Source organism: Granulicatella sp. WM01 (assembly GCF_004570605.1).
GTDB lineage: Bacteria > Bacillota > Bacilli > Lactobacillales > Aerococcaceae > WM01.
Genome location: NZ_SPPB01000009.1, coordinates 1 through 44,258, shown reverse-complemented (window position 1 = coordinate 44,258; position 44,258 = coordinate 1). Strand labels below are relative to the sequence as shown.

43 protein-coding genes and 1 other annotated feature are annotated in these 44,258 nt (G+C 33.6%); of the genes, 34 read left to right on the top strand and 9 right to left on the bottom strand.

Annotated features, from left to right (window positions below; genetic code table 11):
- From E4T68_RS02610 to E4T68_RS02600, 3 genes are all read left to right on the top strand, one after another.
- A partial coding sequence (locus E4T68_RS02610; protein WP_167753782.1) for a transposase occupies window positions 1-661 on the top strand: 661 nt, incomplete at its 5' end.
- Between the two features lie 124 nt (window positions 662-785).
- Window positions 786-3,188: a heavy metal translocating P-type ATPase gene (locus E4T68_RS02605; RefSeq protein ID WP_135123836.1), complete on the top strand. Its 2,403-nt coding sequence runs from the start codon at window positions 786-788 to the stop codon at window positions 3,186-3,188.
- Window position 3,189: 1 nt separating this feature from the next.
- Complete coding sequence (locus E4T68_RS02600) at window positions 3,190-3,618, top strand: CopY/TcrY family copper transport repressor (protein WP_135123834.1); 429 nt, start codon at window positions 3,190-3,192, stop codon at window positions 3,616-3,618.
- Between the two features lie 162 nt (window positions 3,619-3,780).
- On the opposite strand, the gene E4T68_RS02595 is transcribed toward E4T68_RS02600, so the two are convergent.
- Together E4T68_RS02595 and E4T68_RS02590 are read right to left on the bottom strand one after the other, a co-directional pair.
- Window positions 3,781-4,752, bottom strand: a complete 972-nt coding sequence (locus E4T68_RS02595) for an aromatic acid exporter family protein (protein ID WP_135123832.1) — start codon at window positions 4,750-4,752, stop codon at window positions 3,781-3,783.
- 505 nt (window positions 4,753-5,257) lie between these two features.
- Window positions 5,258-6,325 (bottom strand): Mbeg1-like protein, encoded by a 1,068-nt coding sequence (locus E4T68_RS02590; RefSeq protein WP_167753781.1) that lies wholly within the window; start codon window positions 6,323-6,325, stop codon window positions 5,258-5,260.
- A gap of 175 nt (window positions 6,326-6,500) precedes the next feature.
- On the opposite strand from E4T68_RS02590, the gene tmk reads away from it, so the two are divergent.
- From tmk to E4T68_RS02555, 7 genes are all read left to right on the top strand, one after another.
- Window positions 6,501-7,145: a dTMP kinase gene (gene tmk, locus E4T68_RS02585; protein ID WP_135123828.1), complete on the top strand. Its 645-nt coding sequence runs from the start codon at window positions 6,501-6,503 to the stop codon at window positions 7,143-7,145.
- A 12-nt stretch (window positions 7,146-7,157) separates the two neighbouring features.
- Window positions 7,158-7,487, top strand: coding sequence for a cyclic-di-AMP receptor (locus E4T68_RS02580; protein ID WP_135123826.1), 330 nt, complete (start codon window positions 7,158-7,160; stop codon window positions 7,485-7,487).
- Window positions 7,488-7,497: 10 nt separating this feature from the next.
- Window positions 7,498-8,478: a DNA polymerase III subunit delta' gene (gene holB, locus E4T68_RS02575; RefSeq protein ID WP_135123824.1), complete on the top strand. Its 981-nt coding sequence runs from the start codon at window positions 7,498-7,500 to the stop codon at window positions 8,476-8,478.
- A 3-nt stretch (window positions 8,479-8,481) separates the two neighbouring features.
- The gene (locus E4T68_RS02570) at window positions 8,482-8,814 is read left to right on the top strand and encodes an initiation control protein YabA (RefSeq protein WP_135123822.1); all 333 of its coding nucleotides are present in this window, start codon (window positions 8,482-8,484) and stop codon (window positions 8,812-8,814) included.
- Between the two features lie 174 nt (window positions 8,815-8,988).
- Complete coding sequence (locus E4T68_RS02565; RefSeq protein ID WP_135123821.1) at window positions 8,989-10,086, top strand: iron-containing alcohol dehydrogenase family protein; 1,098 nt, start codon at window positions 8,989-8,991, stop codon at window positions 10,084-10,086.
- Between the two features lie 67 nt (window positions 10,087-10,153).
- Window positions 10,154-11,308, top strand: coding sequence for a serine hydrolase (locus tag E4T68_RS02560; RefSeq protein WP_167753780.1), 1,155 nt, complete (start codon window positions 10,154-10,156; stop codon window positions 11,306-11,308).
- A gap of 691 nt (window positions 11,309-11,999) precedes the next feature.
- Complete coding sequence (locus tag E4T68_RS02555; protein WP_135123817.1) at window positions 12,000-12,194, top strand: hypothetical protein; 195 nt, start codon at window positions 12,000-12,002, stop codon at window positions 12,192-12,194.
- Window positions 12,195-12,316: 122 nt separating this feature from the next.
- Here E4T68_RS02555 and E4T68_RS02550 read toward each other — a convergent pair whose 3' ends face one another.
- Both E4T68_RS02550 and E4T68_RS02545 read right to left on the bottom strand, forming a co-directional pair.
- A complete protein-coding gene (locus E4T68_RS02550) occupies window positions 12,317-12,712 on the bottom strand; it encodes an ABC transporter transmembrane domain-containing protein (protein ID WP_135123815.1) in 396 nt (131 codons plus the stop codon).
- A 142-nt stretch (window positions 12,713-12,854) separates the two neighbouring features.
- Complete coding sequence (locus E4T68_RS02545) at window positions 12,855-13,049, bottom strand: hypothetical protein (protein ID WP_135123813.1); 195 nt, start codon at window positions 13,047-13,049, stop codon at window positions 12,855-12,857.
- A 128-nt stretch (window positions 13,050-13,177) separates the two neighbouring features.
- Between E4T68_RS02545 and E4T68_RS02540 the strand changes: the two genes are divergently transcribed.
- The gene (locus E4T68_RS02540) at window positions 13,178-13,867 is read left to right on the top strand and encodes a M15 family metallopeptidase (RefSeq protein WP_135123811.1); all 690 of its coding nucleotides are present in this window, start codon (window positions 13,178-13,180) and stop codon (window positions 13,865-13,867) included.
- Between the two features lie 605 nt (window positions 13,868-14,472).
- Window positions 14,473-15,285, top strand: a complete 813-nt coding sequence (locus tag E4T68_RS02535) for an undecaprenyl-diphosphate phosphatase (protein WP_135123809.1) — start codon at window positions 14,473-14,475, stop codon at window positions 15,283-15,285.
- Between the two features lie 345 nt (window positions 15,286-15,630).
- Here E4T68_RS02535 and E4T68_RS02530 read toward each other — a convergent pair whose 3' ends face one another.
- The 3 genes from E4T68_RS02530 to E4T68_RS02520 all read right to left on the bottom strand — a co-directional run bounded on the left by E4T68_RS02530 (window position 15,631) and on the right by E4T68_RS02520 (window position 18,902).
- Window positions 15,631-16,782 (bottom strand): AI-2E family transporter, encoded by a 1,152-nt coding sequence (locus tag E4T68_RS02530; protein ID WP_135123807.1) that lies wholly within the window; start codon window positions 16,780-16,782, stop codon window positions 15,631-15,633.
- A 30-nt stretch (window positions 16,783-16,812) separates the two neighbouring features.
- Entirely contained in the window at window positions 16,813-17,433 is a 621-nt protein-coding gene (locus tag E4T68_RS02525; protein ID WP_135123805.1) for a DedA family protein, read from the bottom strand.
- A gap of 251 nt (window positions 17,434-17,684) precedes the next feature.
- Entirely contained in the window at window positions 17,685-18,902 is a 1,218-nt protein-coding gene (locus tag E4T68_RS02520) for an amidohydrolase (protein WP_135123803.1), read from the bottom strand.
- Between the two features lie 719 nt (window positions 18,903-19,621).
- Between E4T68_RS02520 and E4T68_RS02515 the strand changes: the two genes are divergently transcribed.
- The 3 genes from E4T68_RS02515 to lacD all read left to right on the top strand — a co-directional run bounded on the left by E4T68_RS02515 (window position 19,622) and on the right by lacD (window position 22,680).
- On the top strand, window positions 19,622-20,338 hold the full coding sequence (locus tag E4T68_RS02515; RefSeq protein ID WP_135123801.1) for a GntR family transcriptional regulator: 717 nt from the start codon (window positions 19,622-19,624) through the stop codon (window positions 20,336-20,338).
- Between the two features lie 11 nt (window positions 20,339-20,349).
- Window positions 20,350-21,519 (top strand): SIS domain-containing protein, encoded by a 1,170-nt coding sequence (locus E4T68_RS02510; protein WP_135123799.1) that lies wholly within the window; start codon window positions 20,350-20,352, stop codon window positions 21,517-21,519.
- 171 nt (window positions 21,520-21,690) lie between these two features.
- Entirely contained in the window at window positions 21,691-22,680 is a 990-nt protein-coding gene (lacD, locus tag E4T68_RS02505) for a tagatose-bisphosphate aldolase (RefSeq protein ID WP_135123797.1), read from the top strand.
- A gap of 84 nt (window positions 22,681-22,764) precedes the next feature.
- Here lacD and E4T68_RS02500 read toward each other — a convergent pair whose 3' ends face one another.
- Entirely contained in the window at window positions 22,765-23,478 is a 714-nt protein-coding gene (locus tag E4T68_RS02500; RefSeq protein ID WP_135123795.1) for a GntR family transcriptional regulator, read from the bottom strand.
- Window positions 23,479-23,613: 135 nt separating this feature from the next.
- Here E4T68_RS02500 and E4T68_RS02495 point away from each other — a divergent pair, with 135 nt between their 5' ends.
- The 19 genes from E4T68_RS02495 to E4T68_RS02405 all read left to right on the top strand — a co-directional run bounded on the left by E4T68_RS02495 (window position 23,614) and on the right by E4T68_RS02405 (window position 43,445).
- Window positions 23,614-25,407 carry a beta-galactosidase gene (locus E4T68_RS02495; protein ID WP_135123793.1) on the top strand — a complete coding sequence of 598 codons (1,794 nt, stop codon included), beginning with the start codon at window positions 23,614-23,616 and terminating at the stop codon, window positions 25,405-25,407.
- Between the two features lie 2 nt (window positions 25,408-25,409).
- Window positions 25,410-25,889, top strand: coding sequence for a PTS sugar transporter subunit IIB (locus E4T68_RS02490; RefSeq protein ID WP_135123791.1), 480 nt, complete (start codon window positions 25,410-25,412; stop codon window positions 25,887-25,889).
- Window positions 25,890-25,929: 40 nt separating this feature from the next.
- Window positions 25,930-26,841: a PTS sugar transporter subunit IIC gene (locus tag E4T68_RS02485; RefSeq protein ID WP_135123789.1), complete on the top strand. Its 912-nt coding sequence runs from the start codon at window positions 25,930-25,932 to the stop codon at window positions 26,839-26,841.
- The gene (locus E4T68_RS02480) at window positions 26,828-27,661 is read left to right on the top strand and encodes a PTS system mannose/fructose/sorbose family transporter subunit IID (protein WP_135123787.1); all 834 of its coding nucleotides are present in this window, start codon (window positions 26,828-26,830) and stop codon (window positions 27,659-27,661) included. Before E4T68_RS02485 ends, E4T68_RS02480 begins: the two co-directional genes overlap by 14 nt.
- 20 nt (window positions 27,662-27,681) lie before the next feature.
- A complete protein-coding gene (locus E4T68_RS02475) occupies window positions 27,682-28,086 on the top strand; it encodes a PTS sugar transporter subunit IIA (protein ID WP_135123785.1) in 405 nt (134 codons plus the stop codon).
- Window positions 28,087-28,896: 810 nt separating this feature from the next.
- Window positions 28,897-29,025: a sequence feature (ribosomal protein L10 leader region), on the top strand.
- A 30-nt stretch (window positions 29,026-29,055) separates the two neighbouring features.
- On the top strand, window positions 29,056-29,556 hold the full coding sequence (gene rplJ, locus E4T68_RS02470) for a 50S ribosomal protein L10 (RefSeq protein ID WP_135123783.1): 501 nt from the start codon (window positions 29,056-29,058) through the stop codon (window positions 29,554-29,556).
- Between the two features lie 69 nt (window positions 29,557-29,625).
- Window positions 29,626-29,991, top strand: a complete 366-nt coding sequence (gene rplL / locus E4T68_RS02465) for a 50S ribosomal protein L7/L12 (protein WP_135123781.1) — start codon at window positions 29,626-29,628, stop codon at window positions 29,989-29,991.
- A 632-nt stretch (window positions 29,992-30,623) separates the two neighbouring features.
- On the top strand, window positions 30,624-33,137 hold the full coding sequence (locus tag E4T68_RS02460) for a GAG-binding domain-containing protein (protein WP_135123779.1): 2,514 nt from the start codon (window positions 30,624-30,626) through the stop codon (window positions 33,135-33,137).
- Window positions 33,138-33,828: 691 nt separating this feature from the next.
- Window positions 33,829-35,931 carry a DNA mismatch repair endonuclease MutL gene (gene mutL / locus E4T68_RS02455; RefSeq protein WP_135123777.1) on the top strand — a complete coding sequence of 701 codons (2,103 nt, stop codon included), beginning with the start codon at window positions 33,829-33,831 and terminating at the stop codon, window positions 35,929-35,931.
- Window positions 35,932-35,941: 10 nt separating this feature from the next.
- The gene (locus E4T68_RS02450; RefSeq protein ID WP_135123775.1) at window positions 35,942-36,292 is read left to right on the top strand and encodes a Spx/MgsR family RNA polymerase-binding regulatory protein; all 351 of its coding nucleotides are present in this window, start codon (window positions 35,942-35,944) and stop codon (window positions 36,290-36,292) included.
- Window positions 36,289-36,654, top strand: a complete 366-nt coding sequence (locus E4T68_RS02445; protein WP_135123773.1) for a glycine cleavage system protein H — start codon at window positions 36,289-36,291, stop codon at window positions 36,652-36,654. The genes E4T68_RS02450 and E4T68_RS02445 overlap by 4 nt, the downstream gene beginning before the upstream one ends.
- 23 nt (window positions 36,655-36,677) lie before the next feature.
- Complete coding sequence (purB, locus tag E4T68_RS02440) at window positions 36,678-37,973, top strand: adenylosuccinate lyase (RefSeq protein WP_135123771.1); 1,296 nt, start codon at window positions 36,678-36,680, stop codon at window positions 37,971-37,973.
- Window positions 37,974-38,095: 122 nt separating this feature from the next.
- Window positions 38,096-38,356 carry a DUF2829 domain-containing protein gene (locus E4T68_RS02435; protein WP_371682784.1) on the top strand — a complete coding sequence of 87 codons (261 nt, stop codon included), beginning with the start codon at window positions 38,096-38,098 and terminating at the stop codon, window positions 38,354-38,356.
- Window positions 38,346-39,053, top strand: a complete 708-nt coding sequence (locus E4T68_RS02430; protein ID WP_135123769.1) for a 3-oxoacyl-ACP reductase — start codon at window positions 38,346-38,348, stop codon at window positions 39,051-39,053. Before E4T68_RS02435 ends, E4T68_RS02430 begins: the two co-directional genes overlap by 11 nt.
- A 23-nt stretch (window positions 39,054-39,076) precedes the next feature.
- Window positions 39,077-39,595: a GNAT family N-acetyltransferase gene (locus E4T68_RS02425; RefSeq protein WP_135123767.1), complete on the top strand. Its 519-nt coding sequence runs from the start codon at window positions 39,077-39,079 to the stop codon at window positions 39,593-39,595.
- 607 nt (window positions 39,596-40,202) lie between these two features.
- Window positions 40,203-41,153 (top strand): metal ABC transporter solute-binding protein, Zn/Mn family, encoded by a 951-nt coding sequence (locus tag E4T68_RS02420; RefSeq protein WP_135123766.1) that lies wholly within the window; start codon window positions 40,203-40,205, stop codon window positions 41,151-41,153.
- A gap of 276 nt (window positions 41,154-41,429) precedes the next feature.
- A complete protein-coding gene (locus tag E4T68_RS02415; protein ID WP_135123764.1) occupies window positions 41,430-42,125 on the top strand; it encodes a metal ABC transporter ATP-binding protein in 696 nt (231 codons plus the stop codon).
- Entirely contained in the window at window positions 42,083-42,931 is an 849-nt protein-coding gene (locus E4T68_RS02410; RefSeq protein WP_135123762.1) for a metal ABC transporter permease, read from the top strand. Before E4T68_RS02415 ends, E4T68_RS02410 begins: the two co-directional genes overlap by 43 nt.
- A 4-nt stretch (window positions 42,932-42,935) precedes the next feature.
- Entirely contained in the window at window positions 42,936-43,445 is a 510-nt protein-coding gene (locus E4T68_RS02405; RefSeq protein WP_135123760.1) for a YqeG family HAD IIIA-type phosphatase, read from the top strand.
- Between the two features lie 152 nt (window positions 43,446-43,597).
- Here the strand turns inward: E4T68_RS02405 and E4T68_RS02400 are convergent.
- Window positions 43,598-44,258, bottom strand: a 661-nt coding sequence (locus tag E4T68_RS02400; RefSeq protein WP_167753779.1) for a transposase, incomplete at its 5' end; no start/stop codon positions are given.

Below are 44,258 nucleotides of genomic sequence, written 5' to 3'. Positions count from 1 at the left end.
GGTTAAAACGATTACCATTGACATGTCTTTCCCATATATAGCTTTTATAAAGACATATTTCCCAAATGCGGCTATACATATAGATAAATTTCATTTGGTTCAAGCTTTAACTCGTGAATTAAACCGGTATCGTGTTAGTGTTATGAATCGGTATAAAGTTCATAATCGCCCATTATATAATCAATTCAAAAGATATTGGAAGTTATTTTTACTATCACCAGATAAGTTAAATGCACAAATATATACTAAAATGCCCCTATTTAAAACACTAACAAACACACAAAATGTTGTGACTTATTTATTGTCGCATGATGAGGTGTTGAAAAATAGTTACGAGTTGATGCATGATTTACTTGAAGCGATTAGACAAGGGGATAAATTGCAGTTTGATGAGCTATTATTGTCAGCAAGAAATCAGTCTATTGCGCTTGGATTACGCCGTCAGATAGGCACATTTAAACGATTATTGCCTTATATTCACAATACATTCAATGCCCCACAATTATCAAATGGATCTATTGAGGGATTAAATAATAAGATTAAAGTATTAAAACGGAATGCTTTTGGCTATCGGTCATTTACTTATTTTAGAGCACGTATTTTGTTAATGCTAAAATTGTTTTCTAGTTATGAAAAGACTGTTATACACTTAAGTGCATAACAGCCTCATCAACTCTATTTGACATAGAACCATTCTTTGAAGAGCATATAGGTTAGACAAAAAGGTTGACAATTAACATCTACAATTGTAGACTATAGGCAAATAGTGATTATAGAGGTGACTTATGAGGAAAATAATAAGCATTCATGGCATGAGTTGTGCCAGTTGTGCAAATCGTATTGAAAAAGCAATTCAGCAACTATCAGGAGTACAATTTGCTAGTGTGAATTTTGCACAGGAAACATTAGATGTTACGTATGAAAAAGATCAGGTTTTATCAAATGTTTATCAAGAAATTGAAGCATTAGGGTATCAAATTCATGAACCATTATCTCAAGATGTGTTAAGCATTGAGGGCATGAGTTGTGCCAATTGTGCGAGTCGTATTGAACGCAGTATACGTGAGATAGACGGTGTTGATGATGTTCAAGTTAATTTTGCTATAGGAAAAGCATATATTAAACATGATGAGAAAGTAAGTAAGCAGCAACTGGTTACATATATTGAGGAATTAGGCTATACAGTAAAGACAATAGGAAGCACACGAAATCATGTAGATGATGAGATGAAAAAACGTGTAATATTTTCGATAGCTTGTGTTATTCCTTTATTGTACTTATCCATGGGACACATGTTGAGTTTACCATTTCGGTCTTTTTTGCATCATGCTTTAACTATGGCTGGAGCACAACTTATCTTATCTATTCCGATAGTTTGGGTTAATCGCTCTTATTATACAAGAGGGTTTAAGTATTTATGGCAAAGGCAACCAAACATGGATTCATTAGTTGCTCTAGGAACTTTGGCAGCCTTTATTCAAGGGATAATTGCGATAATATATATAGCATTTGGGCAAACTATGGATATTTATTTTGAATCGGGAGCAGTCATTTTAACATTAATTACGGTAGGGAAATATTTTGAATATAAGGCGAAAAAACAAACAACACGCTCAATTCAATCATTGATTAATTTAGCTCCTAATTATGCAACAATAGTAGAGCAATCTGGTGAAAGACAAGTGCCAATAGAATTTGTTCGTGTTGGAGATTTATTAGTATCTAAGGCGGGGGAACAAATTGCTATTGATGGTGTTGTTGAAAAAGGGAATGCTCAAGTTGATGAATCCATGATTACTGGGGAAAGCATGCCTGTATCGAAAACAGTCGGTGATTATGTTATTGGAGCAAGTTTAAATAGTAATGGTGTTTTGTACTATCGTGTCAATCGAATAGGAGAAGATACGACATTATCGCAAATTAGACGTTTTGTTGAGGAGGCACAGGGGAGTAAAGCACCGATTGCAAAATTAGCAGATACACTATCTCGTTATTTTGTGCCTATTGTTCTCATATTAGCGTGTTTAACATTGATAGGCTGGGTAATTATGGGGAGTATATATATGGCATGGAACACGTTTATTGCTGTTCTTGTTATTGCTTGTCCATGTGCTTTAGGTCTGGCTACACCAACTGCAATTATGGTGTCTACAGGAAAAGGCGCAGAGCATGGTATCCTGATAAAAAATGGCGAAGCATTAGAACTGGCAAGTCATATTCAAACAGTTATTTTAGATAAAACAGGAACGATTACGCAAGGCAGACCAGTTGTGAGTGATATTATTACCTCTTTATCCCAAGAAGACTTATTACAATTAGCAGGTAGCGTTGAAAACTTATCCACTCATCCATTAGCCAAAGCTGTTGTGCATAAAGCACGTCAAGAAAATATAGAATTGCTAAATGTTGAACAGTATACCTTTCTAGAGGGATTAGGGGTATATGGAGAAGTAAGGGGTAAAAAAGTATATATTGGAAATGCTAAGTTGTTAGCAAACTATGGCGTTGATGTAGCGTATACTCAAGAGAGCCAGCGATTTGCAGAAGAACAAAAAACGGCGTTATTTGTTGTTGTGGACAATGTTGTACAAGGTGTACTTGCAATATCTGATGCTATTAAGCAGACGAGTTATCAAGCTATCCAACGTTTGCAAGAAAAAGGTATTGAAGTGATTATGGTTAGTGGAGATAATCATATAAATGCTCAAGCGATTGCTAATAAAGTGGGAATTGAAAAGGTATATGCTCAAGTTTTACCTCAAGAAAAAGCTGAAATTATTCAAAATATTCAAGCACAAGGTAGGCAAGTGGCTATGGTAGGAGATGGGATAAATGATGCACCTGCTTTAGTTCAAGCACAAGTTGGCATTGCAATTGGTCAAGGGACAGATGTAGCGATTGAATCGGCTGATATTGTTTTAATGCATAGTGATTTAAATGACGTTGTAAAAGCTATTGAATTAAGTCAACGTACATTAAAAACGATAAAAGAAAATCTATTTTTTGCGTTTATTTATAATGTTTTGGGCATTCCTATTGCTATGGGACTGTTCTATCCAATATTGTTAAATCCAATGTTGGCAGGTTTAGCAATGAGTTTCAGTTCAATTTCAGTAGTATTGAATGCGCTACGCTTGAGATATGTGGCATTAAAATTAGATAAAGGGAATAATAAAGGAGAGCAATGAAATGATTACATCAGCAGAATGGCGTATTATGGCGATCGTGTGGGCGAACAGAAGCATAGAAGCTATAAATATTTATCGTACTTTGGAAGAAGAATTACAATGGAGTTTGTCAACTGTTAAAACGCTATTAGCACGTCTTGTAAAGAAAGGCTATTTAACGACTGAAAAACAAGGAAAAACATATCTATATTTTGCAACGGTGAATAAAGAAAACATGGTATATCAAAAAGTACAACACGATATTCAATTGCTATGCCATAAAAAAAAGGCTCAATTGATTTATCGTTTACTTGATGATATACCGATGAGTAAAAAAGATATATATTGCTTAATGGATAAACTGCATGGGCATATAGAGCATGCTCCAGAACAAATAGTGTGTTGTTGTCCAAAAGGGCAATGTACATGTTGCCCGATAGAAAAAGAATAAGAATTTGTTAGTCAATAATAGGTAATCTATTGGAAGATTGTTGTATGAATGTTACAGGGATTAGGAAAAGGCTAAGTATTGTCTGAAGTATGTGTCTAAAATTGAGAATTTTTCCCAGTCCCTTTCATTCAGCTTAAATGGTATATAAAAAAGTTTATGCTATTAGTGATTAAGTTCAATCTGTTCTTGGTATTCTGTATAAAAATCAACTTTTAGTTGAATAAAATGTGTGAAATCGTTGAGTAATTGAAAAAGTATCGCTCGTCCTTCAAATTCCTCTCGTGTTTGTGGTAGAGGGCGTTGTCTAAAATAAGACAGTAATTCTGTAATGTTTTGGAGTAAAGGTATGGCTGAATTTGTTTGACTTAATTGATTGGCACTTAAATAAAAAATACCTGCCAAGATTTTGTTTTCTGTTAACTCAAGTTGGCAAAGGTGCAGATGACGAACCATTTGTTCTAATAATTTAACTTGATTTTCACGCATGTCAAAATAGTGAACAAAATAATTCGTACGGCTGAATAACTGGTTATCTCGCTCTTGATAAACAATCTGCTTAGCTTCCTTAAGTGTTTGTCGTAATGTCTGTAAAGATTGTCCAATCTGAATTGCTGTATTGTGTTGTAGGGCATCATTCACTTGCAATAAGGTATGTTGCAATAGGTGTTCAACACGTTGCTGGTAAGCAGTTATTTTATGGTTATTTGAACGCATATAACTGTTGAATAGTAATGCAAGACTTGTTCCGATGACTAAAAGAAGAATTTCTTGTGATAGAATAAGCCAATTTATGCTCTGTTGAATGAATAAATGGGCAACTAATACAGAACTTGGTGCAATGCTATGGTGTAAATTGAAAAAATAGGCAATAGGAACATAGCATACTAAATAAATACCAAAACTCCATACAGAAAAATGGAATAGGGAGAAACATAGACTACCAATCAATAAAGCTAGCAAAGCTGAACTAATCCGCTGCATTGCCATAATAAAAGAAGATCGTCTTGTATCTAAAATGCTCAAAATAGCAATAATGCCGGCAGACGTTGCAAAGGGTAGTTGAATGAGTGTTGCAAGATAAATAGACAAGCAAGTAGCCAATACGATTTTTATTGTTCTCTCTAAAATTGACATAATATTCTCCTTGTTGATATTGTGTGCCTATGCACTAACAAGTGCAAGCAATAGTGTCTATACGCATTCTATATGCCTAATATATACAAGCCCTATAAGGTAAGCTCACGTATAAAAGTAAGTCACATTCATTTTATGCCGATACTTTATAAATATCAAGTCATTTATAAGAATTGTCATCTTTTAGTGTAAAACTATTTTTTGATAGGAGAGCTTTATATAAGCGACAAACATATTTTTTTGATATGTTGAAGGTGTGTTATGTGATAGAAAGTAGGACTTTTTTGGGGGTGAAGCAAACGGGGGTGGAGCAAATTAAACATTGTTTGAAGTGATATGTTTAAAACTACAAGGGAGTAACGTTCATAAACGTTGTTTCCTTGTAGTTTTTGTTATTTGTAGCTTAATGTTGTGTTCTAATTTTTTATATTACGTAACATTTTGATGATACTTTTTCTTAAATAAAGAAATGATACAATTTTCTTTTACTTGTAGAGTTAGAGAATTACTGATTTTTTCTATGGTAGTTAATAGCTTTAACAAACTCAATGATGCATTTATGTATGAGAGCAGTATCTTCCTTAGTTAGTTGATTGTAAGATTTAATCAATGCACTTATCCGTTTGAAGTCTAGCTTTTGGAGTTCTGTAATGGTAGAAATATGTGAAGATAGCGCCATTTGATAGACAGAATCAATAAGATGTTGAATTTGTTGTGTACTCAATCGAGAAAACAGATAGTCTAATACGTGGGTCAGGGCAATTGCTGATTTAGGGATATGAGCAGAGCGCGTAATGACATGATGTGTAACATTCCATGTGTATGTATCATGCTTTGAAAAATCTTTTGCAGAGCTATCAATTGTGATGAATGTATGATTATGTTTAAAAATATAGCCAACAATCGCTGCATAAGTGCGCATGATAGGTTTTAATGTTTGATATTGTGGTAATTGTAAAATGTCATCTGGGAATCCAGGACCGTCAAAGTTATGAATTGCAATGAGTTTTGAACGGATAGCCATTTGTGTAAATAATCCGGCATATAAGGCTAAGTGACCACCTTTTGAATGTCCTCCTAAAATAACATGATGGTGTAAAACATCCTCTAATGCATTTAGATAAGCTACTGCCGAATGGTAAGAGGGAATGCTTGATTTAAAAGCCAAGTTTAAGTCTTCTTTCCAACCGACAAGTGTCAGGTCTGTTCCACGAAAAGCAACGTAAGACGTTGTTTTATTTAACTGGATAAGTAAAGCAGAAAATTGTTCTTCATGGTCATAGTCAATCGTATTAATATAGTGCTGTAGCAAGAGAGATTTGAAACGTCTTGTTTGCATCATTAGACGTAAAAGTGTAATATCTTCTGGCATGACGACATCAGGATGATTTTGTCGATTGAGATTGAAAAAGTGTTTTCCGATACAGTGTAAAGTTTGTGGAGTATTTGTGACAATGTTGTCTAGTGGTAAATAACAAAATCGTGTTAAGATTAAACTGTCAATTTCATTAAAGGGAGCTTGTTTAAAAGTTAAATCTCCACGCCAATTTAAGTAATCAAAAATAGTTGTCATTATATTCTCCTCATTACATAGGGGATTATTCATTCCTATGTGTCTATTATACCATAATTGAGCAGGTATCAAAGAAAAACAAAAAAGGATATTTAAGAATATGTATCAAATATAGAGCAAGTTTTCGTGTTTTATGATAAAATAGGATGAAGAGTTTGAATGAAGGAGTAGATACATGGCAGGAGTGTTTATAACAATCGAGGGACCAGATGGAGCAGGGAAAACGACTTTGATTAATCAACTTATTCCAGTCTTGTCAGAAGTGTTAAAAGTAGAGCTTTTATCTACTCGTGAGCCTGGTGGAAATGCTATTGCTGAAAAAATTCGTGCATTAATTTTAGATCCTAATCATATACAAATGGATGCTAGGACAGAGGCGTTGTTGTATGCAGCTTCAAGACGACAACATTTGGTAGATAAAATTATTCCGGCTTTAAATCAAGGGAAAATGGTGTTGTGTGATCGTTTTGTAGATAGTTCGATCGCGTATCAAGGTTATGCACGAGGGATTGGTGCAAAACAGATACAAGACATTAATGAGTTTGCAATAGATCATTATTATCCAGATTTAACGATTTATTTGGATATTGAACCTGAAATTGGCTTAGAGCGAATTTATGCACAACGTGGGAATGAGATTAATCGTTTAGATATGGAAAATGTGGAGTTTCATAAAGCGGTTCGGCAAGGCTATTTACACCTAGTTGAACACAATAGGCAACGTATTGTATTATTAGACGGTAGAGAATCTGTAGAGGACTTAGTTGAGCAATGCGTGCGTATTTTAAAAGAAAAATATTCACAATTATTTAGATATTAGGAGGTTACACAAATGAAAATTGTTATGGCAATTGTACAAGATAAAGATAGTTCAGAGTTAAGCCGTGCATTAGTTGAAGCGAATTTACGTTCAACAAAGTTGGCATCAACAGGAGGTTTATTACGTTCAGGAAGTACGACTTTTCTAATTGGCGTAGAAGATGAACGTGTTCAAGATGTATTAGATGTGATTCGTGAAAATTGTTCTCAACGTGAAGAAACAATGATGCAACAATCTATGTTAGGTGTAGGTTTAGATGGATTGATGTCATATCCGTTACAAGTTACTGTAGGGGGAGCAACTGTATTTGTCTTACCAGTAGAGCAGTTTGCTCAATTTTAAGGTTAGTATCATGAAAGATGATAAAGCAGCGTTGGTGTTCAAAAAACAGCCGAGTATTCAAGAGTATTTATTACGTGCTTGGCAACGTAATGCTTTAGTGCATGCTTATTTGTTTTCAGGTTTAGAAGGTATGGGTGCAGATGAATTAGCAGATTGGTTAGCGCAAACGTTGTTTTGTCAAACACCAACAGAGCACGGAGCATGCTATACATGCCAAAACTGTCAACGTATTTTAGCAAGAGAGTTTATAGATGTTGAATGGATTGAACCAGATGGGGCAACTTTGAAAGTAGAGCAAATTAGAGAGTTAAAAGATAGCACACATTACAGCAGTTTAGAACATCAAAAAAAAGTGTATATTTTAAAACATGTTGACAAAATGAGTGTTAGTGCAGCTAATAGTTTGTTAAAAAGTTTAGAAGAACCACAGTCAAATGTGTATTTTCTTTTATTGACTGATAACAAGGATAATGTATTGCCGACGATCTTATCGCGAACGCAACTCCTTAGTCTAACTCCTTTATCTAAGGAGATGTTAAATGAAATGGTTAAAGACAAGGTCACTTTAGATACTTTACGTGCCATTTTAGTGGAATTAAGTCAAGATGTTCATAAGATTATTGAATTGGGAACTTCAGAAACGTTTCAACACTATCATCAAGCGTTATGGCAATGGTGCGAATTATTGTTTGCAAAAGATATATATGCATTTATTTTTGTACAAACAAAACTAATGGAGTGGTTATCTCAAAAAGAATATGCTTTGTATGGTTTAGATATACTAAGTATTTATTTCAGAGATGCTCTTATGCTTAAAGAGCATCAAGAGGAGCATGTGCATTTGAAAAAACTAATGCCTAATTATAAAAAAATAATATTTGATCCAGAAAAAGGACTAGAATATTTATTACAAGCAAAAGAAAATGTAAATAATTTTGTTTCCGCACAGGTGTGTTTTGAACGTTTGTGCTTGGAGATTGTGCGAGGGTAGAGAATGGATAGTCAAGAATTATACGAGCAACTGGAAGTCGTTGAAAAGAGTAGTGCTCTTATTGGAGTGACTATTCAAAATATGAAAGATACAATTCATAAATTGATCGATGAAAATAGTAGTTTAAAAATTGAAAATGCGCATTTAAGAGAAAAATTAGATGCCTTGGAATTGGTAGATAAAGAATTAGATACTAAACATGCTCAAAAGTATGGATTGTCAAATTTGGAGCATCTTTATGATTCAGGTGTGCATATTTGTCACAATTTTTATGGGATACAACGTGATGAAGTATGTTTATTATGTGAGTCTTTGCTAAGTCAAGGTGAGGATTAGGGATTGGGAAAAGTCTGGTAACACAATCATGTGAAGTACAAAAAGAACGGGCTTTTTCTTGTCCTTTTTGTTTAATGATAGGTTTTAAAAATATATACATACGTGATATAATAAAGCGTAAATATATTTAAGATGTGTTAAATGTTTTTAAAATAAATGGACGAGGAAAATGAGATGAAATTTGAACAAGTAACCCGTAGTACCCCGGGGCAGTATATTAGTCAAGTAGGAGCATTACGCTATTTGAAAGACAAACTTTTGGGATTTCAAAAACCTTATATGATTACAGGAGAAAAATCCTACCATGCATTTTTAGAGTATTGTCCAGACGATTTTAGCCATATTCCAGTATTACGTTATGATCATACGTCAAGCCATGAAGATGCAGATAGGCTGTCTAATTTGAGTAAAGATGCGGATGTGATTATTGCTATTGGTGGCGGAAAAGTGTGTGATACTGCTAAATTGGTTGCTGAAAGATTGGATTGCGAACTTATTATGGTGCCTACAGTATTAGGGACATGTGCACCTACTTCTGCAGTTGTTGCGGTTTATTATCCTAATAAGGTGTTTAAGCAGATAGATTATATTAAACGCATGCCATTTTGTTGTCTAGTTGATTTAGAGTTGTTGGTACATTCTCCAAAAGAGTACTTTATAGGTGGGATTTGTGACACCTTAGTGAAATGGTATGAAGCAGAAAGTATTACAAGACACGTACAAGGATACCTAGAGGCAAATGTTGAATTAGGTCTAGCAGCTGCTAAGGTGACACAACGCATTTTATTACGTGATACGCCTAAAGCGTTAAAAGATTTTGATGATTTTAATGCAAGTGAAGATTTTAAACGCATTGTTGATACTATATTTAATATTTCTGGTGCTGTCGGTGGATTTGCTTGTGAATATGGGCGAATATCTGGAGCACATGCTGTACATAATGCACTATCTTTATTTGAAGAAACACACCGTATTCAACATGGAGTTAAAGTGTCTTATGGATTACTTATTCAATTATGTGCTATGAAAGAGTGGCATGAAGTTAAACGTTTGATTCCTTTTTTTGCACAAAATAAATTCATTTATGCGTGGAAACAGTTGAATATTGAAGAACCTATGGAAAGTGCTGTGAAAAAAATGGCACAATTTGCTGCAAGTCATAAAGAAACATTCCGTTTGGCTGTACCAAATATTAAAGATGAAGATATTATTGAAGCAACTTATGCATTAGAAAAATTAGTTAATGAATTGGAGAAATGTAGTGAGATCTAAAAAAAGAGCGCAGCAAATAGTATTTTTGCTACTAATAAGTGGAGGATTTCTACTTATATTTAGTTTGATGAAGCGTCCGTTTGCAAAGGCAGAAAAGATTGATTATGTTATTGGGGATACTGTTCCATTGCAAGCTAAAGTGTATTTGGGTAATGTTTCAGATGATAGTACAGTGTCTATGGACATGACACAATTCCAAGTGTCAGAGGCAATGGAAAAAAAGATTAATTTGACGTATCAAGGAACGTCTTACAAAGTCAATATTAATTTTATTGCACCAGATATTAATCAGCTTATTAAAGTGAGTGATCGTGTGCAAGACTTTGTGATTTCAGGAAATTATCAATCGGTTTTTGGAGTAGATGAACGCTATGCTAAAGATGTGACATATTCTATCCCATCAGATCAACTGAAACTTGGCGAGCAAACAGTTAGTGCAACTCTTTATGGACAAACAGTTTCCCAAAAGTTATATGTTTATGATGATTCTAATGATATGGGGCGATTATCTATCAGATATGATTACGCCAATCAAGATTTAACAACGATTGTCAAACAGTATTTAACTGATGAGAAATTAACAACCAATCAGGTTGCCTTCTCTTATGTTAATACGGCTACGAAAAAAGTGGTCCAAATGAATGAAAACCAAAGTATGATAGCTGGGAGTACATATAAATTACCGTTAAGTATGTTTGTTGAAGATGAAATGAAAACACGAGGATATACTTTAAATACGATTGTACTAGGTACCCCTCTAAAAGAGCTATTAGAGCAAACCATAGTTGAATCAAGCAATCATACTGCAGAGATGCTAGTTGAATACTTTGGTGGATTTTATAATTTGTATCAACAAAAATTTGGTGTTTATGGAAAAAATGAGCATGCTTCAATTAAGACAATTGATGTTGATACCAATCGGACAACAGCTTATTATTTCAAACAAGTTTTAGAGTATGTGTGGGCTAATCAAGACAAATATCCATATCTGATTGGCTATTTAAAAGAGGCAACACCTAACCGGTATTACGAAATGTATTTGCAAAGAGTTGATATATGGCATAAATATGGATTATATGATGATGCAATAAATGATGTAGCAATTGTTCACGAAAGAAATCCATACTTAATTGCTTTGTATACGCAAGGGTTAACAGAATATCAATTCGGAAAATTAGCTTACGTGATTAACGAATGGCATAGAATAAACCAAGATAAGTAGGGGCACAATTCTAGGAAAACTGTGTCAGAAAAACGTCTTTATATCAAGGATAATGTTTGTTAACACCTTTAAAAAAGTGTTACAAGAAAAGAGTAATTAGTATATACTAGTTACTCTTTTTTTGGTTAGAGTATGTCTAAAACGTAAAAAAGGCATGTTTAAGAGGTTTTAAAGTAGTTCGCTTTACATTAGATGATATAAAAAATGATTACAGGCGATTTATTTTGCGTTTTATATATTATAAAAGATAACACATTATTATTTGCGAGTTTTATTTTTTTAGTTATAGATTCAATCACATAAACACTATTATAACATAGAAAAATATGTAATATAAGACTGTTTTTTACATTTGTTTTATGGTACGCTTTCATCAAATTATATCAGTGATTTTAGGAAATAAGATGATACCAATGTGCATTTAGGTTTTATTATAATATTTTTAACTATTTAATTTTATAAAGGGATAAATTGTTATGAATAAAAAGTTAAAAAATGTGTTATTAGTAGTCTAGTTACTTTATCGTTTGCTAATTTTATATTACCGTCCGTCTTTAACAATCGAGTTTTTACTTCGGAATCTAGTTTTTCAATTGATAAAATAAAGATTGATAAATTTATTTCGTTTTTGAAAGAAACAAACTCTTATGAATTATAAGAACGTTTTTTAGAGTTGAATGATTCTACAAAAATGATTTTTATAGATAAATTTTATAAACAAGAATATGATATTGAAGAGTCGTATCCTGAAAATGATAATTCAAATATTTCTTTGTTTAGAAGTGCAAATGTTATTAGGGAAGTTGGTTGGACGTCTAGATATACTATTGCTGAGATTTTAATTAGGAGAATATTATGGAAAACATCATTTATTTTATTCAGTTAGTTGTTAATGTCTATCTATTATATGGTTTTGGAGAGAAAAGAGAACCAAAATAAATATTATAAAGATTGTTGCGTTTATTATCGTTATATTATTAAATGTGTCGACAATTTATAAAGTATTTTTTACTTGAATTTTTGGTTTGAATGATATTGAGCATGTGTTTCTCCTATCTTGATGACATAACGTTGATTTACATTGTCAAAACATTCTAATTCATACTCATTTTTATTAAATGCACGGATGACACGAATTCCTGTCAATAGTTCACGTATCATTTGAGTAAGTGTATCTGTAGATTGGAGAAGAGTAGTGAAATCTTTAGAAATATAGTGCATCATAATAAGAATATAAATGGATAAAATAGGCACAGTAGTGAGTAAAACTAATGATAACTGTGCGTTGATGCGTATGGATAAAATAATAGAACCAATGAGCATGAATGGTGCAACCAAAGCCATTCCTATTGTAAACCCAATTGTTTGTGATAAATTCTGAATATCTTTTGTTGTTCGGTTAATTTAGGAAACTGTTCCAAAAGTTTGGAAGTCCTGCATTGAAAATTGTTGAATTTTTTAAACATGGATAGACGTAAATATTTAGAAAAACTAGCGGGAAATTTTCCAATTAAACGTGCAATTACAATTGCTAAACATAGCTCTATCATTTTGACATAGCTAGTATTAATAAACCTTGTGTAGTGATTTGTTGATTATCTTGTTTTAAAATACCTTCAGAAACGAGAGTGGATAAAATGGTAGGGGTAAGTAGTCCAGCTGTAATTTGTAAAATTGTTAATAGAACAATGACGCTTAAAGATCTTTTATATTTCTTTAAATGCGTAATCATGTGGTTCATATAAATAGTCCTTTCATTTTATTTACAATGAGGTACAGTATAGCAAAATAAAATCATGCTTTCAACTGAGAACTGTTTCTTATTAGGAAATATGATATACTATATTTTATAGAAAGGAACAGAAGAAAATGATGTATAAAAAATTAATTTATGTAATTGTATGCAGTGGATTTTTAGGTGCTTGTCAACAACAAGAGAGTAACATATCTTCTTCAAACATAGTTACAACAACACAAGAAAGTACTAGTTTAGCGAGTAAATCAGTCTTGCAAAAAGGGGAGCATTACTATTTTATTCAAGGGAAATATGACAAAATTCCTATAGTGAATAAGAAGTATCCTGTGTCAAAAGACTATAATCCAGGAGAAGATGCTGTTGCAAAAGCTGCATTGTTAAAATTGCAAGAGGCTATGCGTAAAGAGGGATTTGCTATAGCTAGTGGATATAGTGGGTTTAGAGATTACAACCTACAATCTTATTTCTATAATAAATACGTTGAAACTGACGGAAAAGAAAAAGCAGATACATATTCCGCTAGACCAGGATACAGTGAGCATCAATTAGGTTTAGTGTTTGATTTATGGGAAGATGAACAAGGGACTTTACTAGAAGAACCTGTTGCATCTAAATGGTTAGCAGAACATGCACATCGTTATGGATTTATTGTGCGTTATACACCTGGAAAAGAATACAGTACAGGGTATCAAGCAGAATCGTGGCATATTCGTTATATTGGTCAAGAAGCAGAGGAGATTTATCGCTCCAAGTTAAGTTTGGAAGAATACTTTGGCGTTGAGGGCGGTAACTATCGCGATTAGTGTGTTAAGTGTCATGTTAATAAAATCGTTATGCTCTATTGAAAGCGAGAATGAAAAACTGTTTAAAATGGAGCAGGGAAAAATTAAACATTATCTGAGGTGGTATGTTTAAAATTGTGAGAAATCAGTGCTTGTAAATGTTGATTTCTCACAATTTTTGTTGTGTAAAGACTTTTTTTCATTTAATTTCATAGTATCAATACCAATGCGGATTAAAGATTATCTGTTATAATTTCAATAGTATGTTGTGATGGATAAATGCTAACAATTTTTTATGAGATTGGTGAAACGATATAGTTTTCATTATTAGAGTGTATCATAAAGCGCTTATTCATTATTTTTTTGAAAAGACGAGGTTATTCACTTCTAAAATAGGAATGATTGTACCTTTTGCTGATGTGTAAATAGGCATTTGTTTATTTTGTTTTTTGAAAAAATCGAACATACGAACCCTACATGGTGAATATAGTATATTTTTGGGAAAATAAAACAATAGTAAAAATCGGTTCTTTTTGATTAAAATAAAACGGGAAAGGCTATCATAAACAGAATATTTGAGAGATTTGTGTTATACTAGGCATATATGCTTGAATTAAGGAGATTATATGGTTATGTTAGAGTTAATTAAGGTTATTATTTACGGTATTGTGGAGGGAATAACAGAATGGCTACCCATTAGTAGCACAGGGCATCTTATTTTATTAAATAAATTTATGCCGTTACAGGTAAGTGCTGAATTTTTTGAAATGTTTAAAGTGATTATTCAATTAGGGGCAATTCTTGCTGTTATCGTCCTATATTTCAATAAATTAAATCCTTTTTCGCCAACTAAAACACACCTTCAAAGAAAAGAAACATTGTCAATTTGGTATAAAGTGGCTATAGCCACAATTCCAGCAGTTCTTGTTTATAAGCTAGATGATTGGATTGAAGCAAACTTTATGAATGCTTTTACAGTTGCCTTAATGTTGATTCTTTATGGGGTAGGATTTATCTTTATTGAAAAACACTATAAACATGTTGAAAAAATGAAAACATTAGAAAGTTTGACTTATCAAACAGCGTTATTTATTGGTATGGCACAAGTGTTAGCGTTAATTCCTGGGACATCACGATCAGGGGCAACAATTTTAGCGGCTATATTATTAGGGACATCACGTTATGTGGCGACTGAATTCTCATTTTTCTTAGGTATTCCAGCAATGTTTGGATTGAGTACGTTAAAATTAATCCGTTTTGGATTTCATTACAGTTTAGAAGAGGTATTAATTTTAATCGTAGGAGTATTAGTATCTTTCCTCGTATCTATGATTGTTATTCAAAAATTATTATCTTATATCAAAAAACATGATTTTACTGTGTTTGGAAAATATCGTATTGTGTTAGGTATTATTGTTTTAATCGCAGGATTTTTATAATTGTCTTTTCGTGAAGAATGCATTATTTAATAGCGTATGAAATAGAGAGTGTGCTTATAGCTTAGAGTAGAGAAAATCTACATATAGATTTTGTGATAAATAATATTTATTAGAGTGTACATAAAAATGCATAGTTTTAACAGATATAAATAAAAGCATGTGTATTTTTATGTCAGGGATGAATGTTCTTTTATTAGATTAAAAAGGGTTTATTAATACAAGTACTTTTAAGCAAATCAGTGTTTGATCAAAAAACTTACTGAAAATGGAGAAAACTGACTTTACATCAAGGAGTGTAAAGTCAGTTTTTGTTTAGACATGTTCGTTAAATCTTTTAAATACGGTTTAATATTCGTTGTTATCATTAAAAAAGCGAACATAACGTTTCTTGTATTTTTTGAAAAAGAACATAAAAATTTCACGTAAAATGGCATACACAGGAATACCGATAATCATGCCTACTACACCAAGAAAACTTCCTGAACCAATTAAAACAATAATAATCATTAGCGGATGAATATTCAAATTGCGTCCAATAATACTTGGACCTAAAATATTGCCGTCCAAAATTTGTGCAAATCCCCAAATGATTAGAGTTAGAATTGCAGTAATTGTAGATTTGGTTAGAGCAACAATAATAAGAGGTACCAAGGCAATGACGGCACCTAAATAAGGAATTAAACTTAATAGTCCGGCTAAAAATGCTAAAACAAATGTATAGTCCATTCCAATAATTGTTAATGTGATAAAGTAGTAAGCACCTACTAAAAAACTAACAAAAAGACGACCTTTAATGTAGGCTCCGACTTTTAAGTTGATATTTTTTAATAATGTGTCTAATTCTAATCTCGTTTGAGATGGAAAGAGTTGTAAAAATTGATTTTTAAATTGACGACCGTCAATAAGTAAAAACATTAAGAAAATGGGAAAGGTCATCAATGCAATGAGTACGCTTGAAACGGTAGAAATGATTGATGAAATTCCTTGAATGGTTGTTGTCAGTGTTTGAAGTAATTGTTGAGCAATGCCATTTAAGCTACTGTTGATCCAATCGATTGCTTGCTTATAGTATACTTGAAACTCTGCACTTGATGAGTATTTTTCCAAGATGTTTACCAAATTATTTACTAATCCTGGAATGGCTTTAGCAAATGAAGTAATTTGATTGACAATAATAGGAATAGCTAATCCAAAACTAACCACGAACAAAATAATGAGTAAAATAATCGAAATAGCAGCTCCAATGCTTCTAGGAACACGTAATGTATATAAGTAATCTACTAGAGGAACAAACATATAGTAGAAAATGATAGCCAGTAACATTGGTGTTGCAATAGACATAATAACTACGTTAATCGGATTAAAAACAAAAGAGATACTATTTAATAATAAAATAAAAACGCACAGTAAAATGGCAACTGTTAGAGCATATAATAAATTATAGCCCCCTAGAAAATTAATAAACCGACTATCTTTAGGATTTGGTTTATTTGTCATAAGCAAAAGTCCTTTCTTAATAGATTAAGATTATATGTGTTTACGTTTTTGTTTGCGATAGATGATATATCCAATGGCTAATATACCAGTAATAGCAAGTCCGTACTTGAAAATACTGGAGATATGCTCAATATTAACTGCCATAGCTTCCCAATTTTCGCCGGCAATTTGACCTAGCCATACGAGTAAAATATTCCATATAAATGTTCCGATTGTTGTATAAATTGTAAATGGGATAAGGTTCATACGAGAAGTTCCAGCAGGTATGGAAATTAAACTACGCACAACGGGAATACAACGTGTAAATAAAACTGTAATGGCACCTTTTTTATTAAACCATGAGATAGCTTTATCAACATCTTCACGTTTAAAGCCCATAATTTTTCCGACTTTACCGTCAAGAATATTTTCAATGGTTTCTTTTTTTAATAATGCACCAAGACCGTATAAAATGATTGCACCTATAACAGCACCGAGTGTTGCTGCAATGACAACTCCTAAAAAACTCATGTGGGTAGATATAATCATAAATCCAGCAAAGGTTAAAATAATCTCAGATGGAATGGGTGGGAAAACATTTTCCAAAGCAACTAATAAAAATATTGCAAAATACCCATATTGACTCATAAAGGATGTAATCCAATTTTCCATAAAACACCTCGAAAATAAATTGCTCATAAAGAGCTATGCCTATTATACACGAATTCTTCTATAAAAGCACGGCAAATAGGGAGATGTTTTTATGCGATTTTGATTATTAAGAGGAACAGCTAGACTGTGGTTTAGCTATTCCTCTTAAAGTAAGATAATGATTAAAATCATATAGATAATGTCTTAATTTGAAGCATTGCTTATATGAGTTATAAGTATAATATTCATTAGTGAATCAAAATTATAACGTGCTATTCATGTTTTAAGTAAGTCATGATTGCAATAATAGCAGCTTTGGTACCTGTCAATAATGTTGGATAAATAGCGGGGGCAAAGCGTGGATTGTGGTTAGCATAGATAGGTTGATCTTTTGTAAATCCACCAAATCCCCAGTATAAATAAGGGATATTGAATGCTCTTGGAATATATGAAAAATCTTCGGAGGCACTCATAGCTGGATAAGATACAACGTTTTCTTTGCCAAGATAGTTTTCAAATGCAGTAATTACTTGATGAGCAAGCATTTCGTCGTTATCTGTCAAGGGGAAATTGTCGGAAATAGAGATTGTTGGTTCTTGCAAACAACCGCCAGCTTGACATTCTCCAATGGCAATACGTTTAATGGAGGCGATAAGCTTTGCTTTGATTGTTTCGTCATAGGCACGTATATTTAGCAAAAGTGTGGCACTATCGGCAATAGTATTTGCGCTAATACCTGCTTGGAAAGAACCTACAGTGACTACGGCAAAATCAAATGGGTTTATTTCTCTTGCAACAATTGTTTGAAGTTTTGTGATTAGAGATGCTCCAATAATGATAGGATCAATACTAAGATGAGGCATTGATCCGTGTGCTCCTTTTCCATGGATAATGATTTTGAGCGAGGCGGCACTTGAAAGAAATGCTCCGGCTTTGACGCCTACTTTCCCCGCTTCTGGAGTAGTTAAGACGTGTTGGGATAAGGCTAAATCAGGTTTAGGGATTTTTTCCAAAAGTCCGTCTTCAAGCATAGCTTTAGCACCAGAAGCAGTTTCTTCTCCGGGTTGGAAAAGTGCAATATATGTGCCACTCCATTCTTTTTGATGTGTCGCCAAAGCCCATGCTGCTCCAAGTGCAGCAGCAATATGCATGTCGTGTCCACAGGCATGCATGACAGGAACGGGGTTTCCATGTGCATCTTTAGTTGTAATGTGTGAGGCGTAAGTTAGCCCAGTATCTTCTTTAACAGGTAGTGCATCAATATCGGCACGGAATAGTACCGATGCCCCTTCTCCGTTTTTTAAAATACCGACAATGCCACCTCCAATAGTGTGAACATCGTATCCGTATGCAAGTAAAGTGTCTTTAATAAAGGCGCTAGTATGCACTTCTTGCATGGATAGTTCAGGATTGGCATGCAAGTGTCGATAGGTGTTCTCTTGCCATTCTTGAATAGTATGCAATGATTGTAATATAGATTGTATTGTCATATTATCTCCTCCCTTAAAGTAGTTATTATATCATAAATATGTTTTATAGATAAATTTTATTCATTTTTTACTCTGGATAGTAGAAATAAATCGTTTTTAGCGATATAGAGTATGGATATATTGAGAAAGAGTTTAAACATAGTGTGATTAAGGTTAAATAAGCAGAAGGCAAACGGGGGATAAGTGCTTGGAGTAAGACGGTATAAAGAAAACTGGAAATTATTTAGGGAAACAATTTTTTAATAGCTTCAAATGAAGTGTCTATTAGGGTTTCGAATTATTTTGTCGATAGATGTGTGCTCAATTTAAAAGCTAAAAATAGAACAAAATATATAGTCTAATACTATATTTATTGTAAGGTAAATATAGGTAATTTATGCAGTATACAAGAAGCGTTTATGCTGATTTTATTTACAATTTAGGTAATGTAGATAATGTTTTGCCTTACTTTTGTTTTGCAATTAATTCAGGATAATTTTGTCATGGTGTTTATCTTTGATTTATGCAATATAGGAGAATTGTTTGTCCTGTTTTTTACTTTCAGATTAGGAAGTATGGCTGATGTTTTGTTTTTTATTTGCAATTTAGATAGTGTATTTTTGAGGAGCTGTTTTTTATTATACTTGGAATAAATTCCTCTGTTTTTTTGTTTGCCGTTGACCGATAAGCTAAAATGGAGTATACTTAATATGTGGTAATGACCAGTTAGGAGAAATGTGATGAACCAACCATTATATGATCGTTTAGTTGATCGCTTGAAAGAAAAAATAGAATCCACATTGCAAGTGCATGAAAAATTATCTTCGGAGAGAGAATTGGTCAAAGAATACCAAGTGAGTCGGACTACTGTTAGGCAGGCACTTTTAGAGCTGGAGCGTTTAGGGTACATTTATAAAGTACATGGCAAAGGAACATTTGTTGCAGATAACAAATTGAATGCAACCAATTTGGCTACAATGTATAGTTTTACAGATAAAATGCTCCAAGAAGGGAAAGTGCCGACAACTAAGGTGTTATCTTTTGAAAAAATTCAAGCAAGTAAGCGAGTTTCTCATGTGCTGAATGTATCAATTGAAGACTTTGTGTATAAAATTAAGAGGGTGCGTTTGGCGAATGACCAGCCAATGATGGTGGAAACGACGTATTTACCAGTTGATGTGTGTCAAGGATTAACAAAGGAAAAAGTCGAATCTAAAGCCTTGTATACTATTTTTGAAGAATGTGAACAGATAGTTAAAATGGCAGAGGAAGAAATTTTTGCTAGTATAATGCGATATAAGGAGGCGATGGTATTGGAGGTTCCGCTCAATTCTCCAGCCTTGTATTTGAGCCGTTTAGCGTATAATCAAAGAAATCAAGTAGTTGAATGGACGCAAAGTGTTGCAAGAGCGGATTTGTTTAAGTATACCATTACTCATTATAATGAGAGTTTATAAAGGAGGATTTTATGTTTACATTACAAGATGAGGCATTAAAACAACAAGGTGCCTATATTACGACACGTGAAATTCAGCAACAACCAGAGTTGTGGAAAGAAACGTTTGCTATTTATCAAGATAATCGTCAAGCATTGCAAACGTTTTTAGATGGAATTTCTGTTAAGGAAAATCAAAAAATACGTGTTATTTTTACAGGAGCAGGGACTTCCCAATACGTTGGAGATACGATTATGCCCCATTTAATGCGTGTGGGAAACACAACGCGTTATATTTTTGAGAGTATTGCAACAACCAATATTGTCTCTAATCCACATGAGTATTTATTGCCAGACGAGCCTACAGTTTTAGTGTCTTTTGCACGTAGTGGGAACAGTCCAGAAAGTGTTGCAACGGTTGAATTGGCTAATCAGCTGGTTAATCAGTTGTACCATATTACAATTACATGTGCTGAAAATGGAGAATTAGCTAAAAAGGCTGGAGATGATAAGAGAAACTATTTATTGTTAATGCCGGAGCGTTCCAATGATAAAGGATTTGCGATGACTGGTAGTTATTCTTGTATGGCGTTATCTGGATTGCTAATTTTTGATACAACAGATATTAAGGAAAAAGAACGCTATGTTGATACTTTGTCTGTCTTGGGGGCATCTGTTTTGAACCAAGAGGAAACAATTGCTGAATTGTTAGCACCAAATATTGATCGTATTGTTTATTTAGGATCAGGTAGCTTGTCTGGATTGGCACGAGAGGCACAGTTGAAAGTGTTAGAATTAACAGCTGGAAAAATTGCAACAGCATTCGATTCTTCTATGGGATTTCGACATGGTCCAAAATCATTTTTAAGTCCACAAACATTAGTATTTGGCTTTGTGAGCAATCAAGAATATACTCAACAATATGATATTGATGTCTTAAATGAGATTCATGCAGATAGTATCGTGAATAATGTTGTTGCCATTGCACAATATCCTCTAGAAACATATCAAGGTACGGTCTTTGAACTTGGGCAATCTTCTCTAACTTTACCTGATGGTTATTTAGCTATTGTTGATGTGGTTGTTGCACAAACAGTGTCCTTGTTGGCATCTATTAAAGTAGGAAATACACCGGATACACCTTCTCCAAGTGGAACAGTCAATCGTGTTGTAAAAGGTGTGATTATACACCCTCTTGATTAAATCTTGAATAGTGCTGAATTTAGTATGGTAAACGGAGTACAAATACGATACAATAAAGGTAGCACATAGATCAGAGTGGTTTTATGGTTTTATAAAATGCTCTAAAAACGTTTTATACCCTTAGTGAATAATATAGTGGGAAAATCTCACGCAATATAGAGGAGGAATTATATGTTACATTTAACAAAAAATAAAAAAGCTGCTATGGATAGATTATCTAACGAAGCGGGTGTTATTAGTGCTTTGGCTATTGACCAACGTGGTGCATTGAAAAAAATGGTTAGTGCTTTAGATGTAGAGCCTACAGAACAAACAATTTCAGAGTTTAAAGTTTTGGTGTCTAAACATTTAACACCTTATGCATCATCTATTTTATTAGATCCAGAGTATGGTTTGCCTGCTGCTAAAAATAGAGATGCTCAAGCAGGGCTATTGTTAGCTTATGAAAAAACTGGATATGATGCAACTGTACCAGGACGTCTACCAGATCTATTGGAGGATTGGTCTGTTTTACGTCTGAAAGAACAAGGAGCAGATGCAATTAAATTCCTATTGTATTACGATATTGATGAAGCTAGCCATATCAATGATATTAAACATGCTTTTGTTGAACGTTTAGGTAGCGAGTGTGCTGCAGAAGATATTCCATTCTATTTAGAGTTAGTGTCATACGATGCTAATCAATCAGATACATCTTCTTTAGAGTATGCTAAAGTAAAACCTCATAAAGTAAATGACATGATGATAGAATTTAGCAAACCTCAATATAAAGTGGATGTGTTGAAAGTTGAAGTACCTGTTAATATGAAATTTGTAGAGGGCTTTACAGATGGACCGATAGCATATACTCAAGCAGAGGCAAAACAATTCTTTAAACAACAATCCGAAGTGACACATTTACCATTTATTTTCTTGAGTGCAGGTGTGTCTGCTGAATTATTCCAACAAACATTATTATTTGCTAAAGAAGCAGGTTCAACGTTTAATGGTGTATTATGTGGACGTGCAACATGGCAACATGGTGTTAAACCATTTGTTTTAGAAGGACAAGATGAAGCTGTGTCATGGCTAGAAAGTCAAGGACGTAAAAATATTGAAGAATTAAATGCAGTATTAACGAAAACGGCAAGTTCATGGCATGACAAAGTTGTTGTAGAGTAATGAAGTCGTAAAAAATAACCTAATAGCCACGTTATTATTTGTGGCTATTAGGATTTATTAAACGAATGATTGAAAGGGTTTTAGTTAATATAAAGTAGGATTAGATAGTAGTTCTATTTTATAGTAATCCCATTTTTTGTAGGTTTCAATATACTCAAAAACATGTCTTGATAAGGAAGATTGAGTTGTTCTAATTTGTAACACTACGGGTTCTTGGGATGTTAATTCTAAACCGTCTATAACATCATGTGGTGCTGGGAATAAAATTTCATTAGTTTCAGTAGAGATTTCATTAGTCATGTGAATATCAAAGTCTTCTTTGAAGCGTTCATAAATAGAGGCGTAGTAAGATTTGTCAACCTCTGGTTTAATGTATCTCTCAGGAATGTATGTTTTATGGTATAAGTATTTTACACCGTTGGCTTCTCTTGTACGTATGATACAAAAATAGAAGTCATGTGAGGATAAGTTTAATTTTTTAAGAATATCCGGTTCATTTCCTTTGGTCATTGAAAGAACTGTTACACTATCTGATCCTACTTCAAATTTTTCGATATCTGAAAAGACGATACGTCTATGTTTTCTTGAGCGAGAAATAAATGATCCTTTTCCTTGTTTTCTAACGATATATCCGTTTTTAGCAAGTTCATTTAATGCTCTAATGGCTGTAATGGAACTAACGTCATACATGTTGATTAATTCTTGTTCTGTGTAAAATTTATCTCCATTTTCAAATGCACCCATTTCAATTTTACGTTGTAAATCTTTATAAATGCGTTGATATTTTGGTAATTTCATATTTTCATTCTCCTTTTCTATATTAGAGCATTAAGTATTATAAACTAAAATTTAGGGATTGACAAATAAATTCTTTTATATTAATATACAAATGACGAGGAAATCGTTTACAGATGATAAGGGGGTGTATATACATTGAGTGTGTTTGATGTTCAAGAAGAATTTTTATTAGATGGTAAACCATTTAAAATTTTATCTGGTGCTATCCACTATTTTAGAGTTCATCCATGTGATTGGTATCATTCTTTATTTAACTTAAAAGCGTTAGGATTTAATACTGTTGAAACGTATATTCCTTGGAATTTACATGAACCTAAAAAAGGTAAATTTTATTTTGAAGGTCAATTAGACGTGCAAAAATTTTTAGATATGGCACAAGATTTAGGGCTTTATGCCATTGTAAGACCTTCACCATATATTTGTGCTGAATGGGAATTTGGTGGACTGCCTGCGTGGTTATTATCGGAAAAAGATATGCGTCCTCGTTCAAGTGACGAATTGTTTTTAAAAGCTGTTGAACGTTATTATGATGTGTTGCTACCGAAATTAGTTCCTCATCAATTACATCACGGTGGAAATATTTTGATGTTCCAAGTCGAAAATGAGTACGGTTCCTATGGACAAGATAAGGTATATGTAAGAGCAATTAAAAAGTTCATGCAAGATAGAGGTCTTGAGATGCCTTTGTTTACATCCGATGGACCTTGGAGAGCGACGTTGAGAGCAGGGAGCTTAATTGAAGACGATGTGTTGGTGACTGGAAACTTCGGATCAAAAGCAACTCAAAATTTCGCAGATATGCAAGTGTTTTTTGATGAACATCATAAAAAGTGGCCGTTAATGTGTATGGAATTTTGGGACGGTTGGTTTAATCGTTGGGGTGAGACTGTCATTAGACGTGAGCCTGAAGAATTGGCACAAGCGGTTAAAGAAACAATGGATTTAGGAAGTATCAATTTGTATATGTTCCATGGTGGAACAAACTTCGGGTTTATGAATGGATGCTCTGCTAGGAAACAAAAGGATTTACCACAAGTAACCTCATACGATTATGATGCTTTATTAGATGAGCAGGGAAATCCTACGAAAAAATATTTTGCTGTATATGATATGCTGCAAACATATTATCCACATTTAAAACAAGATAAACCCCTTTATAAAGAGTGTTTGGAGGAAAAAGAAATTCCTTTATCAAACAAAGTCAGTCTGTTTAGTGTGATTGAGGATATTGCACAAGTAAAAGAAAGTGTGTATCCACAAACAATGGAGGATTTATCTCAAGAGTATGGATATATTTTATATCGAACGAATACTTTAGTAGATGCTGATGTAGAGCGTTACCGTGTGATTGATGCTAGTGATCGTGTTCAGTTTTTTGTAAACGAAAAGCATGTAACTACGCAGTATCGTGATGAGATTGGTGATGATATTTTAGTAGAATCAATACGTAAAACAAATCATCAATTAGATGTGTTAGTTGAAAATATGGGACGAGTGAATTATGGGCATAAGTATTTGGCTCATACGCAGCATAAAGGTATTCGTACTGGAGTGAGTGCAGATTTACACTTTTTATTAAATTGGAAGCAATATCTTTTACCTTTTGAAAATAGCCAAAACATTGATTTTTCAAAAGAGTGGCATGAGGGTGTACCTAGCTTTTATCGCTACGAGTTTAATATAGAAGAAGTAAAAGATACGTTCATTGATATGAGTGGCTTTGGTAAAGGGTTTGTATGGGTTAATGGATTTAATGTAGGCAGATACTGGGAAAAAGGCCCATTTATGACACTATATGTGCCAAGTGGATTGTTAAAACAGGGAGAAAACACCGTTATTGTGTTTGAAACAGAAGGAAAATATAAAGAAAATATTACATTGAAAAAAGAGCATATCATTTTGGAGTATGCAAATGAGGAGGAAAAATAATAATGAGTATTATTGCAGTAAGAATTGATGGACGTTTAATTCATGGTCAAGTTGCTAATTTATGGGCGAGTAAATTGAATATTTCTCGTATCATGGTTATTGATGATGAAGTGGCTACTGATGATATTGGAAAGCAAGCATTAAAATTAGCCACACCACCAGGTGTGAAATTAAGTGTATTGCCTATTGAAAAAGCCGCAGCTAACATTTTAGCTGGGAAATATGATGCACAAAGAGTATTGATTGTTGCTAAGAAACCAGATCGTTTCTTGAAATTAGTTGAAGCAGGTGTATCTCTTGAAGAGATTAATGTTGGAAATATGTCACAAACACCTGAAACACGTTCAATTACACGATCTATCAACGTTGTGGATGCTGATGTTGAAGTCTTTGGAAAATTGCATGAGAAAGGGGTGAAATTGATTGCTCAAATGACTCCAAATGACGCAGCAGAGGATTTCATGAAATTATTAAATAAATAATAAAAAATATTAACCCACAGGGGAAAAGGAGGATATTGTCATGCAAATATGGCAAATTGTATTATTGACATTGTATTCAGGTTATCAAATTTTAGATGAGTTGACTATTGTGTCATCAGCTGGTTCACCAGTATTTGCAGGTTTTATTACTGGTTTAATTATGGGGGACTTGAATGTAGGTTTATTCATCGGAGGAAGTTTACAGTTAACAGTGCTAGGTGTAGGAACATTTGGGGGATCTTCTCGTATTGATGCTACATCAGGTGCAGTTTTAGCGACAGCTTTCTCAATTGCAATTCCAGATATGAAACCGGAAGTAGCACTTGCTACAATCGCAGTACCTGTTGCTGCGTTAATGGTTCAAACAGACGTGTTAGGACGTTTCACAACAACATATTTTGCACATCGTATTGATAAACACATTGAAGATTTTAACTATAAAGGAATTGAACGTAATTATTTACTAGGTGCATTGCCTTGGGCATTATCTCGTGCTTTACCAGTATTTTTAGCATTAAGTTTTGGTGTAAATGTTGTAGAGTCAGTAACAAAATATATGAATAGTGAATTGCCTTGGTTAGTTCAAGGGTTAACTGTAGCTGGTGGTGCATTACCAGGTGTCGGTTTTGCCATTTTATTACGTTATTTACCAGTGAAAAAACACTTCCCATATTTAATTGCAGGATTTACAATTACAGCATTATTTACAACACTATTTAGTTATGCAGGTACATTGGGTAACGGTGTAAGTAAATTATTTGGTGCATTACCTAAAGAAGTTGCTGAAAAAGTAGGTGCTTTTGGTGGCGTATTTACTAGTTTACCAATTTTAACTATTGCTCTAATCGGTTTTGCGATTGCTACATTGCATTTCAAAAAAGCTATTGAAGCTCCAAAAGTAGTTACTGCAAGTGCATCAACAGAGGGGGAAATCGACGATGACGAAATCTAATTATAAATTAACAAAAAAAGATATGAATCAAATTAACCGTCGTAGTTTGTTTACATTCCAATGGGGATGGAACTACGAGCGTATGCAAGGGTCAAGTTATTTATACATTATCTTGCCTCAATTACGTAAAATGTACGGAGATGGAACACCTGAATTAAAAGAAATGATGAAAACACACGCACAATTCTTTAATACATCTAACTTCTTCCATACTGTTATTACAGGGATTGATTTAGCTCTAGAAGAAAAAGAAGGTGTTGCTGCTAAAGAAGCTGTTTCAGGGATTAAGACAGGTTTAATGGGGCCATTTGCTTCAATTGGTGATGCTTTATTCGGTTCTATTGTTCCAGCGATTTGTGGAGCTTTGGCGGCTAATATGGCAGTTTCAAATTCTCCAGTAGGTGTGTTCATTTGGATAGCTGTAGCAATGTTAATCAACGTTTTCCGTTGGATTCAATTGGAGATTGCTTATAAAGAGGGCGTTAGTTTAGTGACTACAATGCAATCTCGTTTAACTGCTTTAACAGATGCTGCTGCTGTAATGGGTGTATTCATGGTTGGTGCCTTAGTAGCAACAATGGTTAATGTTAAAATTGCAGCTGTTCCTGAAGTGTACGGAGTTAAAATCAATATTCAAAATTATTTGGATATGGTTTTACCACGCTTATTGCCAGCTTTAGTAACAGGTGGTATTTATTGGTTATTAGGTAAAAAAGGAATGAGCTCAACAAAAGCGATTTTCATCGTTATTGGTATCATCATTGCAGTTAGTGCAATTGGTCATTACGCATTCAATGGAGCAGTTATTTTATCTAAATAATTTAAGAAAAGAGAACATTAATGGGAAAACATTTAATTTTAGTAAGTCACGGAACATTCTGTGAGGAATTAAAAAGAAGTACAGAAATGATTATGGGGCCTCAAGAGATTATCCATACAGTTGCTTTATTACCATCAGAAGGTGCTGAAGATTTTCAAAAGAAATTTGAAGACACAGTTGCTAATTTAGAAGAGTATACAGTGTTGGCTGATCTAATGGGAGGAACACCTTGTAATGTGGCATCACGTTTATTGATGAGTGGAGCTAAATTTGATTTATATGCAGGAATGAATATGCCAATGGTTATTGCGTTTTTAAATAATGAATTGGTCGGTTCATCAGATGATTTAGCTGAAAATGCTAAAGCAAATACAGTTAATGTTAATGCATTATTGAATGCTCAAGATGATGACGATGATGAGTAAACAAGGTCAATTATTTAGGATTTAACATACAAATAGCACGAGATCAATTTGTTTAATGGTTGGTTTCGTGCTATTTTTTGTGTGTACAATAAAGGAAGTAAAAGGAGTTAGGCATTGTCTGAAGCGATAGTTTTAAAATTTTGAGGAATCAACGTTGATTTCCCGAAGGTTCTGTTATTTGGAAATGTCTTTCCCGGTTCTTTGTTTTTATATAAGAAAGTGAGGAAAACCTATTTTTTCATCAATGCTATGTGATAAGTCCTCTGTTTTTTCTTATGATTTATGGGATAAGCAGCTTGTCTAAGTCAAAATGAAGAGATTTAAGGTAAATGTTTATCTATATGATAAAGGGCTAGATAATATGTGAAAAATCATTTTAAATAAAGTAGGTACTCCATTATGATTTAAATATTCATGTATATATCTTAAATTTGTTGATGAGAATGACTGCTTATTTGGTTAGCGATAGACTATTTGATTTATTAATGTTTCACTAAAACTGGTTAGATAGTAATGTAAAATAGTGAAATTTACGCGATACAGTGTTTTTTTACATGAAATGGAGTAGGTATGCCAATTTTAGAATGGCGTATAAATTTACATACATAATCATAAGAAGTAGTTATATTTGTCCAATGATTATATTGGTTATCGTTAGTTTGTAAAAAAGAGTATAGCATTTGAGGTGTATTATGACTTATTTATAATGTATATTTTTTGTATTAATTGTTTTATAAAATATGAGTATGCATGATTTTAATGATTATTCGTTAAAATCTATTGACAATTAGAAGAGTGTATTGTAGAATGGTAAAAGTTATAAAGCTACCAAAGACAGTAGGTGGAGTTTTCCTTAATATCCTACCGAGGGAGATTACGTTCGGAATATTTCTGTATTTCTCTATGTCTTGGGTGATGTAGGGCTTTTTTTATGAAAAGTCTTATCCCAAATTTAATGGAGGTGAAATCATGAGTGAAGCGATTATTGCTAAAAAAGCTGAATTAGTTCAAGAAGTAGCTAAGAAAATTGAAGATGCATCTTCAGTTGTTATTGTTGACTATTTAGGGTTAACAGTTGAGCAAGTAACTAATTTACGTGTTCAATTACGTCAAGCTGGTGTAGAATTTAAAGTATTAAAAAATGGTATTGTACGCCGTGCTGTAGCAGCTAATAATTTAGAAGGTTTAGACGAGGCTTTAATTGGACCAACTGCTGTTGCGTTTTCCAATGAAGATGCAGTTGCGCCTGCAAAAATTATTGCAGAATTTGCTAAGACAGCAGAAGCACTAGAAATTAAAGCTGGTATCGTTGAAGGTAAGGTAACTTCAAAAGCGGAAGTAGAAGCCTTAGCTGCTTTACCAAATCGCGATGGTATGTTGTCAATGTTGTTATCAGTATTACAAGCACCAGTTCGCAATACTGCATTGGTTTTCAAAGCTGTTGCAGAGCAAAAAGAAGAAGTGGCATAATAGAACTTCTTTATTCATTCCTATACAAATATGGGTATAAAAAAATAAAAACATTCGGAGGAATTTATAATGGCATTAAATATTGAACAAATTATTGCAGACATTAAAGAAGCAACAATTTTAGAATTAAACGATTTAGTAAAAGCAATTGAAGAAGAGTTTGGCGTAACAGCAGCAGCTCCAGTAGCTGTAGCAGCAGCAGGTCCTGCAGCAGCAGAAGAAAAAACTGAGTTTGATGTAGAGTTAACAAGCGCTGGAGATGGCAAAATCAAAGTAATCAAAGTTGTTCGCGAAGCAACAGGTTTAGGCTTGAAAGAAGCTAAAGAATTAGTAGATGGTGCTCCATCAATCCTTAAAGAAGGTTTATCAAAAGACGATGCAGAAGCATTGAAAGCTCAATTAGAAGAAGTTGGAGCAACTGTAACATTAAAATAATAGTGTCACAACTAACCTTTAAGAACCGAGTTCTAAGAAAGAACTCGGTTCTTTTGTTTTTATCAAATGTTGTTGGAGCAAAATAGAGGTGTTCCACTGAGTTATACAAAAATAATTAGAGGAAAAAGTTAAGCATCGTTTGAAGTGATATGTTTAAAGTTGCGAAAAATCTTCGTTTATAAATGAAGATTTTTCGCAATTTTTGTTATTTCTAGTTCTGATTTATTAACTGGACAAATAAATAGTTTATATCAAAGAAGGTAATGATTTTATGCGTTTTTTGGCGTGAAATTTTGAGTTTAAAAATTGGAATATATTGCTAGATATTTTCTTGATTTATGACATGAATTTTACGTGATGTGAAGTTTTTTGTTAGTGTTAAAGAAATTGAATGTTTATTCAGTTTTATGATAGGTTTTAAAAGTGTTGTCAGAATATTTTGAGTTTTCTGGTACGTATTTAGCTTAAAAAATACGTAAAAAACATAAATATGTCACGATAAGTATAGGTTGTTTTGGTATGCTATTACATAAAGGAGCAGTATCTATTTGTGGAAAATGGGTAATGTTTTCTACGTTAATAATAAAGACGAGAGGAGATAAAGTGGATAAGAGTACCACTTATGTAAAATTATGTATAGTGATAATAAAAAACATAAAATGTTAAAATATTCTATTCGGAAAGGTAAACTGGGCGTTGGATCCATTGCAATTGCAGCCATTTTATTTGGAGCAAGTATGTATAATGGCGTTACTGTATATGCTGATAATGAAACAGTAGAAGTGCAGTCCGTTGCACAGTCAAGAATTGAAGAATACAGAAAAATGTATCAGACTATTAAAGAATTAGTTGACGACGATTATGGTAACTATAATGATAACATTGGTGATGCACCAGGTGCAGATTTGACAGAGAGATTTGCTGATGCTAACTCATCAGAAGAACTGTTGAAACAAACCTTGATTGAGTTTGTTAATTATGGATTAATTTATGAGAATGGTGAGTATCAATCATTTAAAACAGTAGATGATTTTAAACCGGTACTGGAAGCGAATTATGCCGATGCATTAGAGAAACGTAAGACTGAAAAAATAATGGAAATTGACCAATCCAATGCACCTCAATCTCTTAAAGATAAATATAAGTCAATCATTGGAAAAGAAACTAGTTTAAGAAAAGTTAGAACAGAGATTTTAGACCAATTTAAAAAAGATGTGGCTAATATTCAAAGAGAAGCATTGCAAGCAGACATTGAAAAAGCGAAAGATGAAGTCAATAAATTACCTTATTTAAGAGAGAAAGATAAATATTTAAAACAATTAGATAATGTGTCATCTAAAGATGAAATCACAAATATTTTAAATGAAGCTAAACAAGAAGCAGAACGTGATCAGTTGACTTTTGAAACGGTCGAAAAAATTCGTGAAGAGATTAAAAAATTATCTTATTTGACAAATGAACATAAGGCTCATTATAATTCAGCATTAGATAGTTTAGCTCCATATAATGCTATAAATAATGCGAATTTGTTACTGATAGATGCAAAAAGAGAAAATCGTAAGGCATTGATTAGATTACTTACAGCTGAAAGAACAAAATTTGAAATGACTTTAGCTGAAATAGATAAATTACCTGAAGCTCCAGATAAAGATGACTATAAAATGCAAAAATATTTATGGAAGCATGTTTCTGTATTGGGAAAAGGTAGATTGACACAAATTGACAATGCAAAGAATACAAATTACCTAAATTTACTAGACCCAGAACTTGAAAAGCTATATAAGGATTTACAAGAAGTGCATCTTCAATCTAAAATAGAGCTTTTTACACGTCAAGTAGTACCATACAGAGAAAAATATCCAAATAGACCAAGTATTGAAAAAGAATTTACTAATGGGTTAAAACAAACAAAAGATAATCACTATGGTAGTCTTGAATTAGAAGGTGGACTACGTGATTATGTAGAGAATGTTGCTAGTAAAGCGTTGAATGAGATTAAACGCATTGTCGGAATTATAGACAAAAAAGAGGAAGTTTTAAAAGTTTTAGCTGATTTAGAAAAAGAAGTTTCTAAAAAACCGTTGGTAAATAAATTATTAGACGATTTAGCTAAAATCAAAAATGCTATTATGATCATTGATGATACTGTAGATGGACTGGCAGAGCAATTCCTTGATCAAGCAAGAGATAAAGTTAAAGAGTATGAAAAAGACTACGCAGCATACTTACAAGCTATAGAAAATGGGAAACAGGAAGCTAGACTGTTAATTGATAATCTTTTTAAAAACGGTGGTATGGAAGCAATTGTATTGGCTAACCGATTACAAAGTGAAGTTGATTCATTGAAACAAGCTACTTTATCTGGTGACAAAGATTATAGAACATTTGTTCCAAAAGTTATTGAAAGCATTCGTAAGCAAATAGAGGAATACTTCAGTAAATTAAAACCTTCAACACCACTTGTTCCTAGTATTGTAGAGAGTATTGAAACAGAAACAGTTGAAGTAGACTATCAAGTGAAAGAAATTGAAAATCCTGATTTGCCACAAGGTACACGAAATTTAAAACAAATGGGCGTAAAAGGAGAGCGTACAGTAACATATAAAGTACGTAGACAAGGCGATAAAGTTCTTTCCAGAGAAAAAGTTGATGAAAAGGTAACAAAACTAGTAGTAGACCAATTCGTTGAAATAGGTACTAAAAAGGTACAAATGCCTAAAACGGAAGATGATAACAAGGGAATGGTACCACCAAAACGTGACGATATGCCAGAGGATAAAGGTAATCACGGCATGATGCCAAAACCAGAGGACGACAACAAAGGAATGGTGCCACCAAAACATGATGATATGCCAGAGGATAAAGGTGACAAAGACATGATGCCTAAACCAGAGGGCGATAACAAGGGAATGGTGCCACAAAACCGTGATGACATGCCAAAGGATAAAGGCGACCAAGGTATGATGTCACCTAAACATGACGATATGTCGGAAGATAAAACTAAAAAAGATTCTCAGGAAGATGAAATGTCTAATAATATGTTACCTAAGACAGGAACTGAACAAAGTGCATTACCATTTGTTGGTGGAATGATGTTAAGTACAGGCGTAATTTTAAGAAGAACTCGCCGTCGTAGAGCAAGATAATACTATTATTAAAAATAAAAAGTATAAAAATCATCAAGAATGTCAAGAATATGATATACATTCTTTTGACTTATAATAAGCAGGGACTCCTGTTTTGATTAATCGTGTTGACGAACATTTATCTCGTCAACACGATTATTTTTATAACAAGTAGAATTATAATGAGTTCAGTCATGTTTGGAAACGGTGCTATATAAGGTGGAATCTTTTATAAAAAGAATGTTATATACAATATAGTGATAAATGTATTAGTCTATTAAACTAAAAAATGTTATTGAGTTGTAGTAAATACGAATGTTGAATGGTCGAGCGGCAATTGACGTTTAAGCCCACAACATAAACGAAAGGATTTTGTCCTGTGTTGCATGGTATGTTAATTTGTAATAAGATATGTGTTTAGAATGTACATTAAGTGAGATGACAGAATAAATACTTTTTTGTGTTCATTTTTTATAGATATTGCTATAATAGAGGGAAAGGAGCCAATTGTGTGGATACTGTACTAACCAATATATGTATGCTACAAGATGCTTACCAAAAAATGTTTCTCCAATAATAGAGTAAGCAGTTAAGCATGGCTGACCTTAAAAAAAGTGTTCAGAATATCTTTTCGTTTGTAAGGTATATCTGTTTTATAACAGGCAAGTATTGTGAAGAAGTTGGAACAATGATATGAGAGAGTAGGTGAAGTATGGCGAAAATTCAGGAATTATCTGCTTTATTAGCTGACCAAATAGCTGCAGGGGAAGTTGTTGAAAGACCTGCTTCAGTAGTTAAAGAATTGGTAGAGAATGCTATTGATGCACATAGTACACAGATTGATGTCATCATTGAAGAAGCGGGATTAAAGAAAATTCGAGTCATTGATAATGGGGATGGTATAGAACCGGAAGATGCGTTGATAGCATTCAAACGGCATGCAACAAGTAAGTTGTATTCTAGAGAAGATTTATTCCGTATTAAAACATTAGGGTTCCGTGGAGAAGCATTGCCAAGTATTGCTTCTGTTTCTCACATGACATTAGAAACATCTACTGGAGATAATATAGGCACATACGTGTATTTAAAGGCAGGGAAAGTTGAGGAACATCGTGCTCATTCAGCTAGAAAAGGAACGAGTTTGAGTGTGGAACAGTTATTTTTCAATACACCTGCAAGATTAAAATTTGTTAGTTCTTTACAAAGAGAAACAGCGAATATTGCAGATTTAATCAATCGACTAGCTTTGTCACACCCACACATTTCATTTTCGTTATTGAGTGATGGGCATCGTTTAATAAAAACGCTTGGAAATGGACAGCTTCAACAGACTATTGCCGGAGTTTATACACCAGCGATTGCTCGTAGCATGAAAGCATTTAGTCATCAAAATTTAGATTTTAAGATTTCTGGATTTACAAGTTTACCGGAATTAACACGATCCAATCGAAATTATATGTCGATTTTTATTAATGGACGATACGTTAAAAACTATGCCATCAATAATGCGATTATTGACGGATACGAGTCAAAACTTATGGTTGGACGTTTTCCAATTACGGTGATAAATATTGAGATGGATTATAGTTTAGTTGATGTAAATGTTCATCCCACTAAGCAGCAAGTGCGTATCAGTCAGGAAAAAGAGTTGGCACTGCTCATTAAAGAGGCTATTAGTCAAGTCATGAATACTACTGTTAGAATTCCCTCTAGTTTACCTAAACGTTTTTCAACAGAGGTAGAACAAGTTCAGCTGCAATTTGACACACACACTGCTTCAGATATGAATCGTCCAGAAACCGTAGTGGATAACTTGTTGACTCGAACTGAACAATTAATACAACAGGAAGATTACCCTCTAGTTAATGATGTTAAATATCAAAATAAACTTAAAAACGAGGAATTCATTTCTGAACAGAATGTTTACTACGATCATCAGAATAAGAGCCTACCAGAAAACCAGTTTGCACACTCAAATGGAGTGGTACAATGTCAACAGATGACAAAGGAGCAATACAACCAGCATGAAAAACAACATGGTACAGGCTCTTCCGATCAATGTGTAGATCTAAACGGAGATAAGCCTTTTAATCAAAGTTCAACACAAAATGGTAAGCACTCTATCCAGTATGCAGAACCAAACGAAGTGGAGCATTCTGGACAATATTTAGGAGAGGTGCAAGAACAACACAAAGTACTAAGATGCAATGACGAGCTAGAAAAAGAAAACACATTTCCTGAATTGCATTATTTTGGACAAATGCATGGAACGTATTTGTTTGCTGAAAATGAACATGGATTATATATTGTGGATCAACATGCTGCTCAAGAACGTATAAAATATGAATATTACCGTGTAGAAATTGGGAAAGTAGGTACCCAACAACAAGGCTTATTAGTGCCGATTGTACTGCATTATCCAGCAAATGAATATATGTTGATTTGTCAATTGCAAAAGCAATTAGAGGATATTCATTTATATATTAAAGATTTTGGACAAAATAGTTTCTTATTGGAAGAGCACCCAACATGGATAAAAGATGATGTAGAGCAAACTGTTCGAGATTTGATTGCAACATTGTTAGATACAGGCAGTGTATCTATTGCTAAATTTAGAGAGGATACAGCGATTATGATGAGCTGCAAGAAATCAATTAAAGCCAATCATTATTTAGATGATGAACAAGCTAGAACGTTATTAGCTGACTTATCATTATGCCAAAATCCATATAATTGTCCACACGGCAGGCCAGTTTTAATCCATTTGACAAATACGGATATGGAAAAAATGTTTAAACGTATTCAAGATAGATAAGGAGATTATTATGCAAGTGTATACACATCCAACATGTTCAACATGTAAAAGAGCATTGAAATGGCTAGATACACATCATATAGCGTATCAAAGTGTTGATATTCGTCAACAAGCCCCTAGTAGTGAATTTTTTATTCAGCAAGTAGAAAAAGGTGTGCCGTTAACGAAAATGATGAATACATCAGGACAGTTATATCGTGAGTTAGGGTTGAAAGAAAAAGTAAAAGATATGACACATGAGCAAATTGCACATTTGTTATCTACAGAGGGTATGCTTGTTAAGCGCCCAGTGATGATATGTGGAGATAGAGTATCTTTTGGTGCAAATGAAACTATTTTAGAGGAGGTGTGGTTAACATGAGATATAGTGAAAATGGATTTTGGGTCCAGCCTGTTGAAAATAATAGGTATCGTATCGGATTATCTGCTAAAGGACAAGACGATTTAGGAGATATTAGTTTTTTTGAATTAGTATCTACAGATACAATTTCAACACAAGAGCCATTTATTGCAGTTGAGGCCTCTAAGGCTGTGAGCGATTTAGTGGCACCTATGGACAATGGGAAAATTACTGCTATTCATGAACGATTAAGTGAACAACCAGAGTTATTGAACAGTCCAGAATTAGAAGATAATTGGATAGTTGAAGTATCTGGTGATCTAGAAAAAGCATATTTAGCATTAAATCAAACAGATGGTCTATGCCATCAATGTCAACAATAATAATTAGTGAAAGAGGTTAAAGTATGTTAGCACGTTATACACGTCCAGAAATGGCTAAAATTTGGTCAGAAGAAAATCGTTATCAAAGTTGGTTAGAAGTTGAAATATTAGCAGATGAAGCATGGTCAATTTTAGGCGAAATTCCTAAGGAAGATGTTCAAAAAATTAGAGAGAATGCAACATTTACAATTCAACGTATTCTAGAGATTGAAGAGGAAACACGCCATGATGTTGTGGCGTTCACACGTGCGGTATCAGAATCATTAGGTGAAGAGAAAAAATGGGTACACTACGGATTAACAAGTACTGATGTTGTTGATACAGCTTATGGGTATCAATTAAAGCAAGCAAATGATATTTTACGAAAAGATTTATCTAATTTCTTAGAAATTTTACGTGAGAAAGCGTTAGAACACAAATACACGGTATGTATGGGAAGAACACACGGCGTACATGCTGAACCTACAACATTTGGCTTGAAAATGGCACGTTGGTATTCTGAAATGAAACGTAATATTGAACGTTTTGAACGTGCTGCTAAAGGCGTTGAAGCAGGAAAAATTAGTGGAGCAGTTGGAACTTTTGCAAATATCCCTCCGTTTGTTGAACAGTATGTCTGTGAAAAATTAGGTATTCGTGCTCAAGAAGTCTCTACACAAGTGTTGCCACGTGATTTACATGCTGAATATATGAGTACACTTGCCTTAATTGCAACGAGTATTGAAAATTTTGCCACAGAAATCCGTGGATTACAAAAATCAGAAACACGTGAAGTAGAGGAATTTTTTGCTAAAGGTCAAAAAGGATCTTCAGCTATGCCTCATAAACGTAATCCGATTGGTTCAGAAAATATGGTAGGTATTGCAAGAGTCATTCGTGGACACATGGTAACAGCCTTTGAAAATGTGACTTTATGGCATGAACGTGATATTTCGCATTCTTCAGCAGAGCGCATGATTTTACCAGATAGCACAGCATTGTTGAATTATATGTTGAATCGTTTTGGAAATATTGTTAAGCAATTAACTGTATTCCCTGAAAACATGAAACGTAATATGGACGCAACGTTTGGACTTATTTATTCTCAACGTGTGTTATTAAAATTAATTGACAAAGGTATGAGTAGAGAACAAGCCTACGATTTGGTTCAACCATGCACAGCAAAAGCATGGGATAATCAAATTGCATTCCGTCCAATTGTTGAAAATCAACCAGAGATTATGGCGGTGTTAACTAAAGAAGATTTAGATGATGCGTTTGATTATCATTATCATTTGAGTGGAGTAGATACTATTTTTGAACGTGTAGGGTTAAACTAATATTGGATTGAATGCAGTCAAACTAAAAAATCGGTGTTTATCACGTTTAGTGGCTAGTGCATACCTTTAATGTAGCAATTTAGAGGGATGTGCTAGCCTTATAGACATGTTATCAAACAAAATTGGAACAGGTAGGAAAGAGTATGCAAGAAAAAATGAGTTTTGAGGACATTTTGCCATTGATTAAAGCAGGCAAAAAGGTGGTAAGAACAGGTTGGAAAGGCGGAGAATTGTTCATTCAAAAACAAGATACTTTGCCGCATGTAGATAAATCAACACCATACTTAGTGATAAAAACAGAAAGTGGCTATTATAGTATGTTCAATCCAACTGTTTGTGATGTATTTGCAACAGACTGGATTGTGGTAGAAGATGATGTTTAAGTGTAAAACGGTATTAGTTACAGGAGCATCTTCTGGTATCGGGAAAGCTCAGGCGGAATTATTTTTAGAGCATGGAGCATGTGTTGTCGGAGTGGATAAACAAGATGCAAAGATTTGTCATGTAAACTACACACATATTCAAGCAGATGTAACATGTGTAGAGCAGGTTAACCAATTGCCAACATCTATTGACATTTTAGTGAATAGTGCAGGTATTTTGGACGATTACTTGCCAAGTGACTCCACAAGTTTAGAATTGTGGAAAAAAATTATAGATACAAATGTGACGAGTATGTTTTTGGTCACAAATCATCTATTGCCAAGTATGTTAGAGAGACAAAGTGGAATTATTGTGAACATGGCATCTATTGCAGGACTACTGGCAGGTGGTGGAGGTGCTGCCTATACGGCGAGTAAACATGCTGTTGTGGGGTACACGAAGCAACTAGCGTATGATTATGCTGCTAAAGGTATTCGAATTAATGCCTTAGCTCCGGGAGCCATTAAAACTGCAATGACAGCTAAGGATTTTGCAGGGGACGGTGCTCTTGCCAAATGGGTAGCCGAACAAACTCCGTTAAAAAGATGGGGGGAGCCTATTGAAATTGCACAAGCTACGTTGTTTTTGGCTGGAGAGCAAGCCAGTTTTATGCACGGTCAAGTTTTAGTGCTAGATGGTGGTTGGTCATTAAGTTAAACAATGTAAAGGAGTGGTTATTAATGTGTGTTGACATAAAAGAATGTGCATTAAATCAGGTGGAGTTGTTACAACAAGTATGCCAAGAAACGTTTAAAGATACTTTCGGTGAATTTAATACTCCCGAAGATATGGAGAACCATTTGCAAAATGCATATACTATTGAAAAATTAACAAATAGTTTACAAAATGAAAAAACGTGGGTATATTTGATTTATAAAGATGAACAAGTTGCAGGGTATTTGAAGTTAAATTGCGATGATGCCCAAAGTGAACCTATGGGAGAGGATACTTTGGAAATAGAATGTATTTATATTCGTATGCCTTTTAAACGACAAGGTTTAGGTCAATTATTATTCAATCATGCTGTAAATAAAGCAAAAGAACTTGGGAAAACTAAAATTTGGTTAGGTGTCTGGGAATATAATCAACCAGCAATTGCATTTTATCAGTCTTTAGGATTTAAACAAAATGGCTCACATTCATTTTGGGTAGGTCAAGATGAACAAATAGACTACATTATGGAAAAAATTTTAGATTAAGCATAATTTAAGGTATAACTTATATACTTTAGACAAGTTAAAGGAAACCCTTTAACGAGTAAAGTAAAAACCCTAAATATTTTTTCATTAATATATCCCCTTTGCTAAAAATCCTCTTGGTTGTGCAGGAGGATTTTTAGTGTGCATAAAAATCATTTTTTAAAGGATATAGCTAGGGGATTAGAGATGCATAGAGGCATATTTATATCAGATAAAAAATGTGGTATTTGTACGTCCACATGTAAAGTCATTTTTTTGAAAATTTGTATGTGGTGTTAATGTTACATTAAAAGTGTTGATGTATCTTGTGGGTATTCTCTAGTTGAGTTTACATGACAGAGAGTTTGATGTAAGAATAGGACGAAAAAGTAAGATGTGACATGTCTTTGATTTGAGTAAAATGCCATGTATTAAACTGAGTATAAAAAGACGTTTCAATGATTGATGTGAAAAGAATAAACGGGATAATAATAGGTGTCTGGAAAAATAGCGTATAAACATATTGCCAAGGATACAATAATATGATATTATAAATCGTAATCTTTCCAATTTACAAAGTGTATTGTAGTTGGTCAGTTTATATTTTATACATAAAGGAAGACATATCATGAAAAAAATAATGCAGTCTATTTTGGCGATATTAGTGTTGTGCTTAGCAGCTTGCCAAAATCAACAAAAAATAACTGAACAAGGAACACATTCTACTGAACATCAACAGACAAAACTATCTGTTGTAACGAGTTTTTATCCTGTCTATTATATGACAAAAGAAATTTCTGGAGAGCATGCACAGGTTAGTATGCTTATTCAAGGTAATATAGAGCCACATGATTATGAGCCAAGTGCTAAAAATATTGCTGATATTGATAAAGCAGATTTATTTATCTATAGTAGTGAGTATATGGAAACATGGGCAAAGAAAATTGAAGAGAGCTTAGGTTCTGATAAGAAAGTCATGTTTGTGGCATCTGGAAAAGATGTTGAATTTATAGAGAGTGAGCATCATGAACATGAACACGGTGAAAGTAACAGCCAACACGATGAAGAACATGAGCATAGTGTAGATCCACATATTTGGTTAGATCCAACATTAGCGAAAACGCAAGTAAATACAATTACACAAGCGTTAATTCAAGTAGATCCAGAACATAAAGCAGATTATGAAAACAATCAAAAACAATTGCTAGAAAAATTAGATGCTCTAGTTAAAGAATACGATACTTTAAAAAGTGTGCAACAAAAACGATTTGTGACACAACATGAAGCATTCGGATATATTGCAGAACGTTATAATTTGGAACAAATTACGGTAACTGGATTGCAAAATCAAGAGCCTTCTGCACAAGCAATTGCACAAGTTATTGATGAAATTAAAGAACATCAGTTATCTGCTATTTACGTTGAGGCAGCACAATCTAGTGTAATCGCACAAGCAGTGGCTAGTCAAACGGGGGTTCGTATCGAGCAACTGTATACAATGGAAACTGCCGTTGATGGCAAAGATTATTTAGAGATGCTTAAAGAAAATATTCAGGCATTAAAAACAACGTTGAAGTAGTATAATGTGGTAAACATTTTCCTAGTGTATTAGGCTAATAGAAAATAAGATAATATCAACTTTTGGGGGTTGGTATAACAAACATTACAACGCTAAAAGTAAGATGTAGGGAATGGATAGCTATTTAAGCATTCTGCGTTAGTGAGTGAAATTTATCTGTTATAATAAGGTGAAAGGTTGAGAAAAGGGTTAAATATGGAAAGTGAGTGAAGAAATCTATATTGCTCGCCTTATTTAATTCCTTTTACCTCGCCTTATTTTTGGAAGGTGAGAAAAATGAGTTATATTGATGTTAAACAGGTTGCATTTGCTTATGACAAAGAACAAGTGCTAACAAATATATCATTTACTGTAAATCCTGGCGAATTTGTCATTTTGACAGGAGAAAATGGAGCGGCCAAGTCTACGTTATTGAAATTAATTTTAGGTTTATTGAAAGTAAAGCAAGGGCAAATTGTGGTTCAAACTAAAAATCAATTTGGACAAAAGATGTTGATCGGATATGCTCCACAACAAATTGCCTCGTTCAATGTAGGGTTTCCTAGTCAAGTGTATGAATTGGTGGCATCTGGACGCTATCCAAACGGAAGATGGTTTAAAAAGTTAGATGCACATGATAAAGAACATATTGAAAAGGCGTTAAAATCTGTTGGCATGTGGGAGATGCGACATAAAAAAATTGGAGATTTATCTGGTGGGCAAAAACAACGTATTTTTTTGGCGAGATTATTTGCGACAGATCCAGATATTTTCATATTAGATGAACCGACAACAGGAATGGATAGCAAGTCTAGAAAACAATTTTATGATTTGTTGAAACATAGCTGTCAACATCATCAAAAAGCTGTTTTGATGGTCACACACGAAGATGGATTATTAGACACGTACGTTGACAAACATATTCATTTAGTCAGAGAGGAGAATTTGCCATGGAGATGTTTCAGTATGACTTCATGCAAAGAGCGTTCGTAGCAGCACTTTGTATTGCCGTTATGGCTCCGATTATTGGGCTACTTTTGTTGTTAAGAAGGCAGTCTTTGTTGGCTGATACATTGTCACATATTTCACTTTCGGGTGTTGCTTTAGGATTGATTTTACATGTATCGCCTACTTTGATGACAATGGTAATTGTTGTTGTTGCAGCAGTATTAATTGAATATTTAAGACAAGTGTATAAGTCCTATTCAGAGGTTTCAGTTGCTATTTTAATGGCAACAGGGTTGGCGGTAGCGTTATTATTAATGCATCTTAAACCAGTAGGAGCAAATAGTTTGAAAGTTGAGCAATATTTATTTGGTTCTCTTGTTATTGTATCATCAGAGCAAGTGGTTATTTTAGTTGGATTGGCATTTACGATTGCACTATTATATAGCATCTTTAAACGACCTTTGTATGTACTACTTTTTGATGAGGACACTGCCTATACAACAGGACTTCCTGTTCGTTTAATGTCTGTATTGTTTACAGTTATTGTTGGATTAGCCATTAGTGTGATGATGCCGATTGCTGGAGCATTGCTTGTTGCCTCAATTCTTATTCTACCAACTGCTATTGCGATGCGCTTTGCCAAAAACTTTACGAGTGTTATTTTGTGGGCAATGATGATTAGTATTGTTGGCATGTTTGGTGGGCTGTACACATCTTATCATTATGACACACCACCTGGGGCAACGATTACTTTGCTTTTCGTGTGTATCTTAATTGGTGTTACTTTAATTATGGCTCTTTACAAATGGTTAGTGCAAAATAAAGAACACCAAAAAAATATGGAGGAATAGTCAGATGAAACTATTAAAACCAATGTGGCTAGTAAAAGATATTGTGACGTTAACTCCTGAAGATTTTCAAAAACTCGGTGTTAGAACGATTTTTATTGATGTGGATAATACGTTAATCGCTTTGGATAATCCGTTTCATAATCAAGATATGCAAACATGGGTCAAAGCATTGCAAGCAAAACATATTGAGGTTGTTGCTTTGTCTAACAATACGACAAAACATGTGCAGACATTGGTTGAACCATTTGGTATTCCGTTTGTAGCCAATGCAAAAAAACCGACGTTATTAGGGTTAAAAAAAGCAATGGCGTGTGTGCAAGCAAAAAAAGAGTATAGTATTCTTATTGGAGATCAGCTCTTTACAGATATTTTGGCAGGAAATCGTATGGGAATACGCACAATATTAGTCAAGTCTTTAGGTAAAAAAGATTTGTTTGCAACAAAAATCATTCGTAATATAGAAAAAAGAGTGCTAGGGTATATATGCCGTAAGTATCATTTAAATTGGCGATAATGGAAAGTTGATACTATACACTAGACTAGAGAATATGAGTAAACATAAGATAATATCATCAGTGAAAAAGATAAGTGTACACAAAAAATAGCGAATTTTATGGGCTTTCATCAACTTATGTGGTTCTATGTCAAATAGGGTTGATGAGACTGTTATGCACTTAAGTGTATAACAGTCTTTTCATCACTAGAAAACAATTTTAGCATTAACAAAATACGTGCTCTAAAATAAGTAAATGACCGATAGCCAAAAGCATTCCGTTTTAATACTTTAATCTTATTATTTAATCCCTCAATAGATCCATTTGATAATTGTGGGGCATTGAATGTATTGTGAATATAAGGCAATAATCGTTTAAATGTGCCTATCTGACGGCGTAACCCAAGCGCAATAGACTGATTTCTTGCTGACAATAATAGCTCATCAAACTGCAATTTATCTCCTTGTCTAATCGCTTCAAGTAAATCATGCATCAACTCGTAACTATTTTTCAACACTTCATCATGCGACAATAAATAAGTCACAATATTTTGTGTGTTTGTTAGTGTTTTAAATAGGGGCATTTTAGTATATATTTGTGCATTTAACTTATCTGGTGATAGTAAAAATAACTTCCAATATCTTTTGAATTGATTATATAATGGGCGATTATGAACTTTATACCGATTCATAACACTAACCCGATACCGGTTTAATTCACGAGTTAAAGCTTGAACCAAATGAAATTTATCTATATGTATAGCCGCATTTGGGAAATATGTCTTTATAAAAGATATATATGGGAAAGACATGTCAATGGTAATCGTTTTAACC

What these genes read in the sequence shown, in the direction of transcription:
- E4T68_RS02405 (WP_135123760.1), top strand. Translation starts at nt 42,936, where the DNA reads ATGAAACTATTAAAACCAATGTGGCTAGTAAAAGATATTGTGACGTTA.
- E4T68_RS02450 (WP_135123775.1), top strand. Translation starts at nt 35,942, where the DNA reads ATGCAAGTGTATACACATCCAACATGTTCAACATGTAAAAGAGCATTG.
- E4T68_RS02410 (WP_135123762.1), top strand. Translation starts at nt 42,083, where the DNA reads ATGGAGATGTTTCAGTATGACTTCATGCAAAGAGCGTTCGTAGCAGCA.
- E4T68_RS02420 (WP_135123766.1), top strand. Translation starts at nt 40,203, where the DNA reads ATGAAAAAAATAATGCAGTCTATTTTGGCGATATTAGTGTTGTGCTTA.
- E4T68_RS02500 (WP_135123795.1), bottom strand. Translation starts at nt 23,478, where the DNA reads ATGAAATTACCAAAATATCAACGCATTTATAAAGATTTACAACGTAAA.
- E4T68_RS02540 (WP_135123811.1), top strand. Translation starts at nt 13,178, where the DNA reads ATGATGTATAAAAAATTAATTTATGTAATTGTATGCAGTGGATTTTTA.
- E4T68_RS02560 (WP_167753780.1), top strand. Translation starts at nt 10,154, where the DNA reads ATGAAGCGTCCGTTTGCAAAGGCAGAAAAGATTGATTATGTTATTGGG.
- E4T68_RS02605 (WP_135123836.1), top strand. Translation starts at nt 786, where the DNA reads ATGAGGAAAATAATAAGCATTCATGGCATGAGTTGTGCCAGTTGTGCA.
- E4T68_RS02530 (WP_135123807.1), bottom strand. Translation starts at nt 16,782, where the DNA reads ATGACAAATAAACCAAATCCTAAAGATAGTCGGTTTATTAATTTTCTA.
- mutL (WP_135123777.1), top strand. Translation starts at nt 33,829, where the DNA reads ATGGCGAAAATTCAGGAATTATCTGCTTTATTAGCTGACCAAATAGCT.
- E4T68_RS02545 (WP_135123813.1), bottom strand. Translation starts at nt 13,049, where the DNA reads ATGAACCACATGATTACGCATTTAAAGAAATATAAAAGATCTTTAAGC.
- E4T68_RS02565 (WP_135123821.1), top strand. Translation starts at nt 8,989, where the DNA reads ATGAAATTTGAACAAGTAACCCGTAGTACCCCGGGGCAGTATATTAGT.
- rplJ (WP_135123783.1), top strand. Translation starts at nt 29,056, where the DNA reads ATGAGTGAAGCGATTATTGCTAAAAAAGCTGAATTAGTTCAAGAAGTA.
- E4T68_RS02510 (WP_135123799.1), top strand. Translation starts at nt 20,350, where the DNA reads ATGTTTACATTACAAGATGAGGCATTAAAACAACAAGGTGCCTATATT.
- E4T68_RS02570 (WP_135123822.1), top strand. Translation starts at nt 8,482, where the DNA reads ATGGATAGTCAAGAATTATACGAGCAACTGGAAGTCGTTGAAAAGAGT.
- E4T68_RS02535 (WP_135123809.1), top strand. Translation starts at nt 14,473, where the DNA reads ATGGTTATGTTAGAGTTAATTAAGGTTATTATTTACGGTATTGTGGAG.
- E4T68_RS02590 (WP_167753781.1), bottom strand. Translation starts at nt 6,325, where the DNA reads ATGACAACTATTTTTGATTACTTAAATTGGCGTGGAGATTTAACTTTT.
- E4T68_RS02425 (WP_135123767.1), top strand. Translation starts at nt 39,077, where the DNA reads ATGTGTGTTGACATAAAAGAATGTGCATTAAATCAGGTGGAGTTGTTA.
- purB (WP_135123771.1), top strand. Translation starts at nt 36,678, where the DNA reads ATGTTAGCACGTTATACACGTCCAGAAATGGCTAAAATTTGGTCAGAA.
- tmk (WP_135123828.1), top strand. Translation starts at nt 6,501, where the DNA reads ATGGCAGGAGTGTTTATAACAATCGAGGGACCAGATGGAGCAGGGAAA.
- E4T68_RS02520 (WP_135123803.1), bottom strand. Translation starts at nt 18,902, where the DNA reads ATGACAATACAATCTATATTACAATCATTGCATACTATTCAAGAATGG.
- E4T68_RS02595 (WP_135123832.1), bottom strand. Translation starts at nt 4,752, where the DNA reads ATGTCAATTTTAGAGAGAACAATAAAAATCGTATTGGCTACTTGCTTG.
- E4T68_RS02475 (WP_135123785.1), top strand. Translation starts at nt 27,682, where the DNA reads ATGGGAAAACATTTAATTTTAGTAAGTCACGGAACATTCTGTGAGGAA.
- E4T68_RS02480 (WP_135123787.1), top strand. Translation starts at nt 26,828, where the DNA reads ATGACGAAATCTAATTATAAATTAACAAAAAAAGATATGAATCAAATT.
- E4T68_RS02600 (WP_135123834.1), top strand. Translation starts at nt 3,190, where the DNA reads ATGATTACATCAGCAGAATGGCGTATTATGGCGATCGTGTGGGCGAAC.
- E4T68_RS02430 (WP_135123769.1), top strand. Translation starts at nt 38,346, where the DNA reads ATGATGTTTAAGTGTAAAACGGTATTAGTTACAGGAGCATCTTCTGGT.
- E4T68_RS02525 (WP_135123805.1), bottom strand. Translation starts at nt 17,433, where the DNA reads ATGGAAAATTGGATTACATCCTTTATGAGTCAATATGGGTATTTTGCA.
- E4T68_RS02415 (WP_135123764.1), top strand. Translation starts at nt 41,430, where the DNA reads ATGAGTTATATTGATGTTAAACAGGTTGCATTTGCTTATGACAAAGAA.
- holB (WP_135123824.1), top strand. Translation starts at nt 7,498, where the DNA reads ATGAAAGATGATAAAGCAGCGTTGGTGTTCAAAAAACAGCCGAGTATT.
- E4T68_RS02485 (WP_135123789.1), top strand. Translation starts at nt 25,930, where the DNA reads ATGCAAATATGGCAAATTGTATTATTGACATTGTATTCAGGTTATCAA.
- E4T68_RS02460 (WP_135123779.1), top strand. Translation starts at nt 30,624, where the DNA reads ATGTATAGTGATAATAAAAAACATAAAATGTTAAAATATTCTATTCGG.
- E4T68_RS02445 (WP_135123773.1), top strand. Translation starts at nt 36,289, where the DNA reads ATGAGATATAGTGAAAATGGATTTTGGGTCCAGCCTGTTGAAAATAAT.
- rplL (WP_135123781.1), top strand. Translation starts at nt 29,626, where the DNA reads ATGGCATTAAATATTGAACAAATTATTGCAGACATTAAAGAAGCAACA.
- E4T68_RS02515 (WP_135123801.1), top strand. Translation starts at nt 19,622, where the DNA reads ATGAACCAACCATTATATGATCGTTTAGTTGATCGCTTGAAAGAAAAA.
- lacD (WP_135123797.1), top strand. Translation starts at nt 21,691, where the DNA reads ATGTTACATTTAACAAAAAATAAAAAAGCTGCTATGGATAGATTATCT.
- E4T68_RS02555 (WP_135123817.1), top strand. Translation starts at nt 12,000, where the DNA reads ATGATTTTTATAGATAAATTTTATAAACAAGAATATGATATTGAAGAG.
- E4T68_RS02580 (WP_135123826.1), top strand. Translation starts at nt 7,158, where the DNA reads ATGAAAATTGTTATGGCAATTGTACAAGATAAAGATAGTTCAGAGTTA.
- E4T68_RS02490 (WP_135123791.1), top strand. Translation starts at nt 25,410, where the DNA reads ATGAGTATTATTGCAGTAAGAATTGATGGACGTTTAATTCATGGTCAA.